Here is a 57,671-nt window from a genome sequence, read left to right on the forward strand (position 1 = left end):
GCCGCTCACGGACGACGTGACGGCGGCCGCCGCACTGCTCGACCGGTTCACGGACATCTGGAGGGGGAGTACGTCATGAGCGCGGGCTTCTCGTGCAACAGAGGCAGCCCACCGGGCCGCCACCTGCAACACGGTCCGCTCGGGCGGAAGACGGCGGAGGCGACGCGGACATCCGTGCCGGGCCGCCTCACAGCGACATCCAGCAGCGGATCGGACACCGCCCGCGCGCAGCACCGGCAGGACGGGAGCCGTCCGCCGCCCGAGGCGAGGCGGGATCGCGAGCGGCCCTCCTACGGGAGCGAGCCCCGGGACCGGACTGTTTCCGGCGGGATCAACCGCTGTGCAACGGTCGATGCGGCAAGGTCACTTCTGTTGAACTTCCCCCTAGAATCGGCCTGTTGAGGCATTTCACGTGGAGTGGCATGGGCATCCCGGTTCCGTCGTACGGCCCCGAAAGTCTGCTCACGGCGGCCGGCCGCCGGATCGGTTCCCTGTCCCGCCGGCCCGTGGCTCCACTGCGACCGCGCCACCCCCAGACGCCGCCACCCTGCCCGACCGGTTCACGGTCGTGTCCGGCGAGGGACGGCCGACGTCGGGCCCGGCGTCCGTTCCGCCACCTTGACCGCACGCCCGACGACTTCGGAGAAGGAGCACAGGATGCAGGATCGGCCCGAGGACGTCCCGGCGCAGCCCCCGACGCAGGCGTCACCTCCGCCCGGCTCCACCGCTCCGCCCCCGCCCGTGCCCGCTCCCCCAAACCAGTCGCAGGCGCATCACCAGCCGTCGCCGCTGCCCAGACCCGAACCCGCCCCGGGCCCGTACACGGGGCCGGTGCCGGCGAACAGCTACGGGCCTCCTCCCGTCTATCCTCCGGCCCAGCCGTACGCGTACGGGCAGCCGCCGGGTTTTCCCCCGCCGTCCGGCGGCAGGGGCACGGCGGGGCGCGCGGTGCTGTGGGCGGCGGTCGGTGCGGTGGTCGCCTCCGCGCTGTGGGCCGGCGGGGTCTTCCTTCTCGGCCCGCTCGGCGACGACCCGGATCTTGCGGGATACCGGGCCAGGGCCAATCTCTGTTCCTCGGTCGACTACACCGCTTTGAGGACCGAGTACGCCGAGGAGGACAACGCCCCCACGCACAACTCGCTGAAGCACAAGGCCATCGATGAAAGTTACTGCAGCATCTCCCTGAAGAAATCCTCCAGTTCCTCCTACTCCGACGCGTACCTCTCGGTGCAGATGGATCTGCACAAGACGACCGACCCCTCCCCCGAGTTCACCGCTGTGTGGTCCGAGTACCACCAGCGTTACGAGGACTACGAGGTGGAGAAGGTGTCCGGTTTCGGCGACGAGGCCTACCTCGTCACCGAGGACACCACGTCCGGCTCGGGAACCAGCGGCAGCCGGGCGGTGATCCTCGCGGTGCGCGACGGCTGGATGACGTACCAGATGAGCTGGAGCGTCTACACGTCCTCCTACGAGACAGCCACTCCGCCCGAGATCGGCGAGGTTTCACGGTGGGTGAAGACCGACACCCGCTCGACACTGGAGAACCTCCGGTCCGAGTGACCGGCGACGGCCCGGGGCGGCCGTGCCACCCCGCGCTGACACGTCGAGTTGATGGGGGCAGAGTGGAAGCCGAGACGTCGGTGGCGCTCATCGGTTTCGGCGGTGCCGTAGTAGGCGCCGGAGGAGCGCTCCTGGGCGGGTGGCTCCAGCAGCGGCACCAGGCGACGGTGACGCGGGAGCAGCAGGAAGCAGCCCGAGCCGGCCTCTTGGAGGAGCGCGGAAGAGCCGCAGGCGAGAAGGCCCTGTACGAGCTGTACGCCCTTCGCAGGCACTTGAAGGACTGCAAGCTGAGGCCCGTGTCTGAAGAGCGGCAGCCCTGGCGCCCCATCGCGCGGGCTTTCATCGACGACGCCGAACTGGCAGTCAGGCTGATGCCGAACGCGAGAGAGGTTCAGTCCCGGATCACGGACGCCGCCGGACTGATCACCGAGACCCTGGTGATCGGGCGGGACGAGGCGCGCGAGATGACAGACCCGGAGCATCGCACCCACATCAGCAGGTGCCTTGCCGGGACTCTGGAGGCCATCGAGGCCTTGTCCGCCTTCATGCGGGGGGATCCGCTCCCTGAGCCCGGCCGGCTCCTCCGCAGGCACATCGCACAGATCCAGCAGCCCACAAGCCCGTCATGACGCCGTAGGGGGCGAGCATGCGGACGCAGACCCTGGCAAGGCTGATCGGAGCGGGTGGCCAGTCGGCAGCCCTGTCCGGATCGCGGTCCGTCGGCGGGGGAATCAACACCGGCAGGGATATCAGGGGAGCTTGAACGACGCCCGCTCCTGCCACCGGGTCCCGTCGTGGACCAGGAGGTCGACCGACGCCACTCGGGTAACGACGGGAGGCCGGCTGCGAAGGTCGGCCTCGACCTCGTCCAGGACAGCGTCGTCCTGCCCCTGGACGATGGTCAGATGCGGAACGATGTCGTCGAACTGCCCGCCGAACGGCGGGGTCTCGGGCCACCGGTCCACGATCGCCTCGGTGAGCCGGCGGAACGATGCACCGGGTTCGGGAGCGAGGTACACGATCCCGGGGAACCGGCCGCAGTGGTCGAACCGGGCCTCGAAGGACCGGTGGCGTCCGATCACCTCGCCGATGGCAGCACAGGCGTCGCCGTCGATGCGGCCCGCGTCGAGAAACGGGAAGAGCACGGTCACGTGGGCCGGCATCCCCGCGCGGGCCGAAGGGTCCAGTCGCTCACGCCACGCTCGTACAGCAGGTTCCGCCTCAGGGACCCTCACGATCAGTCCCGACTGCCCTGCCTGAAACCCGCTGGAGTCGTCGCCCGTCACCGCACATGTCTATCAGCGGCTCCAGGGGGCGGCGACCGATTCGACCCGAACGGTCCGACCTGCGCTCGATCAATCACAAGGCCCTTGCGCAGGCGGGGGCACATGGTGAAGTCCCGTGACGGCAGCGGTGTTTACCGGGCCCGTCGCTGAACCGTCCGAGGTCTGCCAGAACGTGCAGCGTTGCCGGTGAAGCGTGCGCCGGGCCGGGAGTCGGCGTCGGTGGAGGCAACTTCCCCGCCGGCCGCGGCGAACTCACCGAGCCAGAGCATGAGTTGCTCACCGTCCAGCTCGCCCACGAGTCGGCCCCGGGTCGCTGCGTTCGCCGGGGGTGGGGTCCCGTGGTCCTGGGTGGGTCCCGTGGTGCGGTGGCGGCTTTGAATCCTCCCCCAGCTAAGAGCTCGCACAGATAGGCGTGGGGTCATGGTCGCCGGATGGAGCGGTCGTGCCAGCGGTGGGTAGGCCAGGCGCGGCGGATAAGGCTACGCACGGTGATGATGGCGTCAGCCAAGTCAAAGAAGGCGTTGATGACACTGGCCCGGCGTTCGTAGCATCGCGCGAGCCGGCGGAAGGCGTTTTGCCAGGCGTGCGTGCGCTCTATGTGCCAGCGCTGGGTGGCCTGGACCGGGGCCTTTTCGCCCTTGTGCGCGATCCGGCCTTTCAGCCCGCGTTGGTCGAGGATGGTACGGGTCTTGCCCAAGTCGTAGCCCGAGTCCAGGTGCACGGTGATGTCGTCGGGCAGCGGGCCGAGGTCGTGCAGCAGGTCCAGGGTGGGGACAAGCAGGGGAGAGTCGTGGCAGTTCGCTCCGGCCAGTACGCGGCCGAGTGAATTCCGTAACCGTCCGTCATTCCTGAGCGTTTGAGCCCTTGTTTGCCGCGGTCGACCGGTGAGCGTCCGGCGGCTTCTCCGCCTCCGGGTGCTTTGGTGATCGACCCGTCGATGGCAATCTGGTCCAGGACGAGACCTACGATGCGGCCGTAGGACTCCAGGGCGATGCGCTGGAACTGGGTGAAGATGCCGAGCCGGATCCATTCGTCGCGGCGGTTGCGGATCGTGGTGGCCGAGCACGTCGTGTCGGCGATTGCCTGATAGGAGCAGCCGAAGCGCAGGAGTTGGAGCAGTTTGTCGAAGACGATCCGGTCGCTGATCCGCGGGCGGTGGCAGCCAAGCGGGTGGGCCGGATCGTAGACCGGCCGCTGCGGCAGCAGTGCCGTGAATTGGTCCCAGAGGGGTTCAGTCAGCCATGACGGCAGGGTAGGCATAGGTCTCCTGGTGATCACAGAGCGTCGCAACTCCATGATCACCAGGTCCTGTCTCTGTTCTGCTACCGAGATACCCCAACGCGCTTACCTACGCGAGTTCCTAGAAGATCTCCACAGTTCGAGGGGATGGACAGACAAGACCTCCACTCAACCTGACAACGCCATTTGCCCTGCTGCTCAACTGCCGTGCCGCCCAGTACTGGCTGCTGCCCGAGATGTCGCTCAGCTCACGGAGACGGTGAACGCGATGCGCGAGTCGGCCGCGGAGCCCCATGTCTGCGAACCGTGTGACGCACGCCACGGGAACCTGCCCTGCCGCGTGGACAAGGATGGACGTGGACTACTCATTGCACACCCGGATACGGGCAGGCGACCCCGAGGCGTTCCGCGAGCTCTTCCGTGACCACGCCCGACTGGTCCACCGGCACGCGGTGCGCGTGACCGGGGACTGGACCGTCGCCGAGGACATCGTCTCGCTGACCTTCTTGGAGGCATGGCGGCTGCGCGCCAAGCTGCGGGACGAGGGCGACAGCCCGCGCCCCTGGCTGATGGGCATCGCCGTGAACGTACTGCGCAACACCACCCGCGCTGCGCGCCGCCACCAGCGGGCCCTGGAACGCCTGCCGGCCAAGGAAACGGTCCCGGACTTCGCCGACGAACTCGTCGGCCGCATAGCCGATGCCGACCAGCTGGCTGCCGCCCAGCGGGCGCTGAAGAAGCTGCGCCGGAGCGAGCGCGAGGTCTTCACACTCTGTGTGTGGTCCGGGCTCAGCTACGCGGAGACGGCGGCCGTGCTCGGCGTCCCGGTCGGCACCGTGCGCTCCCGCCTGTCCCGCGCCCGCAGACGGCTGAGCAAACTGGCCGACGAAGAACTGAGGAAACGCACGGAACCGCTACCGCGCAACGGACAAGTACAGGGCGGCCGCACTTCCGCGGCCCGGTCACATGAGTCGTACGAGGAGAGGTCCGAATGATCCGCAAGAAGTCTCGGCGTGAGGAGTCGCTGGACCACGCGGAACTGGCCCGGTTGCTGCCGGCGCCGGGAGACCCGCACCTGTCGCTCGACCGTCACCTGCTTCTCGAGGAGCACCTGATGAGCGAGATCCAGCCCGCCGCACCCGCCCCTGCGCCGTCCCGCCGCCCGGCACGCCGTGTCCTGCTGATCGGTGTCCCGGTCACCGCCGCCGCCCTGGCCGGCGCCTTCGCCTTCACCGCGCTGACCGGTTCCGGGGGCAGCGGCCCGGCCGCGGCCACCCCGCCCCCGGTCGAAGCGCCGGTCGTGCGCATCGAGCCCGGCAGCACCGCCCAGCTCGCCTCCACCGTCGAGCACATCGCCGCCGCCGCCTCGGCCCGCAAGACGCCCGAACCCGGCCCGGGCCAGTACATCTACATCAAGAGCAAGGTCTCCTACCTCGTCGTCTCGCACACCGACGCAGACGAGTCCAAGGCCTTGGTCCAGCCCCTGCATATCCGTGAGGTCTGGAATTCCCCCGATGGCAAGCAGGGCTGGCTGGACGAGCCCGGCTACAAGCCCAAGGGCGGCATCACCCTCGACAGCGACGTCGAGAGCAGCTTGGGCGGCCCCTCCTACGACTACCTCAAGACGCTGCCCACCGACCCGGACGCCCTGCTGAAGAAGATCTACAAGGAGACCAAGGGCCAGGGGAACTCCCCCGACCAGGAGGCATTCGCCACGGTCGGCGACCTGCTCAGGGAGCAGCTCGCACCGGCGAAGCTGAACGCAGCGCTGTACCGGGCCGCCGCCAAGATCCCCGGGGTTGTGGTGGTGGACCACGCCAAGGACGCCGCGGGACGCGAGGGCATCGCCCTGGCCCACGTCGACCAGAAGAGCGGCGATCGCACCGAATGGATCTTCGACCGCAAGACGTACGCCTATCTCGGCAGCCGCGCTGTCCAGGTCAAGCAGGCCTACGGCATCAAGCCCGGCACGGTCATCCAATCCACCGCCGTGCTGGAGCGGGCCGTCGTCGACGCCCAGAAGCAGCGCCCCGGCGCGCAAGGCACCCGTGCGTGAGAACGCGATCGCCCCGCTGGGCAGTGCATATGGTGCCACGCGACCACATCGAGCAGCACTCCCGTCGTTGCGGGTGTCGGTCTCGCGGTCGCGGCTGGTCGGCACTGGCGCAGTGTCCATCGCACGCAGGCGCCGCACAGCCGGCCGGAGCTGACGGCAGGCAGCACAACGCTACGAGGGAAGCAGGCCGCCCGCCGAGTCGTGGGCGGCCTGCTCGTACTCCGAACCGCTCAGTGAACGGCCACCACCGGCGCCCCGGGTAAGCAGAGTCGGGGACTGGCGCGGTGGCCGATGCTCCGTTTCTAGTCCCGGCCACTTCAAGCGTGCGGTTCTTTCCACTGGCTCGCCCGATGCTACGAATGCCAGACCAGCGTCATCAACGCCTTCTTTGACATCGCTGACGCCATCATCACCGTGCGTAGCCCTATCCGCCGCGCCTGGCCTACCCATCGCTGGCTCGACCGCTCCACCCGGCGACCATGACCCCACACCTATCTGTGCGAGCTCTAAAGCAGGGGGATTCCTGGCTCACGCTGCCTGCGGGTCAGCGACCCGACAGGTCTTCCGCGATCAACACCAGCCGGGTCGAAACCAGCCCGGTTCGATACAGCAAAGCTTGGAGGCGCATGTGCTGTCCTGGCTCTCGATCAGCACGGTGCGCGCGCTCGGTTCTCGCACCGCACGGCACGCAACCTACCCACATCAGGTGGACGGTGTTTCGCCCTGGAGGCGAAATCCCGTTTCCTGCCCTGCTCCGCAGGAACCCGATTCTCCCCCGCAAGCGGGAGGTACCCCCACCCCGGCCTGAAGGCCGAGGCATCCTCGGAGGAACCCGGTGAATCTGCAACCCGTTGCGGGGGCCCGGGCGGCGGGACCCGGGCGGGAAATCGTTGTTCGGCAGCCCGCTGTCGGGCTCGCGGAAGGCTCGCTGACGGGTCGGGACGGCCGGTGGCGGGGCCGGTCGCATCTTCCGTGCCGGTATGACTAATGGATCGTCCGGGGGCATATGCCTCACCCGGTCGGCCGCCGTCGCGCCCGGCGCCGGGCCGGTGCCGTCTTCGGCGCGCCTGAGGGCCCAGGTGTTCCGGGGCTGTCGGTGCGGCCCGGCCCTGGCGAACGTCCCGGTCACGGGCCCGGCCGGAATGTGGCGGTGCCGTCCGTGCCGGCCGGTGCGCGGCGCGCCGGGGTGGTTCGGTGATCCGGTGTGCGCCTTGGCGCTGTCGAGGATCCGCAGTCCCGTCGCCGCGCCGGGGTGAATATCTTCAGAAAAGCCTTCTCTCGCGCCGTTGTGGATGAAGTGTCGCTTTCCCAATACTTCGAGTGTCACATCCCTGTCAGGGATTACGGCCTCCACCGATGATGCGCACCCGGCTCCCGCCGTCTCCCGGGCCGGGGCAGATCCCGCTCTCTCCAGCTCTCTTCGCTGTCTCACCTGCACATGCCCCTGCCCTGAGGAGAAGTCCGATGGACAACCGGTACGAGGCCTACGCCTACGCAGACCCGATCTTCTACGACTCGCCGCGACGGTGGGGCGCACACGAGGAGTTCGCGGCCGTCAGCCGGCCGCTGCCCGCGGGATGGGAGCGCGGCGACCTGGAGATCTGGGCGGTGGTACGCCCGGTGGACGTGCAACTGCCCTCGCAGGGCTGGAAGATCCACGTGTCCTCGTGCGCGGAGGACGCCGAGGCGGTCCTCGAGCAGGTCTACGCCTACTGCCTGCGGGAGCACATCACGTTCAAGTTCCTGCGCGGGCTGCCGATCCTGCAGATGCAGAACTCCGAGTACTCCCCGCGCGGGTCGAGCGGGAAGTTCTGCACGCTCTACCCCGTGGGCGACGCCGAGTTGCAGCGGTGCCTGGACGGGCTGGGCCGGCTGCTGGCCGGACGGCGGGGACCGTACATCCTCAGCGATCTGCGCTGGGGGGAAGGTCCGCTCTATCTGCGCTACGGGGGATTCGCCGAGCGGCACTGCCACAACGACGCCGGCGAGCGGGTGCTGGCCCTGGAGGACCCGGAGGGCCGGCTGGTTCCCGACGTGCGCGGCGCCGGCTTCTCGGTCCCCGACTGGGCGCCCGTGCCCGCCTTCGTGGCACCGGCCGTCGCCGAGCGGACCGCGCCCCAGGAGCCCGGGCTGCCCTACACCGTGGAGCGTGTCCTGCACTTCTCCAACGCGGGCGGCGTCTATGTGGCGCGCAAGGACACCGGGGGTCCGCAGGTGGTGCTGAAGGAGGCGCGCGCCCATGCGGGGCTGGACCAGCGCGGGGTCGACGCCGTCACCCGGCTGCAACAGGAGCACGACATGATGGCCCAGCTGGCCGGCCTGCCCGGTGTCCCCGCCGTGCATGGGCTGCTGACCGTCTGGGAACACCGTTTCCTGGTGCAGGAGTTCGTCGAGGGGCAGTCCCTGAGCCAGTGGCTGACCGCGCACTACCCGCTGATCCATCCGGACGCCGACGACGCCGTGGTGGCCCAGTACACCCGTGACGCGGTCGCCGTCGTGGAGCGGATCGAGCGGATCCTGGGGGCGATGCACGCCCACGGGGTCGTGTTCGGGGACCTCCACCCGCGCAACCTGATCGTCCGGCCGGACGGCGACATCTGTTTCATCGACTTCGAACTCGCCAGCCGTGTCGACGACTTCGTCCGTCCCGCGCTGGGCGCCGCGGGGTTCACCGCGCCGGCGGGGTACACCGGGCCCGAGATCGACCGATACGGGCTGGCCGCGATCCGGCTGTGGCTGTTCCTGCCGCTGGCGCAGTTGCCGGCCCTGGACGCGGGCAAGGCCGGCGAGCTCGCCGAGGTCATCGAGCGCCGCTTCCCCGTGCCCCCGGGATTTACGGCAGAGATCCGCCGTCTGCTGGCCCCTTCGGCCTCGGACGGCCGCACCCCCCGGCCCGAGCTGGGCCTGCGCAGGGCCGAGACCACGGCCCTGCTGACCGGGCCGCAGGCGAACTGGCCGGGCATCCGCGACTCGCTCGCGGCCGGTATCCGGGCGATGGCCACCCCCGAGCGCGCCGACCGGCTCTTCCCCGGTGACGTCGCCCTGTTCACCCGGGGCGGCCTGGGCCTGGCCCACGGAGCGGCGGGTGTTCTCTACGCCCTGCACGTCACCGGTGCCGGCACGGACGCCGAGCACGTGCGGTGGCTCGCCGACGCCGCGCGAAGCCGCCCGGCCCTGCCCGGTCTCTACTCCGGCGGCCACGGTGTGGCCTACACGCTCGACCTGCTCGGGGAACGGGAAGCCGCGCTCGAACTGCTGCACCGGCTCGCCGCCGCCCCGGACATCCTTCCGGGCCCGGACCTGGCGTCCGGCGGCGCCGGCATCGCCCTGGCCCTGCTGCACTTCGCCGCCGCCACCGGTGATCCCCGGCTGCTGGTGTCCTCCCTCGCCCATGCGCGGGCCGCGGCCGACGAACTGGAGAAGGCGGGCCCCGGCGGCGGGGGCCGCAAGGCCGGCCTGCTCGGCGGGGCCTCCGGTGCGGCGCTCACCCTGGTCCGCCTCTACGAGCACACCGGGGACCACGCCCTGCTCGACCAGGCCGAGACACTGCTCGGACTGGACCTCGACCGGTGTGTGACCGCGGCGGACGGCACGGTCCAGGTCGTCGACGCCTACCGGATGCTCCCCTACGTCGAGACCGGCAGCGCCGGCATCGGACTGGCCCTGAGCGCCCTGCTCGCCCACCGTCCCGACAGTCCCTGCGCCGGATACGAGACGCCGATCCGCCGCGCGGCCGAACCCGAGTTCATCATCCAGCCGGGCCTGTTCAACGGCCGCGCGGGACTGCTCGGCTATCTGGCCCTGACCCGCCCGCACCCGCACCCGCACGTCCAAAACCCCCCGGACTCCGCGGACTTGCCAGGCGCAGCCGACCACTGCCAGATCGCGCTGGACCGGCACCGCAGGCTGCTGTCGCTCCACCAGATCTCCTACCAGGGCCATCTCGCCTTCCCCGGAGACCAGTTGCTGCGGCTCTCGGCGGATCTGGCGACCGGCTCCGCCGGCGTACTGCTGGCCCTGGGCACCGCGCTGGCCGGCACCGCCTTCCTCCCCTGGACCGGTGGCCCCGGCCCCCTGCCGGCGGCCCCCGTCGGCCACGCCTGACCACCCCCGGCCACGCCTGCCACCCCGGGCCGGCTCACCGAGGACATCGCCCGCCTCCCCCAGGGCCTCGACACACTCCTGGGCCGGGAGTCGGACCTGTCCGGCGGACAGAGACAACGCATGGCGCTGGCGCGCGCGTTGCTCTCCGACGCCGACATCGTCCTGCTGGACGAACCCACCAGCCAGCTCGACGGCCTCAACGAGCAGCGGTTCCGCACCGTCGTGGAGACCCTCGCGGAAACACGCGCCGTCATCGTCGTCGCGCACCGCCTCTCCACCGTCCAGCACGCCCACCACGTGATGATGCTGAACGAAGGCGCCGTCGTCCACACCGGCGACCACCCCGCCCTCCTCGCCCGCTGCGCCCCCTACCAGCAACTGGTCGCCGGCCAGGCGGTCGCCGGCCAGGCGGTCGCCGGACGCTGAATACGGCCGGCCCGGGCAGCCGGCCGCACCGGCCTCCCCTACCTCGGCAGACCAGTGATCCGGCCGGCCCGCCGGCCGGATCCGGGATGCGCCACCCCGTCAGGAACGGTAGGGGTGCGTCAGGGTCATAGGCGTCTGTGCGATGTCGATGGCGTCCTGGGGGAACTGCCGGCCTGCGGTGTAGTAGCGGGCCCGGGTACGGCCGACGGGCTGGAGAATGTCGGCGGTTGTGAGGTCGCGCAGGTCGCGTTGAGCCTGCTGGAGGCTGAGGGCTTCGGCGTGCTGGTAGCGGGCACGGCGTACGCGTCCGGCCATGGCGACGTCATGGAGCGCTGTGATGGTGCGTTCGTCGAGGCCGGTGCGGCCGGCGAAGTCGGCGAGGGCGTTCCAGACACGGCCCGAGCGGGCAAGGCGGCCCTGGACGGTCTGAGCCTGCTGGTGGTAGGCGGTGAGGTTGAAACGGATCCAGCCGGCAACGTCTTGATCGGGTTGATAGTGGCTGCCCCGGTCATTGAGTTCGCGGTAGTACTCCCAGGTGTTGCCCGGTCGTCCCAGCCAGCTTTCGATGGAGGAGAACTCGGGCGCGAGAACCGACTCCCGGGCGATCATGAGGGTTTGCAGGGAGCGGGACATACGGCCGTTGCCGTCGGCCCAGGGGTCGATGGAGACCAGGTGCAGGTGGGCCATCGCGGCCCGCACCAGGGCGTGCGTATCGTCGTTCTCGTTGAGCCAGTCGACGAGTTCCTGCATCAGATCGGGGACGAGCCCGGCATCGGGGGCGGTGTAGGCGGCGATGCTGGGATCGCGGGCGTCGTTGACGTAGACGGGGCCCTTGCGCCACTGGCCTGCCGGTCGGCGAACGCTGTGCCGGTGCCCCTGCAGCATCCAGTGCAGGCCGTTGAGCAGGCCCTTGCTGTAGGAGAAGTCCTCAACATCGTGGAGGGTCTGGATATAGGTCATCATCCGCTGACAGGCAAGGGTCTCCTCCCGGTTCTCCTCCGAGATGTCGACCTCACTCTCACCTTCCATGAGGTCCTCGACGTCGACAGTTGCCACCTTGAAGCCCTCGATGGAATTCGAGGCCGCCACTGCATCCGCCGTGAGGAACTTGCGCAGGCCGGCCGTCCACTTCGTGGATGAGGTGCGCACGCTGTGCCACAGGGTCTCGCGCATCAGGTCGATCTGGTCGAGGACCTGGCGATCCGTCGCGGTGAGATCCGGCGTAGGGAAGAGCATCACCGAACCATGCAATGACGCAATCATTGCGTCAAACACTTGGGTCCCAGAGCGCGGATGCTGCGGCCCATCGGTGGAGCTGCCCCACCTCACGCCGCCGAACGCCGAATCCACAGCGCGGGCGGCACGGACGAGGCTCATCGCCCCCAGCCCGACCGGCGCCGTCCGAACTACCGTCCGCCGGGCCGTCGAAGCCCGCCCGCTCCCCCGAAGGTCATGACTCCCGCGACCGGTTCTCGACCGGTGGTCCACCGCGGCGCTCGAAAATTTCCGGCATGCGGTGAGGTGAGAGCACCTCCGTTCGGCGTGAGGAGTGCGTGATGCGCAAAGTCGTTTCCCGGGACGGCACGACGATCGCTTACGAGAAAACGGGTGAGGGCCCGCCGATCGTGCTCCTCAACGGCGCGTTCCGCGATCACACGATCTTCGACGCGCTCGTTCCCGAACTGGCGCCGCACTGCACCACCTACGTCTACGACCGCCGGGGGCGCGGCCAGAGCGGCGACTCCCCCGCGTACGCCGTCCAGCGGGAGGTCGAGGACCTGGAGGCGGTGATCCAGGAAGCCGGCGGCTCGGCCGTGGTGTTCGCCGGGTCCACGGGCGCCAACCTCGCGCTCGAGGCGGCCCTCGGCGGCGTACCGATCACGAGGCTGGCGCTGCACGAGCCGTTCTTCCGCGTCGGCCAATTCCCCAAGCCGCCGTGGAACATCACCAAGACGCTGCGGGTGCTGCTGGAGGAGGACCGGCGCGAGGAGGCGGTGGAGTACTTCCTCGGCAGCTTCCTGGGGCTCACGCCCGACACCGTCGCGGAGTGGCGCCGGGGCCCGATCTGGGCGGTGAACGAGGCGAACGCCCACACCCTCGTCTACGACACCGCGATCTGCGGCGACCACAGCGTCCCGGCCGACCGGCTCGCCGGGTACCGGACGCCGGCCCTGGTCCTCAACAGCGACCACACCAGCGACTGGCTGCGTGCCGCGGCGCAGGCGACCGCGGCGGCCCTGCCCGAGGGCCGGGGGCTCGAACTGCCCGGTTCCTGGCACCGGATCGACATGGACGTCCTGGGCCGGGCCCTGGCCGAGTTCGCCACCTCCTGAAGAGGCTGCGGCGCCCCGCCGTCCCGGCACGGGAGTTCACGCGGACCGGGCGGGGTGGGGCGAGGCGGGGCGGGCAATCCGGGGCCGGTCACTCGTTTCTGACAGATCGTCAACTCACTTCGGGAGAGCATCACGTGACCACAGCTGACGCCTCCGCCGCCGGGGGCACCGCGGTGACCCGCTCCGCGGCCGGTACGGGTGAGCGCGGTGCCACGGTGTGGCTGACCGGGCTGCCCAGCGCGGGCAAGAGCACCCTGGCCCGTGCGCTGGCCGGACGGCTGCGCGCGCAGGGGCGCCGGGTCGAGGTCCTCGACGGTGACGAGATCCGCGCCTTCCTGTCCCAGGGGCTGGGGTTCACCCGTCAGGACCGGCACACCAACGTGACCCGGATCGGGTTCGTGGCGCAGAAGCTGGCCTCCCACGGCGTGCTGGTGCTGGCGCCGGTCATCGCGCCGTACGCCTTCTCCCGTGCCGCCGTCCGTGAGGGGCATGCCGCCGGGGGCACGACGTTCCTGGAGGTCCATGTGGCCACGCCGGTCGGGCTGTGCCGCGAGCGGGACGTGAAGGGCCTGTACGCGCGGCAGGCCGCGGGTGAGATCTCGGGTCTGACCGGTGTGGACGACCCGTACGAGGCTCCGGTGGAGCCGGAGTTCCGTGTTCGCACGCAGAGCCGGTCGGTGGCCGAGTCCGCCGACGAGCTGCACGCCTTCCTGGCCGAGAGGGGTCTTGCATGATGCCCGCGAACCAGCCTGTGGTCGAGGTGCCCAAGGACGCCTTCGCGCTGTCGCATCTGGACGCGCTGGAGGCGGAGGCGGCGCACATCTTCCGTGAGGTGGCCGGTGAGTTCGAGCGGCCGGTGATCCTGTTCTCCGGCGGCAAGGACTCCATCGTCATGCTGCACCTGGCGCTCAAGGCCTTCGCGCCCGCGCCGGTGCCCTTCGTGCTGCTGCACGTCGACACCGGGCACAACTTCCCCGAGGTCATCGAGCACCGCGACCGGGTGGTCGCCGAGCACGGTCTGCGGCTGCATGTGGCCCGCGTCCAGGACTTCATCGACGACGGCAGGCTGCGTGAGCGCCCGGACGGCACCCGTAACCCGCTGCAGACGGTGCCGCTGCTGGACGCCATCGAGTCGCACCGTTTCGACGCGGTGTTCGGCGGGGGCCGCCGTGACGAGGAGAAGGCCCGGGCCAAGGAGCGCGTCTTCTCGGTGCGCGACGAGTTCGGTGCCTGGGACCCGCGCCGCCAGCGCCCCGAGCTGTGGTCGCTGTACAACGGCCGGCACGCGCCCGGCGAGCATGTGCGGGTCTTCCCGCTGTCCAACTGGACCGAGCTGGACGTGTGGCAGTACATCGAGCGCGAGGACATCGCGCTGCCGGAGATCTACTACGCCCACAAGCGCCAGGTGTTCAGCCGGGGCGGCATGTGGCTGGCCGCCGGCGAGTGGGGCGGCCCCCGCGGGCCCGAGCGCTCCGCGTGGCGGCTGGTCCGCTACCGGACGGTGGGCGACATGTCCTGCACCGGCGCGATCGACTCCGAGGCCGCCACGAACGCGGAGATCATCGCCGAGATCGCCGCCAGCCCTCTCACCGAACGCGGCGCGACCCGCGCCGACGACCGGCTCTCCGAGGCCGCCATGGAAGACCGCAAGCGCGAGGGGTACTTCTAGCCATGACCACCGCCGCCCACCGGGCCGCCGCCACCTCACTGCTGCGCTTCGCCACCGCCGGATCCGTCGACGACGGCAAGTCGACCCTGGTCGGCCGGCTGCTGCACGACTCCAGGTCGGTACTGGCCGACCAGCTGGAGGCCGTCGAGCGCGCCTCGGCGAACCGCGGGCAGGACGCCCCCGATCTGGCGCTGCTGACCGACGGCCTGCGCGCCGAGCGCGAGCAGGGCATCACCATCGACGTCGCCTACCGCTACTTCGCCACCGCCCGGCGCCGGTTCGTCCTCGCCGACACCCCCGGGCACGTGCAGTACACCCGCAACATGGTCACCGGCGCCTCCACCGCCGAACTCGCCGTCGTCCTGGTCGACGCCCGCAACGGCGTGGTGGAGCAGACCCGCCGCCATGTCGCCGTCGCCGCACTGCTGCGCGTCCCCCATGTGGTGCTGGCCGTCAACAAGATGGACCTCGTCGGATACGAGGAGTCCGTCTTCGCCGCCATCGCCGCCGAGTTCACCTCCTACGCCGCCTCGCTGGGCGTCGGGGGCGTCGTGGTGATCCCGGTCTCCGCACTGGCCGGAGACAACGTCGTCGAGCCCTCCGCCCGGATGGCCTGGTACGGAGGCCCGACCCTGCTGGAGCACCTGGAGAGCGTCCCGGTCGGCAGCGACCCGAGCCGGGACGCGGCACGCTTCCCGGTCCAGTACGTGATCCGCCCCCAGGGCGTGGAGCATCACGACTACCGCGGCTACGCGGGCCAGTTGGCGTCCGGAGTGCTGCGGGTCGGGGACCGGGTGACGGTACTGCCGTCCGGGCGCACCAGCACGGTCGCGGGCATCGACGTGCTCGGCGAGGAACGGGAGATCGCCTGGGCGCCGCAGTCGGTGACCGTCCGCCTCGCCGACGACCTCGACGTCTCGCGCGGCGACCTGATCGCGGCCCGGGGCCCGGCCCCGCGGCTCACCCGGGACGTCGCGGCGTACGTCTGCCATCTCAGCGAGCAAGAGCTGCGGGTCGGCGCGACGGTGCTGCTCAAGCACACCACCCGCACGGTCCGCGCGGTGGTCAAGGACATCTCGTACCGGATCGACATCGACACGCTCCGACAGCGCCGCGGTGCCACGTCCTTGAAGGTCAACGACATCGGCCATGTGGTGCTGCGCACCGCCGAACCGCTGGCGCTCGATTCCTACGCCGCCAACCGCCGCACCGGCTCGTTCCTGCTGATCGACCCGGCCGAGGGCACGACCCTCACCGCCGGCATGGCGGGCGAGGCCTTCGCGACCGCGGGCACCGGCCAGGGCCCGCGACGTGAGGGGACGGGGCCCGATGCCCGCTGAAGCCGAACGCATCAGGGAGTGAGATCAATGAACTGGAGTTCCGCCTCGCGCCGCATCGCCGTCGTGGGAGCCGGTGCGGCAGGGACGCTGACGGTGGTTCAGCTGCTGCGCCAGGCCGAGAAGGCCCGTCGGGCGGTCGAGATATGGCTGGTCGACCCGGCCGAGGCGGCCGGCCCCGGTGTCGCCTACGGAACAGCCGATCCGCGCCATCTGCTGAATGTGCCGGCCGGCAAGATGAGCGCCTTCCCCGACGATCCCGGGCACTTCCTGCGCTGGCTCACCGGCCGGCGTCCTGACGCCGGTCCCGGTGATTTCGTGCCCCGCCAGGAGTACGGGCAATATCTGGCCGAGGTGCTCCAGCACACCGTCCGGGAATGCGCGCTGGGGCGGCTGCACCGGGTGCGGGAGCGGGTCGTCGCCGTCCGCGAGCAGGGCTCCGGGACGGCGCTGCGGCTCGCGGGCGGGGGCGAACTGCGGGTGGACGCGGCGGTGTTCGCGCTGGGCAACTTCGCCCCGGGCCAGGACTGGGCCGGCACCGAACTGCGGGCCTCGGGGCACTTCGTCGCCGATCCCTGGGCGCCGGGCGCACTGGACCACCTGGCCGGGGCGCAGGACCTGCTGCTGGTCGGCACGGGGCTGACCATGGCCGATCTGGCCGTCACGCTGGCCCGCCCGGACCGGGTGGTGCACGCGGTCTCCCGGCACGGGCTCGTTCCCCAGGAGCATCTGGCCGATCCCTCCCCGCCCGCCGAGCCGCCGGGCCTGGACGCCTCACGCGGTCTGGACACCCTGCGCCGCGACGTGCGCCGGCACCTGGCCGCGAGCCGGCGCGCCTGCGGCGACTGGCGGCCCGGCATGGACGGGCTGCGCGGGGTGACGGCGGCGCTGTGGCAGCAGTTGTCGGCGGCCGACCGGGCGCGCTTCCTCACCGAGGATCTGCGGGCCTGGGAGGTGCACCGGCACCGCATCGCGCCGAGGACGGCGGCCACGCTCCGTGCGCTGCGGGCCGCGGGCCGGCTGCGGACCGGCGCGGCGGAGGTGGTCTACGCGGTGCCGCACCACGGCGTGGTGGTGGTGCGGCTGAGCGACGGACGGACGCTGCGGGTCGGCGCGGTCGTCAACTGCACCGGGGCGCAGACCGACATGCGGCGCACGGGCGATCCGCTGGTGCGGTGCGTGCTGGACCGCGGTTATGCGACGACCGGTCCCGCCGGCCTGGGGTTCGACACGTCGGGCGACGGGCGGCTGGTGCCGGCGGCCGGCCGCGCGGCGCTGCGGCTGTGGACGATCGGGGCCGCGCGGCGCGGGAACCTGCTGGAGACCACGGCGATCCCGGAGATCCGCGCGCAGGCCGCGCAGGTCGCGAGCGGTGTGCTGGCGGCGCTCGCCGGCCGCCGGGTGTCCGGGCCGCGGGACCGCTACGGCCTGAGGCTGAGCACGGGCGCCGAGGCGGCAAAGCTGTACGGGCGGGCGCTGGAGCGGATTCTGGCGGGCCGGGCCGGCGCGGGGGCGCTGCTGAACGAGGCGGTCGGCGTCGATCCGGGGTTCGCGGTCGGTCATGCGACGCTGGCGCTGCTCGGCCACGAGTGCGGGGGCGCCGCGGACGCGTCCGTGGCGCTCGCGGCGGCCCGCCGGGCCGCGTCCCGCCGGGCGGACGAGCGTGAGCGCAGCATGGTGGCGGCGGTGGCGGCGCGTCTGTGCGGCACCGAGGAGCAGGGCAAGGCGGCGCTGCTGGGCCATATCGCCGCCCATCCGCGCGACGCGCTGGTGGTGAGTGCGGCGGTGCCGACCGTCTCCTTCAACGGTGTCACCGGCGCCGAGGAGGCCTGGGCGCTGATCGAGGGGCTGTCCGGCATCTACGGGCAGGACTGGTGGTATCTGGGGCAGCTGGCCTTCGTCCGCCAGGAGCAGGAGCGCTGGCAGGAGGCCGACGCACTGGCCGTGCAGGCGCTGGCGGCGCATCCCGCGGCCGGCCATGCCGTTCATGCCCGGGCGCACGTCTTCTACGAGACCGGTGAGCACCGTGCCGGTCTGGCCTGGCTGGATGAGTGGCTGGACTGCCACGGGGCCGGGGCGAGCCACCGTTCCCATCTGTCCTGGCATGCCGCGCTGCACGAGCTGACCTTGGAGGACCGTGGGGCGCTGCTGCGCCGCTACGACCGGGAACTGGTCGCCTCGCAGGTCAGCGGGGGGCGGCTGCTGGTCGACTCGGCCTCTTTGCTGTGGCGGGCGCGGATGACGGGCAGTTGGAGCGGGGGGCTGCCGCTCGCCGAGCTGCTGGAGGCGGCTCCCCGGGACTGGCTGGAGGCGCCCGCGACGGGGTTCGCCGCGCTGCACGCCGCGCTGGCGTTCGCCGCGGCCGGCGATCTTTCGGGGCTGGGGCGGCTGCGGGCGCATGCGCTGGCGGACGGCCGGGAGGTGTTCTCGCGGGTGATCGCGCCGTTGTGCGACGCGCTTGCGTCCGTGGTCCGCCGGCACTGGCACGAAGCGGTGCTGCGGCTGGGGCCGTTGCTGCCGCTGGTCGCCCGGGTGGGTGCCAGCAAGGCTCAGCACGAGGTGGTGGAGGAGACCCTGCTGCACGCCCTGATCTCGGGCGGCGCGTACGGGCGGGCGGCCGAGCTGCTCACGGCCCGGCTGGAGCGTCGCCCCTCGCCGCTCGACCGCCGGAGGCTGAACGCGGTGGGCGGCCCGCCCGCGGCCCGCGGCCGGGCAACGGCCCTGTCGGCCCGGTGAGTTGGCCGGGCGTCGCCCCGGCGACAGGGCCGGGCGTCGCCCCGGCGGGTGAGGAGGCCTCGCCCCAGGCCCTCGCCCCAGATCCTCGCCCCAGGCCCTCACCGCGGGCGCGGTCTGTGCGGTCCCCGGTCCGTGGCCGCGGGATCAGGTGTTGACGCTCCGGTAGTGCGTGGTGAGCCGTCCCTCGTCGTCCAGGACGTGGAAGGCGAGTGCGGGTGGCTGGTCGAGGTGGACGTGGTCCTCGGGGTGGGCGCGGCGTTCCCAGGGGAGCCGGAGCGTGGAGACCACTCCCGGTGCCACCAGCAGGGGGCGTCCGGCGAAGATGGTCGCCGCCGCGGTGTGGGCGTGCCCGCACAGGAAGGCCGCGAGGTGGGGGTGGCGGTCCGTCAGTGCGGCAAGTCGCTCTGCTCCGAACTGGCGGATGCCGTCGACGAAGGGGGCGTGCAGCAGGGCCGGCGGGTGGTGGAAACCGACCAGGACGGGCGCCTCGGTCTGCGCCAGGACGTCCTCCAGCCACGCCAGGGTCTCGTCCTCGAGGTAGCCCTCGTTCTTGCCCGGCACCGAGGAGTCGCACAGCGCGATGACGAAGTCGGCGGTGCGGTGCACCTGGTTGACCGGTGCCCCCGATGGGGGCCGGCCCAGCAGGAACTCCCGGAACGCCGCGCGGTCGTCGTGGTTGCCGGGGCAGATCATGACCGGGTGCCTGGAGGTCAGCAGGGTGCGGGCCCGCTCGTACTCGGCGGGCAGGGCGTGGTCGGCGATGTCTCCGGTGACCAGGACCGCGTCCAGGTCGCCGGGGAGGTCTTCGAGGTAGTCCATGACAGCCCGGGTGCGCTCGAAGCTGCGCTGTCCGCTGTCGATGTGGGGGTCGCTGAGGTGGGCGATCACGATCAACGCTGGGGTCCTTTCGCCGTGGCGTGCGGGATGTGACCGAGGACGGCCGGGTGGTCCTGGCCGGCGTGGCCCGCGCGCTCGGCGTCGGTGAGCCGGTCCCGGGACGCAGCGGTCAGGCCGGGGCCGAGCCCGGCCTCACCGACCGCGTCGGCGACGGGGCCGGCCGCACGGACCGCGTCGGCGACGGGGCCGACGTCCTTGCGGGCCGGGGCGGGCGCGAAGCGCGCCGGGTGGTCGTGGGCCGCGATCGCCCGGCGTCGACGCGTGGCCTGCTCCGCCGACGGCGTCACTCCCAGCACCTCATATAGGGCCTCCCGCGACAACCCTAGTGCTCCGCCCGTGCCATGGCGTCTGTCCGTGCCGTCGCGCGATGCGGCCGCCCGTATTTCCCGGGGTGCCGTTCGAGAACGGCGCGAGCGGAACTTCACATTCCTTCCAGTGGTATGCGACGCGTCGCCTGTTTCCTCTTGAGGAGGGCCACCCATGGTGGCAGCAGATGGTTTTCCGGCGAAGTGGAGACTGGCATGCGGGCGAGGCGCAGGTCCGCCATGAGATCCATAGGGAAGAGCCTCGGCGAGGGCCTGATGTGGATGGGGTTCGCGTGGAATGCCATGTATCCGCCCCCCGAGTGGACGAATTACGGAATCCCATATGCCGAACAGCCTTGCCTGCCGCCGCTGTCGGAGGAGGAGCTCGCCGAATGGACGGCACTGGTCAAGTATCTGTAGGCGCGGCACATCCTCGAGGAGGAGCGGTCGAGTGCACAGCAATCTGATAGTGGCCAAAATGGATTCTCGTTCGAGTGCCGACGTTGCTCGGCTTTTCACTGCTTTCGACGAGACCGACATGCCGCACCGCATGGGGACCCGGCGACGCCAGCTCTTCATGTTCAACGGCCTGTACTTCCATCTTCAGGACTTCGACGACGACAACGGCGGGGAGCTGATCGAGCGGGCGAAGACCGATCCGCGGTTCAGGCGGATCAGTCAGGACCTCGATCCGTTCATCGACGCCTACGACCCGGCGACCTGGCGCTCCCCCGCGGACGCCATGGCGCGCAGGTTCTACGCCTGGGAGTCGGCGTGAGCGGCCGGCGGGTGGTCGTCACCGGGGTCGGGGTGGCGGCTCCGGGCGGGATCGGGACCAAGAACTTCTGGAGCCTGCTGAGCGAGGGCCGGACGGCGACGCGGGGGATCACGTTCTTCGACCCGTCGCCGTTCCGTTCCCGGGTCGCGGCCGAGATCGACTTCGATCCCTCGGAGCACGGGCTCGGTCCGCAGGAGATCCGGCGCACCGACCGGGCCGCGCAGTTCGCCCTGGTGACGGCCCGTGAGGCACTGGGCGACAGCGGGCTGGACCCGCAGGGCCTGGCGCCGCACCGCCTCGGGGTGGCCATCGGCAGCGCCGTGGGCGCCACCATGGGCCTCGACGAGGAGTACCGGGTGGTCAGTGACGGCGGCCGGCTCGACCTCGTCGACCACCAGTACGCCGTCCCGCATCTGTACAACTACTTCGTGCCGAGCTCGTTCGCCGCCGAGGTCGCCTGGGCGGTCGGCGCCGAGGGGCCCTCGACGGTGGTGTCCACGGGCTGCACCTCGGGCATCGACGCGGTCGGCTACGCGGCCGAACTGATCCGCGACGGCTCGGCCGAGGTGATGATCACCGGTGCCGCGGACGCCCCGATCTCGCCGATCACCATGGCGTGTTTCGACGCGATCAAGGCGACCACACCGCGCAACGACGACCCCGAGCACGCCTCCCGGCCCTTCGACCGCACCCGCAACGGGTTCGTGCTGGGCGAGGGCGCGGCGATGTTCGTCCTGGAGGAGTGGGAGTCGGCGCGCCGGCGCGGCGCCCATGTGTACGCGGAGATCGCCGGATACGCCTCGCGGTGCAACGCCTTCCACATGACCGGCCTGCGTCCCGACGGCAAGGAGATGGCCGAGGCCATCCGCTCGGCGCTGGACGAGGCGCGGATCGGCCCGGACACGGTCGACTACATCAACGCGCACGGCTCGGGGACCAAGCAGAACGACCGGCACGAGACCAGCGCCGTCAAGCGCAGCCTCGGCGAGCACGCCCGCCGGACCCCGATGAGCTCGATCAAGTCGATGGTGGGCCACTCGCTGGGCGCGATCGGCTCGATCGAGATCGCCGCCTGCGTCCTGGCCATGGAGAACAACGTGGTGCCCCCGACAGCGAACCTGCACCATCCCGACCCCGACTGCGACCTCGACTATGTGCCGCTGACCGCGCGCGACTGGCGCACCGACACGGTGCTGACCGTCGGCAGCGGTTTCGGCGGCTTCCAGAGCGCGATGGTCCTCGCCCGACCGGACAGGAAGACAGCCGCATGAGTTCCCAGGTCGTGGTGACCGGCATCGGCATCGTGTCCCCCAACGGCTGCGGCGTGGAGGACTACTGGGACGCCACCCGCGCGTCCCGGAGCGGCATCGGCCGCATCACGCGTTTCGATCCGGAGAGCTACCCCTCCAAGCTGGCCGGACAGATCGACGGGTTCACCGTCGAGGACCATCTGCCCAGCCGGCTCGTCCCGCAGACCGACCGCATGACCCAGCTGGCGCTGGTCGGCGCCGACGACGCCCTGTCCGACGCCGGGGTGAGCACGCGGGAGGCCGACACGCTCGGCATGGGCGTGATGACCGCCAGCACCAGCGGCGGCTTCGAGTTCGGCCAGGGGCAACTGCAGAACCTGTGGAGCAAGGGCAGCCAGTACGTCAGCGCCTACCAGTCCTTCGCCTGGTTCTACGCGGTCAACACCGGCCAGATCTCGATCCGGCACGGTCTGCGCGGTCCCAGCGGGGTGGTGGTCTCCGACCAGGCGGGCGGCCTGGACGCCCTCGCGCACGCGCGCCGGCTGGTCCGCAAGGGCAGCGATCTGATCCTTTCCGGCGGTGTGGACGCCGCCATCTGCCCCTGGGGGTGGGTGGCCCAACTGACCACCGGGAAGCTGAGCCGCGAGGAACGCCCGGACCGGGCCTACCTCCCCTTCGACGCCGACGCCGGCGGATACGTGCCCGGTGAGGGCGGAGCCCTGCTGATCCTGGAGGACGCCGACGCCGCCCGCCGACGCGGCGCCGCCCGCGTCTACGGCGAGATCAGCGGCTACGGGGCCACGTTCGACCCGCGTCCGGGCAGCGGGCGCGAGCCGGCGCTGCGCAAGGCCGTCGAGATCGCGCTGGACGACGCGGGCCTGTCGCCGCATCAGATCGACGTCGTCTTCGCCGACGCGGCCGGCGTCCCCGAACTCGACCGGACCGAGGCGGACGCGATCACCGCGGTGTTCGGGCCCCGGGCGGTGCCCGTCACCGCGCCCAAGACCATGACGGGACGGCTCGGGTCGGGCGCCGCCCCGCTGGACGTCGCCACCGCCCTGCTGGCCATGCGGGACTCGGTGATCCCGCCGACGGTGAACGTCACGCCCGCCCCCGGCTACGGCCTGGACCTGGTCACCGCGCCCCGGCACACCCCCGTGTCCACGGCGCTCGTCCTGGCCCGGGGCCACGGCGGCTTCAACTCCGCACTCGTCCTGCGCTCCACCGACTGAACATCCCCCAAGACAAGGAGCCCAGGGTGACCACCACCGGGTCGGCCACAGCTCAACCGCCCGCGCAGAAGCGACGCATCCTCAGGCTGTTCGGCCCGTACCGCAAGAGCCTGCTGTTCGTCGCGTTCCTGGTCGCGGCCTCGTCCCTGGTCTCCCTCGTCAACCCGTTCCTGATCCGCGCGATCATGGACGTGGCGCTGCCGCAGGGCAGGACCGGTCTGCTGTCGCTGCTGGCCCTCGGCATGATCATCGTGTCGATCGCCACCAGCTCGTTCAACGTCTGGCAGACCCATGTCTCCGCCAGGGTCGGCCAGCTCGTCATGCACGACCTGCGCACCGCCGTGTACGCGCACCTGCAGCGCATGTCGCTGGCCTTCTTCACCCGGACCCGTACCGGCGAGGTGCAGTCCCGCATCGCCCACGACATCGGCGGGATGCAGGTCACCGTGACGACCACCGCCACGGCGCTGGTCTCCGACCTGACGATCGTCATCGCCACGACCACCGCCATGACCCTGCTCGACTGGCGGCTCACGATCGCCTCCCTGGTCATGCTCCCGGCGTTCGTGTGGGTGAGCCGCCATGTCGGGGACGAGCGCCGCGCCATCACCCGTGACCGGCAGCGCCAGTTCGCCGACCTGTCCTCGATGGTGCAGGAGTCGCTGTCGGTCAGCGGGATCATGCTCGGCCACACCATGGGCCGGTCCCGCTCGCTGACCGACACCTTCGCCGCGCAGTCCCGCAACCTCACCGACATCGAGGTCCGCGCGAGCACGGCGGGCCTGTGGTACCAGTCGACGATCTGGATCGTCATGGCCTCCATGCCCGCGGTCATCTACGAGGTCGCGGGACTGACCGCGCACGGCGGGCAGATGGCGATCTCACTGGGCTCCCTGGTCGCCTTCACCACCTTGCAGCAGACCCTGTTCCGGCCGGCGCAGCGGCTGCTGACCATCGGGCTGGACATCCAGAGCTCACTGGAACTGTTCGCCCGTATCTTCGAGTACCTCGACCTGCCCGTCGACGTCGCCGAGCCGCAGCACCCCGTCGTGCCCGCCGCGCTGTGGGGCGACGTGCGCCTGCAGGGCGTCGGCTTCTCCTACGCGGGGGCGAAGCGGCCGACGCTGGAGGGGGTCGACGTGAACGTCCCCGCCGGGCACAGCCTGGCGATCGTCGGGGAGACCGGCTCGGGCAAGACCACCCTCAGCTATCTCGTGCCCCGGCTGTACGACGCGACGGCCGGCACCGTCACCATCGACGGTGTCGACGTGCGCGACCTGTCCTTCGACACGCTGGCCGCCGCGGTCGGCGTGGTCTCCCAGGAGACCTACCTCTTCCACGCCTCGGTCGCCGACAACCTCCGCTTCGCCAAGCCCGACGCGAGCGAGGAGGAACTCGTCGCGGCGGCGAAGATCGCACACATCCACGACTATCTGATGTCGCTGCCCGACGGCTACGACACGGTGGTCGGCGAGCGCGGCTACCGGTTCTCCGGCGGGGAGAAGCAGCGCCTGGCGATCGCCCGCGCCATCCTGCGCGACCCGCCCGTCCTGGTCCTCGACGAAGCCACCAGCGCCCTGGACACCCATACCGAGCAGGCCGTGCAGCAGGCCATCGACGCCGCCAGCGAGGGCCGTACCACCATCACCGTCGCCCACCGCCTGTCGACCATCCGCGACGCCGACGAGATCATCGTGCTGGAACAGGGCCGCATCACCGAGCGCGGCACCCACGACGAACTCCTCGCCCTCGGCGGCCGCTACGCCGCACTGGTCCACCGCGACACCGAGATGGCCACCCTGTAGACCGGGCCGGCAGCCCCGTGGCGGAGCGGAGTCCGGGCCTGGAGCGGAGTTCGAGCCTCTATGGAGCGGCCGTCCCTAACGTCGCGGGGATGGAGACTGCATCTGCCGGAACACCGGAGCGGCCCGAGGGGCCGCCCCACGTCAACCGCCGCACCCTGCTGCGGGGCGGCGCCGTCGCGGGCCTGGGCGCCCTGGTGGGCTCCGCGCCCGTGTTCGCCGCGCCCGTCGGCGCGGCGGACACGGGCGGGCCCGAGCCGTCGGCGGCCGAACTGAAGCTGGCCAAGTTCGCCGACCCGCTGCGGATACCGCCGGTGCTGCGCCCGCGCGAGCGCGGCGACCACGACGAGCTGACGGTGCGCATGCGCACCGCCGACGTCACCGTGCACTCGCAGCTCCCGCCGGTGCGGATGTGGACCTACGAGGGCGCCTACCCCGGTCCGACGATCGAGACGGTCCGCGGCCGCCGGCTCCGGGTCGCCTGGGAGAACCGTCTGACGGGCAGCCTGCCGGTCACCGCCGTCGACTTCGGCCTGGCCACCGGCCCCTCCCCCGACCCGCTGTCCAACTACCCCGGCACCCAGGGCTGCCAGGAGGTGTCCGGGGTGGCCGGCCTGGAGCCCTGGGCCGCGGTGCACCTGCACGGCATGCTGACCGGCGGCGGCAACGACGGCTGGATGGAGAACCTGCTGGCCCCCGGCGACGTCCAGCTGTCGGCGTACCCGAACGACCAGGCCGCCACCACGCTCTGGTACCACGACCACACCCATCACGTGAGCCGCTTCAGTGTGTTCGCGGGCCTGGCGGGCCTGTTCATCTCCCGCGACGCGCAGGAGCGGGCGCTGGACCTGCCCTCCGGCCGGCACGAGGTGCCGCTGGTCATCAGCGACCGCAACTTCGACACCGACGCCTCCGGCGCCCTGACCGGCCGGCTGCTGCACAAGGTGGAGATGGTCGGCGCGCAGCGCCTCATGCGCCCGCACGCGGGCCCCTACACCCTGGTCAACGGGGTCATCTGGCCCTATCTCGAGGTCGACCCGCGCTGGTACCGGTTCCGGATCGTCAACACCGCGAACTCCCGGATCTACCGGCTGATGCTGCTGGCCGACGGCCGGCCCGTGGCGGGCGCGCTGCAGGTGATCGGGACCGACCAGGGGCTGCTCGGCGAGCCGCTCGCGGTCGAGGGGGCGCTCAACCTCTCCCCCGGCGAACGCGCCGACGTCCTGGTCGACTTCCGGGCGTTCGGCGGGCAGACGCTCAAGCTGGTCAACACGCTGCAGGGCGTCACGCCGGGCGAGTCGAACAGGCGCAACGACCTGCTGGAGCCCGATGTGATGCAGTTCCGTGTCGCCGACCGCAGGCCCTCCACCCGGTTCACGCTGCCGAAGGTCCTCTCCCCCACCTTCACCCGGGTCGGCCACCACGACCTGCCGCACGACCAGGCCCCGCGCTGGGTGGTGCTGGTCGGCCCCGGCGCGCAGAACATGCCCGAGCTGTGGGAGATGGAGGAGACCGACGCGCAGGGCATCACGCTGCCCGCCGCCGGGATCGTCCAGGTCAAGGACGCCGACGGCACCCTCACCACGCTGCGCCGGACGGCGATGGCCTACGACGACGGCGCGACGTTCACCGCGGCGCACCAGGGCGTGGAGGTCTGGAAGTACCTCAACCTGGCCGCCTCCCCCCACCCCATGCACATCCACCTGGCGCACTTCCAGGTGCTGTCCCGCGAGAACTACGACATCAGTGGCTTCGACCGGGTCACCCGCGGCTCGGCCAGACCGATCGCGTTCAAGGCGGCGGGCGAGCTGGAGGCGCACGAGCTCGGGGAGAAGGACACGATCCGGGTGGGGACGGCCGGCCAGATCGTCCCCGGCCCGAACGGCACGCCGGGCGAACTGGTCACCGTGGCGGTCCGCTTCCCCGTCGTCGGCCGGGGCGTGCACCACTGCCACATGCTGGAGCACGAACAGCACATGGTGCGCCCGCTGGTGGTCAGCCCCGCCGCCCATCTGAACGCGGGCGGCCACCATCACTGACCGCGCACAAAAAAAACTGGGAGGCGCCACGCGGGCGCCTTCCCGGTCGAAGCCGACGGCGAGGAAAGCGAAAGGACTTGTTTCGGGAAAGGAGTGACTCCTCCCTCCGGATAAATCCGGGGGGCTTCTCCTGTCGGTGGCTAGGCCACGTCGGGAAGGACCAGCCCGGCCCTGACAGCGACGTTGAGTGCGCCGACCGTGTCGGCGTTGGCGGTGTGCCCGCACTTCACGCACTCGAACTTCTCCTGTGCGGCGCGGTTCTCGCCGGACACGTGCCCGCAGGCAGGGCAGGTACGGGAGGTGTTGCGGGGGTCCACGGGAACCAGCATGCGACCGGCGCTTTCAGCCGTCGGCAGCCATTGCGCGAACAGTCCCTGGCCAGGCATGATGCCCCGCGTTGTTCGTGCGGCAGGGGTGGAACAGCTGTGAACCAGGAAGCCCGCATTGGCGGAGCGGAATCGTCGGGAATGGTCGGCCGAGTCCGCTATCGGGCTTCGTGGCAGCAGTCCCTGCCACTGGGCCTGCTCCTCGGCGCCGCCGTGCTGATGCAGTTGTCGAACCCCTTGCTGTGGGCGCACCAGCTGCCCGGCCTGCCGTCCGAGTCGCGGGTCCTGGCCATGGTGCTGCCGTTCTTCGTCACGCTCGAACTGTGGGTGCTGAGCCGCTACGTCGGGGTAACCCTGACCCCTGAGGCGGTCGTCGTCCACAACCTGCGACGCCGGACCATCCCGTGGACCAACGTGGCCGAGGTCGCGGTCGAGCCGTTCACCGGCGGACGGCGGGTGGTCCTCTACGAGACGGATGGACGCCGCACCCCGCTACGAATGCCCAGCTCCGGTTTCCTGTCCCGCGACCGCCGGTTTGACGACAAGGTCGCGACCATCCGAAGCTGGTGGCTTGCCAACGGCGGCGCGGCCCAAGTCGAGGACACAGCTGGTGAACTCGGCGCCTGGGGGCATACCTACGGCCGGCTGCCCGAGCGACTGGGCATGCGACCTGCGCCAAGCCGGTCGGTGCCCACGGTCCTGCTGCTCGGCTGGCTTGCGGCTGATGCGGTGATGGCGGGGTTCGCCGAGGGGCCTGGCGCTGATCACCCGACGCTCCTTGGCCGCACGCTCGGCGCACTCGTCGCGATCTCGCTGCTGCTGGGCGCGGGCTTCCTGAGCTTCGGTAGAGGCGTCATCCTCACTGCCGACCACCTGGTCATACGAGGGCTGCGGCCCCGAACCGTTGCCTGGGACGAGATTCAAGGGATCGCCGTCGAGCGCCACCGCGGCGGGCGCAGGCTAGTCATCCTTGAAGCGAGCAGTCGCCGAACGCCACTGCCAGTACCGCGTGTCGGACGCATGCTCTGGGACTCGGAGTTCGAAGCCAAGATCCAAACGCTACGTCACTGGTGGCGCACCCACGCGGAGATTGGCACGACCCCGACCGAAGCGGCGCTCCGACCCTCGGACCAGCCACCGCTCCTTCCCTACCGCGGACCGCGTCTGTGGCAGAAGGGAGTGTTGGCCCTGGCCTGCATCGTCCTCGGCTACGAGATCCTCCTGTCAGTTCTAGTCGGAGCTCTGTTCCTCACCGCCGGTCAGTGAGAAAACCTCAGCGGTCCGCAAGCGGCAGCATTCAGACCTGCCGACGCCCCCACCCCATGCCGGGCAGCGCGCGTCCTCGAACCGGCCCGTCACACGCGCCGGTGCCCGCGCCGATGAACTGGCGCGGGCACCCGGGGCAGGCGGGCCGTTCAGGGGTTGAGGACCCAGGCGGAGGGGTGGGCGGTGAAGCCGATGTGCGGGTAGTAGTCGGCCGCGGCGGGCGCCGACAGCAGGACGATCTTGGCCTGGGGTGCCTCCTTGCGGGTCGCGTCGATGAGCTGCCGGCCGATGCCGGTGCGCTGGTAGGCGCGGACGACGGCGATGTCGGACAGGTAGGTCACGTAGGAGAAGTCCGAGACGCTGCGCGCGATGCCGACCAGTTCGCCGTCGACGCGGCAGGTGAGCACCAGGTTGGCGCCTCGGACCATGGCGGCCATGCGCTGGGTGTCCTTAACGGGCCGGCGTTCGCCGAGGCCCGACTCCTCGTAGACCCGCAGCACGTCCTCGAGGTCGAGGTCGGATCCGTTCTCCCGCTCAATGCTCCAGCTCACTGATGTCCTCCGAGGATGCGTCGGCCTTCGGGCTGGGGAGGTATCGGACTCCTGCGGGGCAGGGCAGGAAAGGGTGAGTAACCGTCAGGGCGATTCGGTGTCCGCCGCAGCGGCGTGGTGATCGCCCTCGATGCGGTGGACGATTGCGGAGTCGAGTGACCGCCGGCTGGCCTTGGCCGTGAGCCAGGCGTGGAGGTCGGCGGGCAGGCGGAGGGTGATGCCGGTTTCTTCACGATTCATGCCTCCCGGCGTAGTGGTGCGGTGGCAGCATGACGACATGGCGACACCAGATGGTGCGGGGGAGGCCGGGCACGCCCGGTACACCTACCGCCTTCGGGTGTCGTCCACCGCACTTGCCCGCCTGGATGCCGAGTGGGCGCGCTGCCGGTGGGTGTGGAACGAATGCGTGGCGATGTCCCGCAAGGTCCACGGCCTGAACAGGAACACCGCCCAGAAGGTGACGTGCGGTCCCGCGCAGCTGGACAAGATGCTGACCGGGGCCCGTGGCGCGATGGCGTGGCTGCGCGAGGGCAGTTCGGTGCCGCAGCAGCAGATGATCCGGGACTTCGCGAAGTCCCGCGCGAAGGCACTTAAGGACATCAAGGCCCAGCTGCCGATGCGCCGGCGGGCCGGGATGCCCCGGATCAAGCGCAAGCGCGAGGCGCTGGTGTCGCTGAACTACACCCGGCGCGGCTTCCGCATGAGGGAGGGCCGGCTGCATCTCGCGGGTGGCGTCGTGTTGACCGTGGTGTGGTCCCGCGGCCTGCCCTGCGAGGCGACGTCGGTGCGCGTGTACCGGGACAGCCTCGGCCACTGGTACGCCTCGTTCGTCGTGCAGGCGGTCGTCGAGCCGCTGCCCGCCACGGGACGCGCGATCGGCATCGACTGGGGCGTGAAGCAGACCGCCACCACCACCAGCGACGCCCACGACCTGCCCCACCCGCAACACGGCAGGACCGCCGCGGCGAAGCTGGCCCGCTACCAGCGACAGATGGCCCGCCGCCGGACGCCGAAGAACCGCCCCGACACCAGCGGCTACCGCACGGCCCGCAACGCAGCGGCGAAGGTCTCCAGGAAGATCGCCCGACAGCGCCAGGACACCGGCCGCAAGTGGGCCAAGACCGTGGTCCGCGACTTCGACCACCTTGCGGTCGAGGACTTCCGCCCGAAGTTCCTCGCCAAGTCCACCATGGCCCGCAAGGCCGCCGACGCCGCCGTCAGCGCCACCAAGAATGCGCTGATCGAGATGGCCCGCAAGCACGGGCGCACCGTGCATCTGGTCGACCCCGCGCACACGACCATGGACTGCGCACGGTGCGGAGCGAGAGCCAAGCACGCACTGCCCCTCTCTGAACGAACGTATACGTGCATCGCGTGCAAAGCGGTGTCCCCCAGGGACAAGAACTCCGCCCGCGTGATGCTCGTCCGGGCTGGTCCCAACCCGGCTGGTGCTGATCTTGTAAGCCCCGCCACCTGCTAGGTGTCGGGCGAAGTGAGCCAGGAATCCCCCTCCTTCAGGACGGGGAGGAGTCAAGCAGCTTGTCCAATCGCTTGCGGATGACGTCGTGGTGGGTCAGGAAGCGCTCGGGGGTCAGCGGGCCGGTCTCGATGCCCTGGGCCCGCAGGCCGGCGAGGAAGTCCTCGCTGTTGGCGGCGTCCTGGATCGTGCGGTAGGTGCGTTCGCGCTCGCTGCCGGCTTCCAGCAGGTCCGCGAGGACGGCCGAGCTGTAGGCCAGTCCGCCGCTCTGGTCGATCGCGGCGCGCATCCGGTCGGGGAAGACCTGCAGCCCTTGTACGAGGCCGGTGGCCGCGGTGACCTGGTAGTGCGCGACGGTCAGCGCGTCCGGCAGGACGACCCGTTCGACGGAGGAGTGCGACAGGTCCCGCTCGTGCCACAGCGCCACGTTCTCCAGCATCGCGCCGGCGTATCCGCGCAGCAGCCTGGCCAGCCCGGTCAACCGCTCGCCCGTGGTCGGGTTGCGTTTGTGGGGCATGGCGCTGGAGCCCTGGTAGGCGGCGGTGCGGGGTTCTTCCACCTCGCGGACCTCGGTGCGCGACAGCAGCCGCATCTCGACGGCGATCTGTTCGACGCAGGCGCCGAGTGCGGCGATCGCCTGGACGAGCTGGGCGTGCCGGTCGCGGGCCACGACCTGGCTGGGTGCCTCTTCCACGCCCAGGCCCAGGGCGGCGCACACGTGTTCCTCGACGAAGGGGTCGATCAGAGCGTAGGTGCCGACGGAGCCGGAGATGGTTCCCACCGCGACCTGTTCGCGTGCGTCGGTCAGCCGGCGGATCGAGCGGTCGATCGCGAAGGCGAATCCGGCGAGTTTGTGGCCGAAGGTGGTGGGTTCGGCGTGCATGCCGTGGGTGCGTCCGATGCACGCCGTGTCCCAGTGCTGGGACGCCTTGTCGACCAGGGCCGTGCGCAGCCGGCCGGCGGCGTCGGTCAGCAGGTCGCAGGCCCGGGCGAGGGTGTGCCCGAGGGCAGTGTCCACGAGGTCGTAGCTCGTCATGCCCAGGTGCACCCAGCGGGCGGAGTCGTCCGGCATGTCCTCGCAGTAGGCGGCGAGGAAGGAGAGGATCTCGTGGTCGCGTTCGCGTTCGAGTTCGGCGACGTGTGCCGCCGTGGGCACCCTGGCCCGGCGGATGTCGGCGAGGGCGCTGTCGGGGACCCGTCCGAGCAGCGCCTGTGCCTCGGAGGCCAGCACCTCCACCCGGGCCCAGGTGGTGTAGCGGGCCTGGTCGGACCAGAGTTCGGCCATCTCCGGCAGGGCGTAGCGGGAAATCATGGCCGTGGTACCTCCTCGTCGGGGAATCGGGTCACCGGGTGCACGGGGTGTGCGGGCCCGGTGCACCGGTGGTCAGGCGGCCTTGCGGATGATCTCCACGGATCCGGAGTCCAGGAGGGTGCGGACGGCGTCCTCACCGCCGGCGACGTCCAGGTCCATGTCGTGGAGGCGGTCGATGACGGACCGGATGACCTTGTCCGACTGCGTCTCCTTGGAGCCCTCCCAGACCAGCTCCGGGAAAACGGTCAGATAGACCTTGTCGTTTCCCTGCGTGAAGATATTCACTTCCATGACGTCACGGAGAGCCATTCGGGCGTTGTAGATCAAGTTGTTCATGTGTGCCACCGACTTTCGGTATCCATTTTTTTGGGGCTTACTCGCCACACGTTCCGACCTCATGATGGTCAGCCGCCGGGGGCTGCGCAATGTTCGATGTTGCCGCGGTGACGGATGCGGAACGGGCCTGGCATACGCCTTGTTCAACTGCGCGGAATCCGCAATTGAACGTGCTTGCCATTTGAGGATGTTTGACAGAGAAAGGGCGCGTTGCGGACCATCGGTGATGTTCGTCAATGCGTTTGGCCGCGTCTCACGAAAAGCATCCGGAGTGCCATGAAAATCCTGTTCATAACCACGGGCAGTCAGGCCACCTACTATGCCGCTGCCCCGCTGGCGACGGCCGCGCGGAACGCGGGCCATCAGGTCATATTGGCCGCCCACGAACCGTGGGTGGAAACAGCGGAGGCCATCGGACTTCCCACGTTCTGCTTCACCGTGGACCCGATCCGGCACTTCATGCGGGTCACCAACCCGGGCAAGGGCCTGCGGTTCCCCCGGGAGCTGGGGGACCAGGAGATGTTCGGGCAGGGCCGCGGCTTCGCGCAGATGGGCCTGGCCGGGGTGAAGTCCCTGCTGGAGCTGGCGAAGGACTGGACCCCGGACGTGGTCGTCGGCAGCTCGCAGAGCTACGCGGCGATGCTGCTCGCCGCCCACCTCAAGGTCCCCTACGTCCGCCAGGTCGAGTACCTGGGGATCCCGCTCACCGGCATCGACCCCGGCGCCGAGGAGGAGCTGCGGCCCGAGCTGGAGCGCCTGGGCCTGGACGGGCTGCTCAAGCCCGACCTGCTCCTGGACTCCACCCCGCCGTCGCTGCGGCCGGCCCACGACCCCGCCGCGCAGCCGCTGCGCTGGATCCCCTCCAACCCGCAGCGCCGGCTCGAGCGCTGGATGTACACCCGTCCCGAGGGCCGCCGCCGTGTGCTGATCACCTCGGGGTTCCGCAGCCTGATGTTCCGCGAGCCGGGCTGGTCCATGCCGCTGCTGGTCAGTGAGCTGAACAAGCTGGGGGCCGAGGTGCTGATCGCGGCCTCCCCGGGCGCGGCCGAGCGGTTCGGCTCGGAGCTGGGCGACGCGCGGGTCGGCTGGATCCCGATCGATGTCGCCGCCGCCACCTGTGACCTGGCGGTCCATCACGGCGGTGCGACCACCGCCACGACGCTGATGGCCAACGGCGTGCCGCAGCTGATCATCCCGGAGAACCCGCCGGAGTTCCCGCCGAACTACCACCGCGAGGCCATCGCCGGGGCCATCAGCGGCTTCGGCGCCGGCAAGACGCTGTGGCCGCAGGCGCAGGAGCCGGACAAGGAGCCCGGCACGGTGATCGCCGCGGCGTGCCGGGAACTGCTGGAGAACCCGAGCTACACCGAGCGGACGCAGTTCCTCGCCAAGGAGATCTCGACGCTCCCCACGCCGGCCGAGACCGTGCCCCGGCTGGAGGCGCTGGTCTGACGGCGGGTCCGTCCGGCGGCTTGAGAGCGCCATCGCCCTGGGACCGCGGAGAGTTTCTCCGCGGTCCCAGGGCGATGTGCGTGGGCGCTGCGCGTGGCAAGTGAATGCGGCCGGCCGGGGAACCGGCCGGCCGCGCTCTGGTTCAGCGGGCGGCGAGGGTCTCGATGCCGCGCAGTACCTCGGCGGGGGTGGGCAGCGACGCGCTCTCCTCGGCGAGGGCCCGGGTCCGCTCGGCGTAGCGGGGCTCGGCCAGGATCGCGCGGCAGCCCGCGGCCGTGACCTCGTCCGGGCTGCGGCCGGTTTCCGGCCGGTGCCGGTCGACCATCACGGCGGCGCCGAAGTCGCTGATGGACTGGGCGACGGCCTTGCCGTAGCCGTTGTCGGGGATGATCAGCTGGGGGACGCCCGCGTTGATCAGGGTCATGGCGGTGGTCGCGCCGCCGTGGTGGACGGCCAGGTCGCAGGTGGGGGCGACGACGTCCAGGGGGATCCAGCCGATGCGGACACCGTCGAGCTGGGAGCCGAACTGCTCGGCCGCCTCGGGCAGCGCCGCGATCAGCACCTCGGCGCCTTCCCCGGTCAGCTCCTCGACCAGGGTGCGCAGCGAACTGCCGGGGGTGTCGAGCATGAGGTTGCGGGTTCCCGCGGTGATCAGGACGCGGCGGCGGCCTTCGGGGCGGGTGTACATCCACGGCTCGAGGCGGCGCTGGCTCACCCGGGGGACCCAGCGCATCGACTGTGCGGCGGGGGCGCCCGGCGGGCGCAGGGACGGCGGGCACAGGTCGATGAAGAGGTCGGGGGGCGGCAGCTCGGTCAGGCCCAGGCGCTCCAGTTCCGGCTGGAGTTCGGCCACCGCCGTGCGGTCGCGGCGGGCCATCGGGGCGATGTGCCATATGTGGCGGACGTAGGGGACCTTGAGGCGGGCGGCGAGCACCCTGGGGACATGGGAGAGGCCGCCGACGACCAGGTCGGGGCTCCACTGCCCGGTCAGTTCCAGCAGGGCGTCGAGGCGGCCGGCGGCCGTCAGGGCGTCCTGTCCGTAGCGCATGCGCTCGGGGGTGATGCAGACCGCGGGCAGGCCGACCGACTGCGCGGCCGCCATCAGGGGTTCGTCGGCGGCGAGGAGGATCTCGTGGCCCGCGCTGCGTGCGGCGGTGGCGAGGGGCGCGACGCCGAAGACGGCCGCCTGGCTGCCGCCGACGGTGAACAGGAATTTCATGGAGATCGCACTTCTTTCCGGTTTCCGGTGAGGGGGTGAATGCGGTGCTTCCGGTGCCGTGCGTCCTCAGCCCGCCTGGGCCATTTCCATGACGTACTGCCCGTAGGAGGAGTTCGAGAGGCGGCTTCCGAGCCGGTAGCAGGCCTCCTGGTCGATGTATCCCATGCGCCAGGCGATCTCTTCGAGACAGGCGATCCGTACGCCCTGGCGGTGTTCGAGGACCTGGACGTAGTCCCCCGCCTCCATGAGGGCGTCGTGGGTTCCGGTGTCCAGCCAGACGAAGCCGCGGCCGAGCGGGATCAGGGTGGCCTCGCCCCGCTCCATGTAGACCCGGTTGAGGTCGGTGATCTCCAGCTCGCCGCGTTCGGAGGGCCGCAGCCCGCGCGCGATGTCCACGACCTGGTTGTCGTAGAGGTACAGCCCGGTGATCGCCATGTTGGTCTGCGGCCGGGTGGGTTTCTCCTCCAGGGCGATGAGTCTTCCCTGGTCGTCGAGGGTGCCGACGCCGTAGCGCTCGGGGTCGCGCACCGGGTAGCCGAACAGGACGCAGCCCTCGATGTTCTGCGCGGCCCGCTGGATCATGGGCCCGAATTCGTATCCGTGGAAGATGTTGTCGCCCAGGACCAGGGCGACGGAGTCGTCGCCGATGTGGTCCGCGGAGACCAGGAACGCGTCGGCGAGCCCGCGGGGCTTGTCCTGTTCCGCGTAGGTCAGGGAGATGCCGAGCCAGGAGCCGTCGCCCAGGAGGCGGCGGAACATCTCCAGGTCGTCGGGGGTGGTGATGATCTCGATCTCCGTGATTCCCGCCAGCATCAGGGCCGAAAGCGGGTAATAAATCATTGGCTTGTCGTAAACCGGGAGCATTTGCTTCGAGACACCGAGCGTGATCGGATGGAGTCTCGTGCCATTGCCGCCGGCCAGGATGATGCCCTTCACCGTGGCGCCTCCTCAGTGACTTCGTGCCCGTGGGGCGATGTCCGCACTTTATATTGGGGTAACACGCGTTCAAAAGCCTCCCCGGATGCCACGGGACCGCGAATGGCGTGAATGTTGACAAACCCGCTGCCGCTTATCCAGGCTGGCGTTATCCCGGTTCAGGCATACGAATTCCTTTCGTCGTTTAGGTGGGCCTGTGAACATCGAAGATCTGACACCCGTTCTCGAATCCGAGCAGAGGGCCGGTATCGGCATCATCGGGTGCGCCGACATCGCCGTACGGCGGGCCCTCCCGGCGATCAAGGAGTCGCCGTTCCATCTGGTGGCGGTCGCGAGCCGGGCCCGGGAGAAGGCCGAGGGCGTCGCGGCCCGGGCCGGCTGCAAGGCCGTCGCGGGCTACGAGCGGCTCCTGGAACTGCCCGACATCGACGCGGTCTACATCCCGCTGCCCAACAGCGAGCACGACCGGTGGGCGCGCCGGGCGCTGGAGGCGGGAAAGCATGTGCTGCTCGAGAAGCCGGCGGTGCCCCGCGAGGACAGTGCCCGGGAGCTGATCGCGCTCGCCGAGGAGCGCGGGCTGCTCGTCATGGAGAACTTCGCGTTCCTGCGCCATCCCCAGCACGAGCAGGCGCGGTCCCTGGTGGCGGACGGGGCGATCGGGGAACTGCGGTCCTTCAACGGGGTGTTCGGCATTCCGCCGACCGACCCGGCCGGGATCAAGTACCAGGCGGATCTGGGCGGCGGGGCGCTGTGGGAGGTCGGCTGCTATCCGGTGCGCGCGGCCCAGGAGTATCTGGGGCCCAACGCGCAGGTGCTGGGGGCGGGTCTGACCTTCGATCCGCAGCGGGGGGTGGATGTGTCCGGGGTGGCGCTGCTGCGGGACGGCGACGGTGTCACCGCGAACTGTTCCTTCGGCCTGTCCCACAGCTACCGCTCGACCTACGACCTGTGGGGAAGCGAGGGGCGGCTGGTCCTGGAGTGGGCGTTCACCCCCTCACCCAGTGCCCGTCCGGTGCTGCGGCTGCAGCAGAGGGACCGCGAGACAAAGATCGTCGCCCCGGCGTCCGACCAGTTCCTCGGGGTGTTCACCGCCTTCCACGACGCGGTGCGCGATCCGGGCCTGCGGGCGGCGCACCATCACGAGCTGCTGAGGCAGGCCGCCCTGATGGCCCGGATCCGGGCGCACGCCCTGGGCCGGGAGCCCGGGTGAGCGGCGGCGGGTGAGGTCGTCGGCGAAGACGGCGAAGAGCGGAAGAGCGGGGAACGAGGAAGAACGGCAGCCGGTGTCCGTGGACGCCGGCTGCCGTTCTTCGTTCTGCCCGGTTCTTCGTTCTGCCCGGTTCTTCTTCGGTGGTGCGGTAGTTCTTCCTGGTTCCGGCCGGGGAGGGCTCGGTGTCATCCGTTGCGGTGGCCGGCCGGGGTGTTCAGCAGGGCGGAGACCCGGCGCGGCAGGCACTGTTCGAAGGTGGGCAGGAGGCCGGCGGCGGCCGCCTCGGCCAGGGTGGGGGCCGCGGCGTCCTTGTCCGAGCGGATCGGCGGTTCCTTCAGGTCCCACGGCAGGGCCAGGGCCGGGTCGAGCGCGTCGACGTCGATCATGGTTCCCGGCTCGTACTCCTGTGAGCAGAGGTAGCTCATGCAGGTGTCGTCGGTCAGGGCGAGGAAGGCGTGGCCGACGCCGTCGGGCAGGTAGACGGCCGTTCCCGTCTCCGGGCTCTGGTGGGTGACGTCGTAGTGGCCGAACGTCGGCGAGCCCACGCGGATGTCGACGGCGATGTCGAGCGCGCTGCCCCGTACGCAGGTGACGAACTTGGCCTGGCCGGGCGGGACCTTGGTGCCGTGGATGCCGCGCAGGGTGTTGCGCCGGGACACCGAGTAGTTGACCTGGCGGACCGTGAAGTCCCAGCCGCTGCCGGCCAGCAGGGCGCCGGCCTTCACCGATTCGAAGAAATAGCCCCGCCGGTCGCTCAGGGGTTCCGGCTGGACGCGGTAGGCGCCGGGGACCGTCATTTCCGAGATCAGCACCGCATGCTCCTCGCTGGCTCAGCCGGTGGACAGCGGGCCGGCTCCGGCCGCCTGGGCGATACGCCGTCGCATGGACGCGGCGTCGTTGGCGCGCGGGAACTCCTCCGGGGGCACCTCGGTCCCGAGGAAGGCGCACAGCGGCTCCCAGCCCTGCTTCACCTCGTAGACGAGGACGTTGTCCTTGCCCAGGGCGCGCACGACGTCCTCGTTGTGCCGGTGGTAGACCTCGATGGCGTGGTCCTTGTCGGCGAACCGGCCGCCGAACAGGCCGTCCCAGACCATGGTGCTGGTGACGCGGAACAGCCGGTCCTGCTGGGATCCGGGCTCGGGCGGGTGCTGCATGCTGCGCAGCGCGAACTGGTAGAGGGTGTCGTAGGTGCTGCGGTACCAGCTCTCGGCGTCGCGGACCGTGAGGATGACCTTGGCGTCGGGGAACGCCTTGCTGATCTGCTGGTAGTAGACGGCGCAGGGGCCGTCGACCGCGGAGCGGTAGCCGTCGAACAGGGCCGCCCAGTCGGGGCGCTGCCCGTCGCAGACGATCTTCTCCCACTGTTTGAGGCGTTCTTCGTCGCCGACGATGTCGAACATGTGGAAGCTGGGGCCCAGACCGAGCCGGTCCAGGGCCGCCTTCAGTGAGGTGGTGCCGGTCCTGCCCAGGCCGGCGTTGATGAGCTTCAGCACGGTGCGGTGTTCCCTTCCTCAGCGCCAGACCGCGGGTTCCTGCTCGGTGGCGACGTTCACGCGGTTCCAGAAATTGACCAGGCCGATGTGCATGACCAGCGCGCCGAGCTGCTCGTCGTTGTAGTGCCGGGCGGCTTCCTCCCAGATCTCGTCGGGCGCCATGTCCTGCGGGTCGGTCATCAAGGTGATGGCCTCGGCCATCTCCAGCGCGGAGCGCTCGGCGGCGCCGAAGCAGGACTCGGTCCGCCAGGCGGCCACCCGTGAAAGGCGCGCGTCGACGGTGTCCGGGGTGTCGGGGCCGGCCGGGAGGGTGTAGGCGCGGCCGTTGATCTCGCTGACGCGCAGCCGGATCAGGTCGAGGGTCGTCTGCGGCACGCCGACCTTGCCGATGACCTCGGTCAGGTCGAGCAGGGGCTGCAGGGCGCCGGGAACGACCAGGGAAGGGTTGTCCATCCGTGGAGTCATCGGATCTTCTCCTGTGCAATATGCGGGGTATGAATTACCTGGGAAAACATGCTGCTCGGGGCCCGGGCCATTCGCAAGAAATTGTTGTTCAACTGCGGAATGGGCGCAGATGAAACACCCGCAATCCGTAAGTTGCATGGAATTCAGTCGATGACTTGTAGTGGTCTCGTGTCAGAGTCCACCACAACCACGAGCAGGCAGCCGGTCTGCCGCAACATTCGCGAAACACGGCAATTTATTCTCGAGGGTCATTCCACGGTCACCGGACATGTGCTGGAGGTGCTCACGGCGATCCGTGAGACGGACGCGCGTCTGGGCGCCTATGTCGAGGTGGCCGGTGCCCGTGCGCTGCGCGAGGCGAAGGCGGCCGACCGTCTTCTCGCGGATCTGGGTGCGGCCGCCTTCCGCGGCCGGCCGCTGCTCGGGGTGACGGTGTCGGTCAAGGACCTCATCCAGACGCAGGACCTGCCCACCCGGCGGGGGTCGCTGCTGGCGAACCCGCGCGGTGCCGCGGACGCTCCCTGTGTGGCCCGGCTGCGGGCCGCGGGCGCGATCGTGGTGGGCAAGACGGCGACGTCGGAGTACGGGTGGAGTGCGAGCACCGTCAGCCGGGTGGGCCCCGCCACCCGTAATCCCTGGGCGCCCGGCAGGAGTGCGGGCGGCTCCAGCGGCGGTTCGGCGGCGGCGGTCGCGGCGGGTCTGTGCACCGCCTCGCTCGGCACCGACGGGGCGGGATCGGTGCGTATCCCCGCGGCGTTCTGCGGGGTGGTCGGGTTCAAGCCCTCCTTCGGGCACATCCCCTACGTGCCGCCCTGTGCCGAACGGCTCTCGCATGTCGGGCCGCTGGCGCGCAGTGTGGCGGACGTCGGTGAGCTGATGGCGGTGCTGGCCGGTCCCGACCCGCGCGATCCCCAGTCGGTGCCGGCTCCCGCGGTGTCCGACGGGCCGCGCGGCGGGCTGCGGATCGGCTGGATCGAGTTCGCGGGGACGTCCGGCGCGATCCGTGACGCCACCGAGAAGGTCCTGCCGGTGCTGGCCTCTCTGGGGCACCGGGTGGAGCGCATCGAGGCGCCGTTCCCCGACCCCTACGAAGCCCTGGTGGACATCCTCGCCGCCGCCGAGGCGAACGGCACCGCGCCCGGGGACGAGCCGTGGTGCGACGGGGGCCGGCTGGCCGTCGTGCGCTACGGGCGTTCGGTGAGCGGCGCCGCGGTGGCCCGCGCGGAGGAGACCCGGCTCGCGCTGCGGGCGCGGCTGGCCTCGGTGATGGAGGGCTACGACCTGCTGGCTATGGCGACCGTTCCGCTCGAGCCGTTCGCCGCCGGCGCGATCGCCCCGCCCTGGGCCGCCGTGCCCGGGGACCTGCGCTGGCTCGCGTGGTCGCCGGCCACCTATCCCTTCAACCTCACCGGGCAGCCCGCCCTGTCGCTGCCCGTCGGCCTCACCCCGGCCGGACTCCCGGCCGGGCTCCAACTGGTGGGCCGGGTGGGCGAGGACCACCTCGTGCTCTCGGCCGCCGGACAGCTGGAGACGGCGCTCGGCCTGAGCCTGGCTCCCCCCGGCCTCACAGCGAAAGGAAGTTGACCATGGTTTCCAGGTCGTGGTCCCTGCACGGCGGCGACAGCGGTGTCGGCCGTCCCTCGTTCGTCGCCGAGTTCGGGCTGTGGGACGACCGGCAGGCCGCCGCGGCCGAGCAGGTCGAACTGCAGCTGGACGAGGTCGATCTCGTCCGGGTGGTGTTCTGTGACCCGCACGGGCTCGCCCGCTCCAAGACGGTGCCCGCGAACGTGTTCCGTACGGTGCTGCGCAACGGCATGGACTTCAGTGCCGGGCCGTTCCTCTTCGACACCGGCCACGCGGTGGCCGTCGACTTCCTCGCCGACGCCGGGGTGGGGGTCGGTGAACTGCAGGGCGCGGGCGACTTCGTCCTGGTCCCCGATCCGCGGACGTTCCAGGTGCTGCCCAAGGCCGGGCCGCGGACCGCCTGGGTGCTGGGCAACGAGTACCTGCGCGACGGCACGCCGCACCCGCTGTCCGCCCGCGACGTGCTGCGCCGGGTCTGCGCCGAGTACGCCCGGCACGACCTGTCCCCGGTCATCGGTCTCGAGGTCGAGTGGTACCTGACCCGGCTGACCGGCGGGCCGGTGGGCAACGAGGGCAACGGCTTCGGCCTGCAGGGCCCCGCCCCCGAGGTGGAGGCGGTGAACCCCGGCTACCAGTTCAACCTCGACAGCGCCTACGACTCGGTCGCCGACGTCGCCGACCCGCTGGCCGCGATGCTCGTCCAGCTCGGCCTGCCGCTGCGCTCCTTCGAGCACGAGTCGGGTCCCGGACAGCTCGAGACCACGTTCAACCCGATGCTGGCGCTGGACGCCGCGGACGCGATGCTGCTCTTCCGCACCCAGCTCAAGCAGGAGTGCCGGCGCCGCGGCTACCACGCCTCGTTCATGACCCTGCCGCGGCTGGCGGGCTTCGACCCCAGCGGCTGGCATCTGCACCAGTCCGTCACCAGCACCAAGACGGGCCTGAACCTGTTCGCCGAGGGCGACGGCCAGCAGGATGCCATCTCCGCCGAGGGCCGGGCCTACATCGGGGGCCTGCTGGCCCGCGCCCGGGAGTTCAGCCTGCTGTCCGTCGCGACCGTCAACGGCTACCGGCGCCTTGCCCCGGAGTTCACGCTCGCCCCCACCAGCGTCGACTGGCGCTTCGAGGACCGCAGCGCCCTGGTCCGGGTGCTCAGCGGCGGCAGCTCCACCCACGTCGAGAACCGCATCGGCGAGCCGTGCGCCAACCCCTACCTGGCCATCGCCTCCCAGCTGCACGCCGGCCTCGAAGGGCTGCTCGCCGGCCCGCAGGCCGGCGGCGGCCCCCATGCCCCGCTGCCCCGGACGCTGCGCGAGGCCCTGGAGTCCTTCCGCGCGAGCGAGAGCGCCGGGCGGCTGCTCGGCGCACCGCTCGCCTCCTGCCTGGCGAAGCTGAAGGAGAGCGAGGCCGCCCGGTTCGAGGCCTGGTGCGCGGCCGAGCCCGGCCACAGCGCCCCGGACGGCGTCACCGAATGGGAGCACCGCGAGTACTTCGGTGCCTTCTAAGCAGTCCCCCACCGAACCCAACCCGGAGAAAAGGGAGTTGACCCACATGTCACGCTACGAATGGGACGGGACCAACCCGGCGATCGAGGCGCTCAAGGAGGCGATCGAGCCGTCCCGCCAGAAGGTGCTGAGCCACCCCGTCTACCACCAGCTGAACACCGTGGACGCGGTCGTCACGTTCATGGAGCACCACGTGTTCGCGGTGTGGGACTTCATGTCCCTGCTCAAGTCCCTGCAGCGCCGGCTGACCTGCGTCGAGGTGCCGTGGCTGCCGTCCGCCGCGACCGGGAGCCGCCGGCTCATCAACGACATCGTCCTGGTCGAGGAGAGCGACGAGCTCGGCGAGGGCTTCATCAGCCACTTCGAGCTGTACGTCGACGGCATGCGCCAGTCGGGCGCCGACACCACCCGCATCGACACCTTCATCGCCCTGCTGCGCGAGGGACGTCCCGTCCCCGCCGCGCTGAAGGAGGCGGGCGTGCCGCGGTCGGTGACCGAATTCGTGGGCACGACCTGGGAGTTCATCGAGCACTCCCCCGTGCACTGCCAGGCCGCGGCGTTCGCCTTCGGCCGCGAGGACCTGATCCCCGACATGTTCGACCAGGTCGCGGCCCTCAACGCCGGCCACGGCTCGCTGTCCACCTTCGTGGACTACCTGCGCCGGCACATCCAGGTGGACGCCGAGGAGCACACGCCGATGGCGATGCAGATGCTCGCCGACCTGTGCGGCGACGACGCGGCCAAGTGGGCCGAGTGCCGGGAGACCATCGACCGCGCGCTCGCGGCCAGGACGGGTCTGTGGAACGGCATTTCGGACGCGGTCGCCGAGCGTTCCCGCTGACGGGCCATCACGGGTGAGGGTGAGCACAGCATGCCAAGGGTAGAAGAGACTCCTTCCACAGCCACCTCCAAACGCACCGAGCGGATCGCGCGGCAGTCCCGCGACGAGAACTGGCGCAAACCGCCGCGCCGTATCGAGACGTCGGAATGCATCACCTGTGACACGTGCCTGCGCAGCTGCCCCGCCGAGTTCGGGGCGATCTTCGACGACGGGCTCAACGTCGTGATCATTCCCGAACTGTGCTCCGGCTGCCCGGTGTGCGTGATGGTCTGTCCCGTCGACTGCATCTACGTGGACGAGGAGTGGACCGCCACCGAGGCCCGTATGTGGGACCACATCGGTCTGAGCGCCGGGGGAAGGCCGTGACCGCGCCCGCGGAGCGGGACGGCACGCTCACCCGCAGGGCGGCTCTGGCCAAGGCGCGGCAGAGCCGCCGGCCCAGCAGGCTCGGCCAACAGGCCGGTGCCGGCGGCGAACCCGACCACCCCGGCGAGCCGGACGCCGGGTTCCCGGCCCTGCTCAGGGCGGTGTGGCAGCAGGCGTGTGCCGCACCGGACCTGGCCGGGGCCGTGGACACGCTGCTGACGCTGGCCGGGCACGTCCCGGCGGACATCCAGCTGCGGGCGCTGGACGCCGAGGCCGAGGCGGCGCTGAAGGTCCTGACCGGCCGGTCCTGGCGCGACGAGGGCCCGGCCGCGGACCGGACGGACGGCGCCACGGCGTTCCTCGGCGAGATCGGGCTGGACACGAACGGCCGGGTCGTGGTCCGGGTTCCCTCCAAGGGCCCGCTGAACGCGCGGGCGGACCTGGTCGACGGCGTGCTGCGGGTGCCGTGGTCCGCCGAGGACCTCGCGCACTACGGGGCCGAACTGGCCCGGGCCGCCGCCCGGTCGGCCCAGTCGCTGGCCGACTGCCGCCGCTGGCTGGGGGCGGCGGGCGCCGCCGGCCGCACCGCCCTGCTGGACGACCTGACCCAGGCGGCGCTGCGGACCGCGCCGTTCGTCCTGTACGCGGGGGAACGCCAGTACACCAACTTCCGTGCTCCCAACACCCTGACGGGCAAGACGCTGCAGCCCGGGCACCCCGACTGCGCGCTGAGCAGTCTGGCGGGGGTGCCGCTGGGGCTGTGGTCGGACAGCGACGTGCTGCTGGTGGTGTGCCTGACGCTGCTGGTGCGGTCGGCCGGGTACGCCCGTATCGAGGAGGCGAACGGGACCCAGCTCACGCTCGACCACGTCGCCCTGCTCCTGGAGCGCACCCGCGGCGCCTACAACGCGGCCGCCGAGGGCCTGGACCCGGTGCCGGCCCCGGCCGCGCACACGGTGACGGCGCTCGGCGCTCTCGCCGACGCGCTGGCCGGACGGCGCCGGGAGCTCATGGGGTCGGTGCAGCTCTACCGGGAGATCTACGGCCCGCTGATGCACAAGATCGAGCGGGTCGCCGGCCCGGTCAAGAGCGACGCCAGGCGGCTGGAGGGCGAGCTGTGCGCGCGTCTCGCCGAGCGGCTCCCGCTCGGCGGGGACACCTTCGCCGAACTCGCCGCGGGTCTTGAGTCCTCGCCGGGCTGGCTGGCCGGTGCGCACGGCGGGTTCGGCACCGGGCTGGAGTGCCTGGTGTACGAGACGGTGGGCGCGGCGGCGGCGGTGTTCGACGCGGACTTCGCGATGAGCCGCGGGATGCGGTCGCTGCCGGCGCTGATCGAGGCGCTGCGCGCGCGGGCGTATCCCACGATCGCCGGCTGGGAGATCCCGCACTTCTTCTGCTGTGTGGTGCCCTCGCCGGAGTCCCGGCGGCTGTTCGGCGGTTCGGCAAAAAGGCTGGCCGACACCGCGTGGGCGATCTCCTCGCGGATGCAGTACAACTCCTGGCACTTTCTGGTCGGCAATCTCCCCAAGGTTCCCGAGATCGCGGCACGCGACCACTTCGTGCCGCCGGCGATCCCGGACATCGCGTACTACTCGGACCAGCACCACAACGGTCATGTGGCGGCCAAGGTGCGCTTCACCGTCCGCAGTCCGCATGCGGTGGAGGTGCTGGGCCGGCGGTTCAACGGGTTCATGGACCTGCGGCTGCTGCGCTGCGAGGGGCTGCCGTTCGACGAGCAGGACCTGCTGGCGGCGCACCGCACCTCGGCGTTCATCGCGGGGGCCACGACGCTGGCGGCCGGCCTGGCCGCCGGCGGCGCGCCGGTCGAGGTCACCTCGTTCGACTCCGCGTGGCACTGGAACACGATCGCCGGATAACCGGACGGCGACGGCACACCAAGGCCCCCTGACGGTGTCAGGGGGCCTTGGTGTGGCTGCGGTGTCCGCGGGGTCAGACCGCCGCGGGCTGGGTGGCGGAGCGGGTGTGGACGGCGCGGTAGCTGTTCCAGTCGGCGCTCGTGATCAGGGAGTCGCGCTGGTCCTGGAAGCGGCGCCGCGCGGCGGAGTACTGGGTGTCGGCCGCCGTGCGGAACGCGTCGTAGGAGTCCTTGGCGTCCCACTGGGAGTAGACGACGACGAAGTCGTTGTCCGCGCCGACGGTCGCCAGGGTGCCCTCGCCGCCCTCCAGGTTGCGGGAGCGGATGCCGCGCAGCACGCTCTGCGAGCGGTAGCCGGGCACGTCCACGAGCCAGGAGTGGGCGCCTGCCAGCGTGGTGGTGAGGGCGGCCTGTTCGGCGGGGTCCACGCCGAGGATCTCGATGACCGTGTAGTCGTCGCGTTCGGGCGAGACCTCGGTGACGCCGCCGAGCGCGGGGTGGCGCCGGCTGGAGTCCACCTCGGTCTGCATCAGGCGGACGAAGGTGGTGATCTCGCGGAAGACCGGGACGGTGTGGTGCTTGAACTCGCTGTCGTTGTAGCGCGTCTCCAGGTCCTGCATGCCGCGCCACTGGATGAAGTTCGCGGTTCCCGGGTTCTGTTCGCCGCGGTGCACCGTGCTGGAGATCCAGCCGGGGAACGCCGCGGTGTCGACGATCGCCTTCATCTCCTTGACGAGGGTGTCGACCCGGGCGCGGGTGTCGGTCTTGAACAGGTTGAGGACGGTCAGGTGCCCGTCTTCGGGGTTGATGAACGGCATGGTTCCTCCTTGGTTCGGGTGGCGCCCGCGCCGGCGGGGCGTCCTGTCCTAGTGGGTGTCGCGGGGCGCGCCGAAGAAGCGGCTCAGGGCGCCGGTGAGGCCGGCCGTCCCGGATCCGCCGGAGCCGATCCAGGCGATGTAGCCGTCCGGGCGGACCAGCAGCGCCTCGGCGTCGGCGAGTTCGCCTTCCGGCCGGGCCGGGGCGAGGACGACGTCGATGCGGTCGGTCCACGGCGCGGCGGCGGCGTTCAGCCGGTCGTCGCCGCGCAGGTCGAGGAGGAAGCCGCGCCCGCCGTGCAGGAGCCCGTAGGCGCTGACCCCGTCGGAGGGGCCGCCGGTGAGCTGGAGGTCGGGCAGGCGCCGGCCGAGCATCGGGTGGCCGCCGCCTGCGGCGTCGTAGGTGATGTCGAGGCCGGTGACCATGCCGACCAGGAGCTTCTGTACGTCTTCGTAGGCGAGCAGTTCGGCGAAGACCGAGCGCATCGGGTCCATCTCGGGGCCGCCGAGGTAGAGGCTGCGCTGGGAGAGGGTGTTGGCCAGGATGCGGGCCGCGACGGGGTGGCGTTCGGTGTGGTAGGTGTCGAGCAGGCCGTCGGGGGCGGTGCCGTGGATCTCGGCGGCGAGTTTCCAGCCGAGGTTGACGGCGTCGCCGACGCCCGCGCTGATGCCCTGCGCGCCGATCGGCATGTGGATGTGTGCGGCGTCCCCGGCCAGGAAGACGCGGCCCTTGCGGTACTGGGCGGCCTGGCGGCTGGAGTCGGTGAAGTAGCTCAGCCACTGCGGGGTGCCGCTGTGGATGTCCTCGCCGGTGACGCGTTTGAAGGCGTCGGCCACCTCCTGGAAGGTGGGGGGCTGCGTGGTGGGCCGTACGCCCGCGCCCCGTTCGAAGACGACCACGCGGGTGGTGTTCGGGCCGACGGGCAGTACGACGACCATGCCCGCGTCGCCGAGTTCGCCGGTGGGGCGCAGCCGCACCTGCACGTCGGTGACGTCGGCCATCAGCATCTCGATGGTGGCCTCGTAGCCGGGGAAGTCGATGCCCGACAGGGTGCGCACCGCGCTGCGGGCGCCGTCGCAGCCCACCACGTAGGCGGCGCGCAGGGTGCGTTCGCCCTCCGGTGTGTTCGCGCGGACCTCGACGCCGTCATCGCTGGCGGTCAGTGCGGTCAGGTCCCAGCCGCGGCGGACCTGCGCGCCCAGGCCGGCCGCCCAGGTGTGCAGGATCGCCTCGGTGCGTGCCTGCGGCACGCCCCGCACGCCGAAGTTGCCGCCCGGCACGATGGTGTAGTCCAGCGGCATGCCGCCGAAGTGACCGACCGGGATGACGCCCAGGTCGCCGAAGTGTTCCAGCAGCCCGCGCTGGCCGAACTCCTCCATGGTCCTGGCGGAGAAGCCCAGTGCGCGTGACTGGCGCATCGGCTCGGCCAGCTTCTCCAGTACGACGGCCTCGACGCCCGCCAGGCGCAGTTCGCCCGCGAGCATGAGCCCGGTGGGCCCCGCCCCCACGATGATCACGTCCGTGTCAAAGTCCTGCATTGCCTTTCCTGCCTCCCCTGCGTACCTGCATGAACGGGTGGTCGAGGTTGCTCGCCACCGCCGTGAGATGGGTGCGGACCGCCTCGAGGGTGATCAGCTGGGCGAAGAGCGTGCGCAGCGGCTCGGCCTCGGGGCCGGTGAACATCAGCTGTTCCTGGGCCGCGACGTGGTCGAGCACCCGGGCCGCCACGGGATGCCGCTGGTCGTGGTAGGTGTCCAGGAGGCCGGGGGCGGCCCGGCCGTGCACGGTCCGGGCGAGCTTGTCGCCCAGGTCGACCGCGTCCTGCAGCCCGGTGTTGAGCGCCTGGCCGCCGACGGGCGGATGCCAGTGGGCGGCGTCGCCGGCCAGCAGGATCCGGCCGCGCCGGTAGGAGTCGGCCTGTCCCTTGGCGTCGTCGAAGGCGTCCAGCCACAGCGGGGTGCCGTCGCGGATGTCCTCTCCGGTCACCCGTTGCCAGGTTGTGGCGACCTCTTCGAACGTGGGGGGTCGCCGGCGTTTTGCCGGTGCGTCGCCGAAGGCGTGGACCATGACCCGGGTGACGTTGTCGCGGGTCGCGGCGACCGCGAAGCCGCCCGTGAGCCGTTCGAAGCGGCGGTCGCGGATCCGCAGTCCGCGCACGTCTGCGCGCAGCAGCTCTCTTGTCGCCGGGGTGGCCGTCACGGTGAAGCCGGCCAGCCGGCGCACCGTGCTGTGGGCGCCGTCGCAGCCCACCACGTAGGCGGCCCGGATCAGCCGGCGCACGCCCGGGCCGCGGACCGTGCACAGGACGTGGCCGGGCCGGTCGGTGAGGCCGGTCAGTTCGTGGGAGCGCAGCACGCGGGCGCCCAGGCGGGCCGCTTGCCGGCCCAGGGCGGCCTCGGTGCGGTACTGGGGCAGTTTCCAGTTGCCCGCGTACGGGCTGTCCACCGGGGACAGTGCGAAGCCGAGGCCGCCGAAGTGGGTGCGCGGTTCGTGCGCGGCCTCGGCGAGCAGCGCCGAGAAGCCGCGCTCGTGCAGCAGTTCGGCGCTCAGGGTGGTGAGCTGGCTGGCCCGGGACTCGGTCATCGGGCGGGCCAGGCGTTCCACGAGGAGCACCGGGACCCGGGCGCGGCGCAGTTCGCAGGCGAGCAGGAGCCCGACGGGGCCCGCGCCGACGATGACGACCGGCGCGGCGGCCCGGGAGGAGGTCACGGCCGGGCGGGCCCGCCGGCGACGCCCTCGGCGTAGGCCTTCGCCAGGTGAAGGGTGGCCAGGCTGTTGCCGCTCAGGGCGGTGCGGACGAACTCCCGCGCGTCGTGGTGGGTGGCGTCCGCGCCGAGCACCCGGGTGATGTTCTCGGTGTTGATCCGCACGGTGTGCCGTGAGGTCACCGACACCGGGCCGCCGTCGTGGTCCTCGATGAGCCAGCGCCCGGTGTGCAGGGTCATCAGGGCGGGCAGCACGATCTGCTTGTAGACGATGGTGGTCGCGGCCGTGCACACGCGCACGGAGCGGGTGGTGTGGGTGCTGCCGTCCTTGGTGCGGGTGTCCATCTCCAGGATCTGCAGTCCGGGCTCGTCCTCCTGGAGCGAGACCCGGGCGACGTGCGGCAGCCGTTCCTGCCACCGCTGTGCCTCGTTGAGGAAGGCGTAGACGTCCTTGCCGCTGCCTTCGACGGTCACGGTGTCCTCGAAGGTGAACACGTCGTCGGGTCCGGCCGCCTCGGCGCCTGCTTTCAGTGCCCGCAGTTCGGAGGCGCTGTTGCGGTCCACCGCCGCGCTGATCCAGTCGAGGTCGGCCACCTCGTCGGTCGCCGCGTGGAAGTCGTGCAGCAGGCGCACCCGGCAGGAGGTGGCGGACAGCGGCTCGACCACCCAGGCGCCGCCCATGGCGCCGACCGGGTGCTGCGATTTTTCCTGACGGAACGTCACGCTCAGGCGGGCGGGGTCGTGCACGCGCCGGGAGGTCCAGGTCTTGGCGGTGCTGTTCGCGGTCGCCCAGAGCCGGATCAGTTCCGTGTCGCCGTCCCGTTCGAGGACCTCGGCGTGCACGGTCGGGGGGAAGGTCTCGGGCCACCGGCCGACGTCCGTGATCAGCGCGTACACCGACGCGGCGGGGGCATGGACTTCGATCTCGTGTTCCGTTTCACGTACCGCGTTCTCGGTCACGTTCGTTCTCCTCTCGGGGGGCGCGGTCTCAGGCGGCTTCGCCGAACCAGCGGCGCAGCGCGGTCTCGAGGCCGTCTGCGTCGGGGGCGGTCCAGGCGATGTAGCCGTCGGGGCGGACGAGTACCGACTCGGTCGCGGCGCCGTCCTCCTCCGGTCCGGCGGGCAGGTGCTCGACCTGGACCAGGTCGACGCGGTCGAGCCAGCCGGCGGCCCTGCGGGCGGTGTCGCCGGAGGTGTCGGCGGTGATCAGGACGCCGCGGGCCGGGTGCAGCAGGCGGGCGACCTGGTCGCGGCCGCCGTCGGCGAGTTCCAGTTCGCGGTCGGCGATCCGGGCGCCGAGCAGCGGGTGCGCGGGCCCGCCCGTACCGGTGTCTGTGCCGGTGCCGTCGACGTCGTAGCGGATGTCGAGTCCGCTGACCAGGCCGGACAGGTGCCGGGCCGCCGCGGGGATCGCGATGATCTCCGCCATCACGGTGCGCAGCGGTGCGACCGCCCTGCCGGTGAGGTTGAGCGTTCCCTGGGCGAGGGTGGTGCGCAGGACGCGTGCCGCCACCGGGTGGCGTTCGGCGTGGTAGGTGTCGAGCAGGCCCTCGGGGGCGTGGCCCCGGACCGTGGCGGCGAGTTTCCAGCCGAGGTTGAAGGCGTCCTGGACGCCGATGCTCAGTCCCTGGCCGCCGGCGGGGAGGTGGATGTGGGCGGCGTCGCCGGCCAGCAGCACCCGGCCGCGCCGGTATTCGGTGGCCTGGCGGGTGGCGTCGGTGAAGGCGCTGACCCAGCGGGCCTCGCCGTGGTGGATGGAGTCGCCGGTCAGCCGCTGCCAGGCGTCCGCGACCTGGGGGAAGGTCACCTCGCGGCCGCGGTCGGGCGGTGTGCCGTTCTCGCAGACGATGATGCGGGTGTAGCCCTGTTCCAGCGGCGCCGCCATGACCATGCCGTTGGGCAGCAGTTCGCCGATCATCCGCGGTTTGATGTCGCAGCCCTTGACGTCCGCGAGGTACATCTCGCGGGTGGCGTCGCTGCCGGCGAACTCGAAGCCCGCCAGGCGCCGGACGGTGCTGCGGCCGCCGTCGCAGCCCACCAGGTAGCGGGCGGTGCACTCCTCGAGTCCGTGCGGGCCCCGCACGGTCGCGGTGACGCTCTCGCCGGTGTCGGCCACAGCGGTGAGTTCGTGGCCGCGGCGCAGGGTCACGCCCAGTTCCAGCGCCCAGGCCTCGAGCATGTCCTCGATCTTGTACTGGGGGGCGCCGCGCACGCCGAAGTGCGAGCCTTCCAGCACCCCGTAGTCGATGGGGATGCCGCCGAAGTGCCCCTGCCGGGTGATCTCGATGTTCTCCAGGCGCTCAAGAATGCCGCGCTGGTGGAACGCCTCGGTGGCGCGCGCCGTGAAGCCGATGCCGCGCGATTCCCAGTTCCGCTCGGTGCGCTGCTCGAAGACGGTGACGTCGGCGCCGCCGAGGCGGAGTTCGGCCGCGAGCGTCAGTCCCGCAGGACCCGCCCCGATGACTATGACCTCGGTATCCATGGTTCCTGTCCTTGAGCCTCGGCTGCTGCGATGGGGACCGGCTGCACCCGCCGGGATCAGACCGGGATCGCCTCGATGATCGAGATCGGGGCGCTGGTGGGGACGGCCCGGGTGACCTTGAAGCCGGCCTTGGCGAACAGCTCGGTGTACTGGGCGAGCGTGCGGTCCTGGGCGCCGAGCATCAGCATCAGCCAGAGGTCGATGGTGTGGCCGAGGTGCTTCTCGTTGTTCTCCGGGAGCACGTACTCGATGACCAGGAGCTTGCCGTCGGGGGCGATCGCCTCGCGCGCGTTGCGCAGCGCGGTGACGGCGTCGGCCTCGGAGAAGTCGTGGATGATGTGCTTGAACAGGTAGGCGTCGGCGCCGGCGGGCAGCTTGCCGAGGTAGCCGCCGTGCTCGATGGTCAGCCGGTCCGCGACGCCGGCGGCCTCGAAGAGCGCGGGTGAGTCGACGGTGGCGACCTCGGAGTCGTACAGCACGCCCTTGACGTCCGGGGCCTGCTCGAGGATGCCCGCCAGGAGGTTGCCGCGGCCGGCGATGACGTCGACGACCGTGGTGAAGCGGGAGAAGTCGTAGGCGGCCAGGATCGGGTCGGTCTCCGACTCCGAGAGCTCGCCGAACGCCTTGAAGAACACGGCCGCGTATTCGGGGGTGGCGTGGAAGAAGTCCAGCGCGCCCATGCCGCGCAGCTTGGGCAGGTTGGGCTCGCCGCTCTCCACGGTGGCGAGCAGGTGGCCCCACTCCTCGTGCAGCAGCGGGTGGCTCATCAGCAGGGCGAAGCCGCGCATCGAGTCCGGCACGTCCTCGCGGAGCTTGTCGGACAGCGGGGTGTGCTCGAACCGGCCGTCGCCGCGCACCGCGAACACCCCGTGGCCGGACAGCGCCCGCAGGATCCGGTGGGTCGCCCGGGGGTCGGCTCCGACCCGCTGGGCGATCTCCTGGGCGGACAGCGGTCCGCCGGCCAGGACATCCGCAATGCCGAGCCTGGCCGCGACGGAAATCGCCTGGGTGATCACAGCACCCTGAATGAGATTCAGCAGCTCGTACGAATCGGACTGGTCACGGACCTCGGGCAATGCGGACATGACTTTCCCTTTCAGAGCGCCCTTTTCGCGGATTCCAGACGATAGGTCGGCGCTTCCGCGACCCGCAACTACGGAATTACCGGCATTCTCTTCGAACGTTCAACCGGAGAATTTGAGCGGTTGAACAGCCCTCTTCCACCGCCGCTCCACCGGTATTCCGGCCCGTCCTTGTCAGGTTGTTCCGGCCTCCCATGGACGGCCGCGAGGACCGCCTGGCCGCGATCCCACAGGCACATCAAGGAGGCCCAGTTGCGGCACGACATTCCGACCCCCGTGGACTTCTGGTTCGACCCGACCTGCCCCTGGGCGTGGCTGACCTCCCGCTGGATTCTCGAGGTCGCGGCGCGCCGCCCCCTGGAACTGCGCTGGCACCTGATGAGCCTGACCGTGCTCAACGAGGGGCGCGCCGACCTGCCCGAGCGCTGGCACCGGGACCTGGCCCTGCGGATGGAGCCGGTGCGGGTGTGCGCCGCCGCCGGGCAGGCGTACGGGCACGGGGTGCTGGGCCGGCTGTACACCGAACTCGGCACCCGCTTCCACCTCGAGAAGGCGCCCAAGGAGCGGGCCACCTACGCGGCGGCGCTGGCCGCCGCGGGCCTCGATCCGGGCCTGGCCGACGCGGCCGGGTCCGAGGAGTTCGACGGCGCGGTGCGCGCCTCGCACCACGACGGCATCGGCCGCGTCGGCACCGATGTGGGCACCCCCGTGGTCGCGGTGGGGGACGTGGCGTTCTTCGGCCCGGTGGTGACACCGGCCCCGCGCGGCGAGGCCGCCGTCAGACTCTGGGACGGGGTCCTCGCCGTGGCCGGGACCGAGGGGTTCTTCGAGCTCAAGCGCACCCGCACCCGGGATCCGATCTTCAACTGAGCTCCGCGGCCGCCGGCCCCGGTCGGCGCGGTGACGCGGTCAGCGCGGTGACGCGGTCAGCGCGGTGACGCGGTCAGCGGGGCGGTCCAGTTGTCGCGCAGCCAGGTCTCCAGGGAGACCAGGTCGGGCCGTCCCCGGCGCAGTTCGGGCAGGTCGGCGTGGTAGCCGTCGCGCTCGAACCAGTCGAACATGTTGGCGAGGTCGGGGCGGGCCGCGCGCAGCGGCTCGATGGGCAGCTGCCGGAAGCGGACCGGGACGCCGGACGCGGCCTCGAACGCCGCGGCCATCTGCGGTCCGGTCAGGACGTCGCCGGCGATCTCGACGGTCCGGCCGAGCCAGGCGCCGGGGTTGTCGAAGGCGTCCGCTGCGAACACGCCGATGTCGCTGGTCGCGATGAGCTGCACCGGCGTCCTGGGGTCCAGCCACAGGCCCAGGACGAGTTCGCCCTCCACCGGGCGCGGGGCGATGTCGAGGAGAATGTCGTGGAACATGACCGGGCGCAGCACGGTCGTGGGCAGATCGAGCGTGTGCAGGTGCTGTTCGATCCTCAGTTTGCTCTCGAAGTGCGGGACGCGGGTGTCGCGGTCCGCGCCGCCGACCGAGCTGTAGACGAAGTGCTTCACCCCGGCCCGGACCGCGGTGTCGGCCACCGCCCTGCCCTGGCGTTCCTCGGCCTCGACGCCGCCGGGGCCGCGGAAGGTCTGGACGCTGAACACCCCGTGGACGCCGTGCATCGCCGCCGCCAGTGACGCCTCGTCGTCCAGGTCGCCGCGGACCAGGACCGCGCCCGCCTCCTCGATCGCCCGTGCTTGTTCCGTGCCCGGGTCGCGGACCAGGGCGTGCACGGTGTGCCCGCGCCGCAGCAGTTCGCGGGCCACCGCCCCGCCCTGCCGGCCGGTACCGCCCAGCACCAGGATCGTTCCGTCAACCGTCACTGCCTGCCTCCGTGTCTTGTGCCCCGCCGGGCCGGGCCCGGCTTCGGCGATCAGTGGTGATGGCCGCGAACGGCCGTGGTCCCTCGGGGGATTCAGGCCGCCCGGACCGCCCTCGCCCGCGCCCGTGTCCTCGCCCGCGGCTGTGTGTGTCCGGGCCGGCCCGCGCACGGGATGTCCCGGGGGCCGCCGGCCGTCATCCGGTGCTCCGGTGCGCTCGCGTGCCCGCCGCCCGCGGGGCCGCGCAGGTCTTCGCCGCCGGCGCGTCGCGCGCTACCACGGCAGGGGCCCGTCGTCGGCCAGGCAGGCGCCCGAGGGGCCGGTCTCGTCCAGCAGGGCGAGCCGGACCACGATCGCGGCCCCCTCGGCGGGTGTCCGCCGGCCGCGGTGGTGGTTGATGTCGGTCGCCACCACTCCGGGCAGGGCCGCGTTGACCTTGATGGGGGTGTCCCGCAGCTCTTTGGCGTAGGCGACGGTGAGTGCGTTCAGCGCGGTCTTCGAGGACTGGTAGGCGATCATGTTGACGCCCGCCAGCGGGGAGGCCGGATCCGCGTTCAGGGTCAGCGACCCCACATGGCTGGACAGGTTGACGACGCGGCCGGCCGGGGAGCGGCGCAGCAGCGGCAGCATCGCGTGGGTCACGGTGACCACGCCGAAGACGTTGGTCTCGTAGACCTCCCGCAGGTCGGCGGCGGTCGCCTCGCCGGGCGTTCCGGTGAAGGCGCCCGCGGTGCCGGCGTTGTTGACCAGGATGTCCAGGCGCCCGTACCGGCGTTCGATCTCGCGGGCGACCTCGGCCACGCAGGCCGGGTCGCGCACGTCGATGCGCAGCGGTGTCGCGGTGATGCCGTCGGCGGCCAGCGCGTCGGCGGCCTGCTTGCCCAGCACCTCGTCCCTCGCCCCGACGATGACGACGATCCCCCGCTCACCGAGCTGTCGCGCGGTGGCGTGTCCGATGCCCTTGTTGGCACCCGTGATGAGCGCGATCTTCTCGACCGTCACGTCTTGCTCCCCTGTTTTCGAGAATACGAATTAAGCGCGGCATGCACCGTAGTGAGAAACGGAACGTGAAGGCATCTTCGATGTTGCTGCCGTAAGGACTCCGTGTCCAAAGCGTTCACCGCCGCGTTCAAGCACGCTGATTCCGCAGTCGAACACTGAACCGGTGCCCGCGAATTCCGGCTCATTGCGGTCGGGCAGGGTGCTGGGTAGCTTCGCCATGGCCATCTATTGCCACGGTGCAGAGGCCTAAAAAAATGAAAACGACTGACGTGATAGTGGTCGGTGCGGGTCCTGTCGGCCTGATGCTGGCCCAGGAACTCCGCCTGGGCGGAGCGGACGTGAGCGTCTACGACAAGCTGCCCGCCCCCAGCGGGGAGTCCCGCGCCCTCGGCTTCAACCGGCGGGCCGCCGAGTCGCTGGGACAGCGCGGGCTGCTCCCCCGCCTCGGCGCGTTCCGGTGGGGCCCGATGGGTCACTTCGGCGGGGTCCGCTTCGACCTCGGCATGCTCGACGAGGACCACAGCGGCGTGCTGGGCCTGTCCCAGGCCAGGACCGAGGAGGCGCTGAGCGGCCGGCTGGAGGAGCTCGGCGTCCCGGTGCGCCGCGGCCGTACGGTGACCGGGCTGCGCGAGAGCGCCGAGGGTGTGACGGTCTCCTTCGACGGCCCCGGCGGGCCGGGCCGGGAGAGCGCCGCGTACGTGGTCGGCTGCGACGGCGCGGGCAGCACCGTCCGTGCGCTGGCCGGGATCCCGGTCACCGGCTGGGAGGCCACCCGGGGCATGTACACCGCGGAGATCACCGGTGTCACCCCGCGCCCGCGGCCCATCGGTGAGCGTCTGGCGGGCGGCAGCATGGTGGTGTGCACCCCGCTGGGCGAGGGCCGCTGCCGCATCGTCATCCACGACCCGGCGCTGCCCGCCCGTCCGGACCCGGGCGCGCTGACGTTCGCCGAGGTCGCCGACGCGTGGCGGCGGCTGACCGGTGAGTCGATCGAGGACGCCGAGCCGCGGTGGCTGTGGGCGTGCGGCAACTCCGCCGCGCTGGCGACGCGCTACCGGCGCGGCCGGGTGCTGCTGGCGGGCGACGCCGCGCACGAGATCCCGCCGCTGGCCGCGTGGGGGCTCAGCGCCGGACTGCAGGACGCGGTGAACCTCGGCTGGAAGCTGGCCGCGACACTCCAGAACCGGGCGCCCGAGGGGCTGCTCGACACCTACCACGGCGAACGCCACCCCGTGGGGCGGGAGTTGATCCGCAACGCCCGGGCGGCGTCGAAGATCTACCTCGGTGAGGACGCCCTGGACCCGGTCCGCGAGGTCATGGGCGAGCTGCTGGCGCACAAGGGAGCCGCCGAGCAGGCCGCCGGGATCGTCAGCGGTCTCGGGATCCGCTACGACCTCGGCAAGGGCGAGCACCCGCTGCTCGGCCGGCGCATGCCGCCCGAGCGCGAACTCACCCTGCCCGACGGCACCCGCACCCGCGTCGCCGACCTCCTGCACACCGCACACGCCCTGCTCATCACCACCGACAACAACAATGCGGCGGCACCGCATCTGCCCGGCCGCCTCCCCGACCGGGTCGACACCGTCACCGGCACCTGGACCACCACACCCGAACCCGCCCTGGACGCGGTCCTCATCCGCCCCGACGGCTACATCGCCTGGACCTCCCCCGGCACCATCGACGACCTCACCCAGGCCCTGGAACGCTGGTTCACCACCGAGAACCGGCCCCCGGCCCGCGGGCGGGTCACCGCCTGCGGCATCGACCGCTGAGGAGCGCACATGACCAGGGATGTGATCGTCGTCGGCGCGGGCCCGGTCGGGCTGATGCTGGCGGGCGAACTCAAGCTCGGCGGCGTGGACGTCGTCGTCCACGAGCGGCTCGCGGCCCCGACGCGGGAGTCGCGCGGCGCGAGCTTCACCAAGCGCACCGCCGAGTGCTTCGACCAGCGCGGCCTGCTCGGCCGGCTCGGCGCCACCGAGCCCGCCGACAGCCACTTCGGCGGGGTGCCGATCGATCTCGGCCTGCTGGCGGAGGACCACTACGGGCACCGGGGGATCTCCCAGTTCCGCACCGAACGGATGCTGGAGGACTGGGTCGGCGAACTCGGCGTGCCCGTGCTGCGCGGAGTTGAGGTGACCGGCTTCCGCGAGAACTCCGAGGGCGTCGTGGTCTGCTTCGACGGCCCCGGCGGACCCGGCGAGGAGAGCGCCGCCTATCTGGTCGGCTGCGACGGCGGGCGCAGTTTCGTCCGCAAGCTGGCCGGGATCGGCTTCCCCGGCTCCGAGGGCCGGCGCGGCTTCCTGACCGCCGACGTCACCGGGATCGACACCCGCAAGCGGCGCATCGGCGAGAACCTGCCGGGCGGCAGCATGGTCATGGCGATGGATCTGGAGAACGGGGTGACCCGGGTCGTCGTCCACGAGGCCGGCACACCGCCGCGCGACCGCGACCGGCTGACCTACGACGACCTCGCCGACGCCTGGCAGCGGCTCACCGGCGAGGACATCCACCA

At 71.2% G+C, this 57,671-nt stretch carries 49 protein-coding genes and 3 pseudogenes (1 of these 52 running past the window's edge); 29 read left to right on the forward strand and 23 right to left on the reverse strand.

Annotated elements, in window-relative coordinates; translation table 11 throughout:
• The first annotated feature begins 657 nt into the window (after positions 1-657).
• Together ABZX90_RS34460 and ABZX90_RS34465 are read left to right on the forward strand one after the other, a co-directional pair.
• A complete protein-coding gene (locus ABZX90_RS34460; protein WP_355211564.1) occupies positions 658-1,563 on the forward strand; it encodes a hypothetical protein in 906 nt (301 codons plus the stop codon).
• A 62-nt stretch (positions 1,564-1,625) separates the two neighbouring features.
• A complete protein-coding gene (locus ABZX90_RS34465; protein ID WP_355211567.1) occupies positions 1,626-2,192 on the forward strand; it encodes a hypothetical protein in 567 nt (188 codons plus the stop codon).
• Between the two features lie 120 nt (positions 2,193-2,312).
• Here the strand turns inward: ABZX90_RS34465 and ABZX90_RS34470 are convergent, their stop codons facing one another.
• Both ABZX90_RS34470 and ABZX90_RS34475 read right to left on the reverse strand, forming a co-directional pair.
• Positions 2,313-2,849: a 2'-5' RNA ligase family protein gene (locus ABZX90_RS34470; protein ID WP_351125635.1), complete on the reverse strand. Its 537-nt coding sequence runs from the start codon at positions 2,847-2,849 to the stop codon at positions 2,313-2,315.
• A 418-nt stretch (positions 2,850-3,267) separates the two neighbouring features.
• Positions 3,268-4,109, reverse strand: a pseudogene (locus ABZX90_RS34475) (IS5 family transposase).
• A 329-nt stretch (positions 4,110-4,438) separates the two neighbouring features.
• Here ABZX90_RS34475 and ABZX90_RS34480 point away from each other — a divergent pair.
• The 5 genes and pseudogenes from ABZX90_RS34480 (at position 4,439) to ABZX90_RS34500 (ending at position 10,674) form a co-directional block, all read left to right on the forward strand.
• On the forward strand, positions 4,439-5,083 hold the full coding sequence (locus ABZX90_RS34480) for an RNA polymerase sigma factor (RefSeq protein ID WP_351125638.1): 645 nt from the start codon (positions 4,439-4,441) through the stop codon (positions 5,081-5,083).
• The gene (locus ABZX90_RS34485) at positions 5,080-6,144 is read left to right on the forward strand and encodes a CU044_5270 family protein (protein ID WP_355211571.1); all 1,065 of its coding nucleotides are present in this window, start codon (positions 5,080-5,082) and stop codon (positions 6,142-6,144) included. The genes ABZX90_RS34480 and ABZX90_RS34485 overlap by 4 nt, the downstream gene beginning before the upstream one ends.
• A gap of 330 nt (positions 6,145-6,474) precedes the next feature.
• Positions 6,475-6,627 (forward strand): annotated as a pseudogene (locus ABZX90_RS34490) (IS5/IS1182 family transposase); the annotation flags it as partial.
• 981 nt (positions 6,628-7,608) lie between these two features.
• Positions 7,609-10,248 carry a class III lanthionine synthetase LanKC gene (gene lanKC / locus ABZX90_RS34495; protein WP_355211574.1) on the forward strand — a complete coding sequence of 880 codons (2,640 nt, stop codon included), beginning with the start codon at positions 7,609-7,611 and terminating at the stop codon, positions 10,246-10,248.
• A gap of 78 nt (positions 10,249-10,326) precedes the next feature.
• Positions 10,327-10,674, forward strand: coding sequence for an ATP-binding cassette domain-containing protein (locus ABZX90_RS34500; RefSeq protein ID WP_355211723.1), 348 nt, complete (start codon positions 10,327-10,329; stop codon positions 10,672-10,674).
• 99 nt (positions 10,675-10,773) lie between these two features.
• On the opposite strand, the gene ABZX90_RS34505 is transcribed toward ABZX90_RS34500, so the two are convergent.
• Entirely contained in the window at positions 10,774-11,910 is a 1,137-nt protein-coding gene (locus tag ABZX90_RS34505) for a Fic family protein (RefSeq protein ID WP_355211577.1), read from the reverse strand.
• A 320-nt stretch (positions 11,911-12,230) separates the two neighbouring features.
• Between ABZX90_RS34505 and ABZX90_RS34510 the strand changes: the two genes are divergently transcribed.
• From ABZX90_RS34510 to ABZX90_RS34530, 5 genes are all read left to right on the forward strand, one after another.
• On the forward strand, positions 12,231-13,007 hold the full coding sequence (locus tag ABZX90_RS34510; RefSeq protein WP_351125650.1) for an alpha/beta hydrolase: 777 nt from the start codon (positions 12,231-12,233) through the stop codon (positions 13,005-13,007).
• 173 nt (positions 13,008-13,180) lie between these two features.
• Positions 13,181-13,741, forward strand: coding sequence for an adenylyl-sulfate kinase (gene cysC, locus ABZX90_RS34515; protein ID WP_355211726.1), 561 nt, complete (start codon positions 13,181-13,183; stop codon positions 13,739-13,741).
• Entirely contained in the window at positions 13,738-14,676 is a 939-nt protein-coding gene (gene cysD, locus ABZX90_RS34520) for a sulfate adenylyltransferase subunit CysD (RefSeq protein ID WP_351125653.1), read from the forward strand. Before cysC ends, cysD begins: the two co-directional genes overlap by 4 nt.
• Positions 14,677-14,678: 2 nt before the next feature.
• The gene (locus tag ABZX90_RS34525) at positions 14,679-16,016 is read left to right on the forward strand and encodes a GTP-binding protein (RefSeq protein WP_355211581.1); all 1,338 of its coding nucleotides are present in this window, start codon (positions 14,679-14,681) and stop codon (positions 16,014-16,016) included.
• Between the two features lie 27 nt (positions 16,017-16,043).
• Positions 16,044-18,749, forward strand: coding sequence for an FAD/NAD(P)-binding protein (locus ABZX90_RS34530; RefSeq protein ID WP_355211584.1), 2,706 nt, complete (start codon positions 16,044-16,046; stop codon positions 18,747-18,749).
• 144 nt (positions 18,750-18,893) lie between these two features.
• On the opposite strand, the gene ABZX90_RS34535 is transcribed toward ABZX90_RS34530, so the two are convergent.
• Positions 18,894-19,643: a metallophosphoesterase gene (locus ABZX90_RS34535; RefSeq protein WP_355211587.1), complete on the reverse strand. Its 750-nt coding sequence runs from the start codon at positions 19,641-19,643 to the stop codon at positions 18,894-18,896.
• Entirely contained in the window at positions 19,640-19,933 is a 294-nt protein-coding gene (locus tag ABZX90_RS34540) for a hypothetical protein (RefSeq protein WP_355211590.1), read from the reverse strand. Before ABZX90_RS34540 ends, ABZX90_RS34535 begins: the two co-directional genes overlap by 4 nt.
• Before the next feature lie 469 nt (positions 19,934-20,402).
• On the opposite strand from ABZX90_RS34540, the gene ABZX90_RS34545 reads away from it, so the two are divergent.
• From ABZX90_RS34545 to ABZX90_RS34565, 5 genes are all read left to right on the forward strand, one after another.
• Positions 20,403-20,729, forward strand: coding sequence for a TcmI family type II polyketide cyclase (locus ABZX90_RS34545; protein WP_351125668.1), 327 nt, complete (start codon positions 20,403-20,405; stop codon positions 20,727-20,729).
• A complete protein-coding gene (locus ABZX90_RS34550; protein WP_351125671.1) occupies positions 20,726-22,000 on the forward strand; it encodes a beta-ketoacyl-[acyl-carrier-protein] synthase family protein in 1,275 nt (424 codons plus the stop codon). Before ABZX90_RS34545 ends, ABZX90_RS34550 begins: the two co-directional genes overlap by 4 nt.
• Positions 21,997-23,211, forward strand: a complete 1,215-nt coding sequence (locus tag ABZX90_RS34555) for a ketosynthase chain-length factor (RefSeq protein WP_351125674.1) — start codon at positions 21,997-21,999, stop codon at positions 23,209-23,211. The genes ABZX90_RS34550 and ABZX90_RS34555 overlap by 4 nt, the downstream gene beginning before the upstream one ends.
• 26 nt (positions 23,212-23,237) lie before the next feature.
• Positions 23,238-25,016 (forward strand): ABC transporter ATP-binding protein, encoded by a 1,779-nt coding sequence (locus ABZX90_RS34560; RefSeq protein WP_351125677.1) that lies wholly within the window; start codon positions 23,238-23,240, stop codon positions 25,014-25,016.
• Between the two features lie 89 nt (positions 25,017-25,105).
• Complete coding sequence (locus ABZX90_RS34565) at positions 25,106-27,052, forward strand: multicopper oxidase domain-containing protein (protein WP_355211595.1); 1,947 nt, start codon at positions 25,106-25,108, stop codon at positions 27,050-27,052.
• 140 nt (positions 27,053-27,192) lie between these two features.
• On the opposite strand, the pseudogene ABZX90_RS34570 reads toward ABZX90_RS34565, so the two are convergent.
• Positions 27,193-27,399: pseudogene (locus ABZX90_RS34570) on the reverse strand (zinc ribbon domain-containing protein); the annotation flags it as partial.
• 78 nt (positions 27,400-27,477) lie between these two features.
• Between ABZX90_RS34570 and ABZX90_RS34575 the strand changes: the two are divergent.
• Entirely contained in the window at positions 27,478-28,644 is a 1,167-nt protein-coding gene (locus ABZX90_RS34575) for a hypothetical protein (protein ID WP_355211598.1), read from the forward strand.
• A gap of 149 nt (positions 28,645-28,793) precedes the next feature.
• Here the strand turns inward: ABZX90_RS34575 and ABZX90_RS34580 are convergent, their stop codons facing one another.
• Together ABZX90_RS34580 and ABZX90_RS34585 are read right to left on the reverse strand one after the other, a co-directional pair.
• Positions 28,794-29,195 (reverse strand): GNAT family N-acetyltransferase, encoded by a 402-nt coding sequence (locus tag ABZX90_RS34580; RefSeq protein ID WP_351125686.1) that lies wholly within the window; start codon positions 29,193-29,195, stop codon positions 28,794-28,796.
• Between the two features lie 84 nt (positions 29,196-29,279).
• Positions 29,280-29,435, reverse strand: coding sequence for a hypothetical protein (locus ABZX90_RS34585; protein WP_351125689.1), 156 nt, complete (start codon positions 29,433-29,435; stop codon positions 29,280-29,282).
• Positions 29,436-29,472: 37 nt separating this feature from the next.
• Between ABZX90_RS34585 and ABZX90_RS34590 the strand changes: the two genes are divergently transcribed.
• Entirely contained in the window at positions 29,473-30,675 is a 1,203-nt protein-coding gene (locus ABZX90_RS34590; RefSeq protein ID WP_355211603.1) for a transposase, read from the forward strand.
• Positions 30,676-30,709: 34 nt separating this feature from the next.
• On the opposite strand, the gene purB is transcribed toward ABZX90_RS34590, so the two are convergent.
• A complete protein-coding gene (purB, locus tag ABZX90_RS34595; RefSeq protein WP_355211606.1) occupies positions 30,710-31,984 on the reverse strand; it encodes an adenylosuccinate lyase in 1,275 nt (424 codons plus the stop codon).
• Between the two features lie 72 nt (positions 31,985-32,056).
• Positions 32,057-32,320: a hypothetical protein gene (locus ABZX90_RS34600; RefSeq protein WP_351125697.1), complete on the reverse strand. Its 264-nt coding sequence runs from the start codon at positions 32,318-32,320 to the stop codon at positions 32,057-32,059.
• 276 nt (positions 32,321-32,596) lie between these two features.
• Here ABZX90_RS34600 and ABZX90_RS34605 point away from each other — a divergent pair, with 276 nt between their 5' ends.
• Positions 32,597-33,772, forward strand: coding sequence for a nucleotide disphospho-sugar-binding domain-containing protein (locus ABZX90_RS34605; protein ID WP_351125700.1), 1,176 nt, complete (start codon positions 32,597-32,599; stop codon positions 33,770-33,772).
• 142 nt (positions 33,773-33,914) lie between these two features.
• Here ABZX90_RS34605 and ABZX90_RS34610 read toward each other — a convergent pair whose 3' ends face one another.
• Positions 33,915-34,991 carry a nucleotide disphospho-sugar-binding domain-containing protein gene (locus ABZX90_RS34610; protein WP_355211610.1) on the reverse strand — a complete coding sequence of 359 codons (1,077 nt, stop codon included), beginning with the start codon at positions 34,989-34,991 and terminating at the stop codon, positions 33,915-33,917.
• 66 nt (positions 34,992-35,057) lie between these two features.
• Entirely contained in the window at positions 35,058-35,927 is an 870-nt protein-coding gene (rfbA, locus tag ABZX90_RS34615; protein ID WP_351125706.1) for a glucose-1-phosphate thymidylyltransferase RfbA, read from the reverse strand.
• Positions 35,928-36,123: 196 nt separating this feature from the next.
• Here rfbA and ABZX90_RS34620 point away from each other — a divergent pair, with 196 nt between their 5' ends.
• Positions 36,124-37,137 (forward strand): Gfo/Idh/MocA family oxidoreductase, encoded by a 1,014-nt coding sequence (locus ABZX90_RS34620; protein WP_355211613.1) that lies wholly within the window; start codon positions 36,124-36,126, stop codon positions 37,135-37,137.
• 185 nt (positions 37,138-37,322) lie between these two features.
• On the opposite strand, the gene ABZX90_RS34625 is transcribed toward ABZX90_RS34620, so the two are convergent.
• From ABZX90_RS34625 to ABZX90_RS34635, 3 genes are read right to left on the reverse strand one after another with little or no spacing between them, the layout of a single operon-like run.
• On the reverse strand, positions 37,323-37,949 hold the full coding sequence (locus tag ABZX90_RS34625) for a dTDP-4-dehydrorhamnose 3,5-epimerase family protein (protein WP_355211616.1): 627 nt from the start codon (positions 37,947-37,949) through the stop codon (positions 37,323-37,325).
• An 18-nt stretch (positions 37,950-37,967) separates the two neighbouring features.
• Positions 37,968-38,630: a sulfotransferase family protein gene (locus ABZX90_RS34630; protein WP_351125715.1), complete on the reverse strand. Its 663-nt coding sequence runs from the start codon at positions 38,628-38,630 to the stop codon at positions 37,968-37,970.
• Positions 38,631-38,648: 18 nt separating this feature from the next.
• Positions 38,649-39,095 carry a carboxymuconolactone decarboxylase family protein gene (locus tag ABZX90_RS34635; protein ID WP_355211619.1) on the reverse strand — a complete coding sequence of 149 codons (447 nt, stop codon included), beginning with the start codon at positions 39,093-39,095 and terminating at the stop codon, positions 38,649-38,651.
• A 270-nt stretch (positions 39,096-39,365) separates the two neighbouring features.
• On the opposite strand from ABZX90_RS34635, the gene ABZX90_RS34640 reads away from it, so the two are divergent.
• From ABZX90_RS34640 to ABZX90_RS34660, 5 genes are read left to right on the forward strand one after another with little or no spacing between them, the layout of a single operon-like run.
• A complete protein-coding gene (locus tag ABZX90_RS34640) occupies positions 39,366-40,679 on the forward strand; it encodes an amidase family protein (protein ID WP_351125720.1) in 1,314 nt (437 codons plus the stop codon).
• Between the two features lie 2 nt (positions 40,680-40,681).
• Positions 40,682-42,184 carry a glutamine synthetase family protein gene (locus ABZX90_RS34645; protein ID WP_351125722.1) on the forward strand — a complete coding sequence of 501 codons (1,503 nt, stop codon included), beginning with the start codon at positions 40,682-40,684 and terminating at the stop codon, positions 42,182-42,184.
• 46 nt (positions 42,185-42,230) lie between these two features.
• Positions 42,231-43,025 (forward strand): DUF3050 domain-containing protein, encoded by a 795-nt coding sequence (locus ABZX90_RS34650; protein ID WP_355211624.1) that lies wholly within the window; start codon positions 42,231-42,233, stop codon positions 43,023-43,025.
• 30 nt (positions 43,026-43,055) lie between these two features.
• On the forward strand, positions 43,056-43,391 hold the full coding sequence (locus ABZX90_RS34655) for a 4Fe-4S dicluster-binding protein (protein WP_351125726.1): 336 nt from the start codon (positions 43,056-43,058) through the stop codon (positions 43,389-43,391).
• The gene (locus ABZX90_RS34660) at positions 43,388-45,268 is read left to right on the forward strand and encodes a hypothetical protein (RefSeq protein ID WP_351125728.1); all 1,881 of its coding nucleotides are present in this window, start codon (positions 43,388-43,390) and stop codon (positions 45,266-45,268) included. The genes ABZX90_RS34655 and ABZX90_RS34660 overlap by 4 nt, the downstream gene beginning before the upstream one ends.
• A 73-nt stretch (positions 45,269-45,341) precedes the next feature.
• Here ABZX90_RS34660 and ABZX90_RS34665 read toward each other — a convergent pair whose 3' ends face one another.
• The 6 genes from ABZX90_RS34665 to ABZX90_RS34690 are packed head-to-tail and all read right to left on the reverse strand — an operon-like array spanning position 45,342 to position 52,355.
• The gene (locus ABZX90_RS34665) at positions 45,342-46,085 is read right to left on the reverse strand and encodes an antibiotic biosynthesis monooxygenase (RefSeq protein WP_351125730.1); all 744 of its coding nucleotides are present in this window, start codon (positions 46,083-46,085) and stop codon (positions 45,342-45,344) included.
• 48 nt (positions 46,086-46,133) lie between these two features.
• Positions 46,134-47,621 (reverse strand): FAD-dependent monooxygenase, encoded by a 1,488-nt coding sequence (locus ABZX90_RS34670; protein WP_355211629.1) that lies wholly within the window; start codon positions 47,619-47,621, stop codon positions 46,134-46,136.
• On the reverse strand, positions 47,608-48,792 hold the full coding sequence (locus ABZX90_RS34675; RefSeq protein WP_351125734.1) for an FAD-dependent monooxygenase: 1,185 nt from the start codon (positions 48,790-48,792) through the stop codon (positions 47,608-47,610). The genes ABZX90_RS34670 and ABZX90_RS34675 overlap by 14 nt, the downstream gene beginning before the upstream one ends.
• The gene (locus ABZX90_RS34680; protein ID WP_351125736.1) at positions 48,789-49,748 is read right to left on the reverse strand and encodes an aromatase/cyclase; all 960 of its coding nucleotides are present in this window, start codon (positions 49,746-49,748) and stop codon (positions 48,789-48,791) included. Before ABZX90_RS34680 ends, ABZX90_RS34675 begins: the two co-directional genes overlap by 4 nt.
• Positions 49,749-49,776: 28 nt before the next feature.
• Entirely contained in the window at positions 49,777-51,270 is a 1,494-nt protein-coding gene (locus ABZX90_RS34685; protein ID WP_355211633.1) for an FAD-dependent monooxygenase, read from the reverse strand.
• Positions 51,271-51,326: 56 nt separating this feature from the next.
• Entirely contained in the window at positions 51,327-52,355 is a 1,029-nt protein-coding gene (locus ABZX90_RS34690) for a methyltransferase (RefSeq protein ID WP_351125740.1), read from the reverse strand.
• Between the two features lie 249 nt (positions 52,356-52,604).
• Between ABZX90_RS34690 and ABZX90_RS34695 the strand changes: the two genes are divergently transcribed.
• Complete coding sequence (locus tag ABZX90_RS34695) at positions 52,605-53,222, forward strand: DsbA family protein (RefSeq protein ID WP_351125742.1); 618 nt, start codon at positions 52,605-52,607, stop codon at positions 53,220-53,222.
• A gap of 56 nt (positions 53,223-53,278) precedes the next feature.
• Here ABZX90_RS34695 and ABZX90_RS34700 read toward each other — a convergent pair whose 3' ends face one another.
• Entirely contained in the window at positions 53,279-54,157 is an 879-nt protein-coding gene (locus tag ABZX90_RS34700) for an NmrA/HSCARG family protein (protein ID WP_355211637.1), read from the reverse strand.
• Between the two features lie 270 nt (positions 54,158-54,427).
• Positions 54,428-55,156, reverse strand: coding sequence for an SDR family oxidoreductase (locus ABZX90_RS34705; protein ID WP_355211640.1), 729 nt, complete (start codon positions 55,154-55,156; stop codon positions 54,428-54,430).
• Between the two features lie 254 nt (positions 55,157-55,410).
• Here ABZX90_RS34705 and ABZX90_RS34710 point away from each other — a divergent pair, with 254 nt between their 5' ends.
• Both ABZX90_RS34710 and ABZX90_RS34715 read left to right on the forward strand, forming a co-directional pair.
• Complete coding sequence (locus tag ABZX90_RS34710) at positions 55,411-56,928, forward strand: FAD-dependent monooxygenase (protein WP_355211643.1); 1,518 nt, start codon at positions 55,411-55,413, stop codon at positions 56,926-56,928.
• A gap of 9 nt (positions 56,929-56,937) precedes the next feature.
• Positions 56,938-57,671, forward strand: the 5' portion of a protein-coding gene (locus ABZX90_RS34715) for an FAD-dependent monooxygenase (protein WP_355211646.1). 736 nt of this gene lie beyond the right edge of the window; 734 of the gene's 1,470 nt are visible here — the first part of the coding sequence; it begins with the start codon at positions 56,938-56,940; its stop codon lies off the right edge, out of view.

The sequence above is a fragment of the Streptomyces sp. NPDC002935 genome (assembly GCF_040611295.1).
In the GTDB taxonomy this organism is placed as follows: domain Bacteria; phylum Actinomycetota; class Actinomycetes; order Streptomycetales; family Streptomycetaceae; genus Streptomyces.

Coding starts and splice junctions, on each gene's coding strand:
- ABZX90_RS34460 (WP_355211564.1), top strand. CDS start 658: ATGCAGGATCGGCCCGAGGACGTCCCGGCGCAGCCCCCGACGCAGGCG.
- ABZX90_RS34480 (WP_351125638.1), top strand. CDS start 4,439: ATGGACGTGGACTACTCATTGCACACCCGGATACGGGCAGGCGACCCC.
- ABZX90_RS34485 (WP_355211571.1), top strand. CDS start 5,080: ATGATCCGCAAGAAGTCTCGGCGTGAGGAGTCGCTGGACCACGCGGAA.
- lanKC (WP_355211574.1), top strand. CDS start 7,609: ATGGACAACCGGTACGAGGCCTACGCCTACGCAGACCCGATCTTCTAC.
- ABZX90_RS34505 (WP_355211577.1), bottom strand. CDS start 11,910: ATGCTCTTCCCTACGCCGGATCTCACCGCGACGGATCGCCAGGTCCTC.
- ABZX90_RS34510 (WP_351125650.1), top strand. CDS start 12,231: ATGCGCAAAGTCGTTTCCCGGGACGGCACGACGATCGCTTACGAGAAA.
- cysD (WP_351125653.1), top strand. CDS start 13,738: ATGATGCCCGCGAACCAGCCTGTGGTCGAGGTGCCCAAGGACGCCTTC.
- ABZX90_RS34525 (WP_355211581.1), top strand. CDS start 14,679: ATGACCACCGCCGCCCACCGGGCCGCCGCCACCTCACTGCTGCGCTTC.
- ABZX90_RS34530 (WP_355211584.1), top strand. CDS start 16,044: ATGAACTGGAGTTCCGCCTCGCGCCGCATCGCCGTCGTGGGAGCCGGT.
- ABZX90_RS34555 (WP_351125674.1), top strand. CDS start 21,997: ATGAGTTCCCAGGTCGTGGTGACCGGCATCGGCATCGTGTCCCCCAAC.
- ABZX90_RS34565 (WP_355211595.1), top strand. CDS start 25,106: ATGGAGACTGCATCTGCCGGAACACCGGAGCGGCCCGAGGGGCCGCCC.
- ABZX90_RS34585 (WP_351125689.1), bottom strand. CDS start 29,435: ATGAATCGTGAAGAAACCGGCATCACCCTCCGCCTGCCCGCCGACCTC.
- ABZX90_RS34590 (WP_355211603.1), top strand. CDS start 29,473: ATGGCGACACCAGATGGTGCGGGGGAGGCCGGGCACGCCCGGTACACC.
- purB (WP_355211606.1), bottom strand. CDS start 31,984: ATGATTTCCCGCTACGCCCTGCCGGAGATGGCCGAACTCTGGTCCGAC.
- ABZX90_RS34600 (WP_351125697.1), bottom strand. CDS start 32,320: ATGAACAACTTGATCTACAACGCCCGAATGGCTCTCCGTGACGTCATG.
- ABZX90_RS34605 (WP_351125700.1), top strand. CDS start 32,597: ATGAAAATCCTGTTCATAACCACGGGCAGTCAGGCCACCTACTATGCC.
- ABZX90_RS34610 (WP_355211610.1), bottom strand. CDS start 34,991: ATGAAATTCCTGTTCACCGTCGGCGGCAGCCAGGCGGCCGTCTTCGGC.
- ABZX90_RS34635 (WP_355211619.1), bottom strand. CDS start 39,095: ATGACTCCACGGATGGACAACCCTTCCCTGGTCGTTCCCGGCGCCCTG.
- ABZX90_RS34645 (WP_351125722.1), top strand. CDS start 40,682: ATGGTTTCCAGGTCGTGGTCCCTGCACGGCGGCGACAGCGGTGTCGGC.
- ABZX90_RS34650 (WP_355211624.1), top strand. CDS start 42,231: ATGTCACGCTACGAATGGGACGGGACCAACCCGGCGATCGAGGCGCTC.
- ABZX90_RS34655 (WP_351125726.1), top strand. CDS start 43,056: ATGCCAAGGGTAGAAGAGACTCCTTCCACAGCCACCTCCAAACGCACC.
- ABZX90_RS34665 (WP_351125730.1), bottom strand. CDS start 46,085: ATGCCGTTCATCAACCCCGAAGACGGGCACCTGACCGTCCTCAACCTG.
- ABZX90_RS34670 (WP_355211629.1), bottom strand. CDS start 47,621: ATGCAGGACTTTGACACGGACGTGATCATCGTGGGGGCGGGGCCCACC.
- ABZX90_RS34685 (WP_355211633.1), bottom strand. CDS start 51,270: ATGGATACCGAGGTCATAGTCATCGGGGCGGGTCCTGCGGGACTGACG.
- ABZX90_RS34690 (WP_351125740.1), bottom strand. CDS start 52,355: ATGTCCGCATTGCCCGAGGTCCGTGACCAGTCCGATTCGTACGAGCTG.
- ABZX90_RS34710 (WP_355211643.1), top strand. CDS start 55,411: ATGAAAACGACTGACGTGATAGTGGTCGGTGCGGGTCCTGTCGGCCTG.